Annotated in this window: 54 protein-coding genes, 1 tRNA gene and 2 pseudogenes (1 of these 57 only partly in view); 28 read left to right on the top strand and 29 right to left on the bottom strand. The window is 69.3% G+C overall.

The window, feature by feature from the left end; all coding sequences use genetic code 11:
* Both ACFHNC_RS12720 and ACFHNC_RS12715 read right to left on the bottom strand, forming a co-directional pair.
* Positions 1–300, bottom strand: partial view of an isopenicillin N synthase family dioxygenase gene (locus ACFHNC_RS12720; RefSeq protein WP_437169589.1) — the 5' portion only. Its footprint begins 264 nt before the window's first position; the window shows 300 of its 564 coding nt (coding positions 1–300); its start codon is at positions 298–300; its stop codon lies off the left edge, out of view.
* An 86-nt stretch (positions 301–386) separates the two neighbouring features.
* Positions 387–713, bottom strand: a pseudogene (locus tag ACFHNC_RS12715) (2-oxoglutarate and iron-dependent oxygenase domain-containing protein); the annotation flags it as partial.
* A 133-nt stretch (positions 714–846) separates the two neighbouring features.
* Between ACFHNC_RS12715 and ACFHNC_RS12710 the strand changes: the two are divergent.
* Both ACFHNC_RS12710 and ACFHNC_RS12705 read left to right on the top strand, forming a co-directional pair.
* Positions 847–2,007 carry a fumarylacetoacetate hydrolase family protein gene (locus tag ACFHNC_RS12710; RefSeq protein ID WP_437169588.1) on the top strand — a complete coding sequence of 387 codons (1,161 nt, stop codon included), beginning with the start codon at positions 847–849 and terminating at the stop codon, positions 2,005–2,007.
* Entirely contained in the window at positions 2,004–2,744 is a 741-nt protein-coding gene (locus ACFHNC_RS12705) for an alpha/beta hydrolase (protein WP_437169587.1), read from the top strand. The genes ACFHNC_RS12710 and ACFHNC_RS12705 overlap by 4 nt, the downstream gene beginning before the upstream one ends.
* Here the strand turns inward: ACFHNC_RS12705 and ACFHNC_RS12700 are convergent.
* On the bottom strand, positions 2,734–3,600 hold the full coding sequence (locus tag ACFHNC_RS12700; protein WP_437169708.1) for an NAD-dependent epimerase/dehydratase family protein: 867 nt from the start codon (positions 3,598–3,600) through the stop codon (positions 2,734–2,736). The genes ACFHNC_RS12705 and ACFHNC_RS12700 overlap by 11 nt on opposite strands.
* 64 nt (positions 3,601–3,664) lie before the next feature.
* Between ACFHNC_RS12700 and ACFHNC_RS12695 the strand changes: the two genes are divergently transcribed.
* From ACFHNC_RS12695 to ACFHNC_RS12680, 4 genes are all read left to right on the top strand, one after another.
* Positions 3,665–4,498: a tetratricopeptide repeat protein gene (locus tag ACFHNC_RS12695; RefSeq protein ID WP_437169586.1), complete on the top strand. Its 834-nt coding sequence runs from the start codon at positions 3,665–3,667 to the stop codon at positions 4,496–4,498.
* A 107-nt stretch (positions 4,499–4,605) separates the two neighbouring features.
* Positions 4,606–5,589, top strand: a complete 984-nt coding sequence (locus tag ACFHNC_RS12690) for a tripartite tricarboxylate transporter substrate binding protein (RefSeq protein WP_437169585.1) — start codon at positions 4,606–4,608, stop codon at positions 5,587–5,589.
* A gap of 12 nt (positions 5,590–5,601) precedes the next feature.
* On the top strand, positions 5,602–6,276 hold the full coding sequence (locus ACFHNC_RS12685; RefSeq protein ID WP_437169584.1) for a cyclase family protein: 675 nt from the start codon (positions 5,602–5,604) through the stop codon (positions 6,274–6,276).
* Positions 6,273–7,049 (top strand): SDR family NAD(P)-dependent oxidoreductase, encoded by a 777-nt coding sequence (locus ACFHNC_RS12680; protein WP_437169583.1) that lies wholly within the window; start codon positions 6,273–6,275, stop codon positions 7,047–7,049. Before ACFHNC_RS12685 ends, ACFHNC_RS12680 begins: the two co-directional genes overlap by 4 nt.
* A gap of 6 nt (positions 7,050–7,055) precedes the next feature.
* On the opposite strand, the gene ACFHNC_RS12675 is transcribed toward ACFHNC_RS12680, so the two are convergent.
* From ACFHNC_RS12675 to ACFHNC_RS12655, 5 genes are all read right to left on the bottom strand, one after another.
* Positions 7,056–7,724 carry a glutathione S-transferase family protein gene (locus ACFHNC_RS12675; RefSeq protein WP_437169582.1) on the bottom strand — a complete coding sequence of 223 codons (669 nt, stop codon included), beginning with the start codon at positions 7,722–7,724 and terminating at the stop codon, positions 7,056–7,058.
* A gap of 79 nt (positions 7,725–7,803) precedes the next feature.
* The gene (locus tag ACFHNC_RS12670; protein ID WP_437169581.1) at positions 7,804–8,916 is read right to left on the bottom strand and encodes an endo-1,4-beta-xylanase; all 1,113 of its coding nucleotides are present in this window, start codon (positions 8,914–8,916) and stop codon (positions 7,804–7,806) included.
* Positions 8,913–13,436: a glutamate synthase large subunit gene (gene gltB / locus ACFHNC_RS12665; protein ID WP_437169580.1), complete on the bottom strand. Its 4,524-nt coding sequence runs from the start codon at positions 13,434–13,436 to the stop codon at positions 8,913–8,915. Before gltB ends, ACFHNC_RS12670 begins: the two co-directional genes overlap by 4 nt.
* Before the next feature lie 5 nt (positions 13,437–13,441).
* A complete protein-coding gene (locus tag ACFHNC_RS12660) occupies positions 13,442–14,881 on the bottom strand; it encodes an NAD(P)-dependent oxidoreductase (protein WP_437169579.1) in 1,440 nt (479 codons plus the stop codon).
* 191 nt (positions 14,882–15,072) lie between these two features.
* Complete coding sequence (locus tag ACFHNC_RS12655; protein ID WP_437169578.1) at positions 15,073–16,026, bottom strand: complex I NDUFA9 subunit family protein; 954 nt, start codon at positions 16,024–16,026, stop codon at positions 15,073–15,075.
* A gap of 162 nt (positions 16,027–16,188) precedes the next feature.
* On the opposite strand from ACFHNC_RS12655, the gene ACFHNC_RS12650 reads away from it, so the two are divergent.
* The 7 genes from ACFHNC_RS12650 (at position 16,189) to hpf (ending at position 21,773) form a co-directional block, all read left to right on the top strand.
* A tRNA-Leu gene (locus tag ACFHNC_RS12650) sits at positions 16,189–16,275 on the top strand.
* A gap of 22 nt (positions 16,276–16,297) precedes the next feature.
* Complete coding sequence (locus ACFHNC_RS12645) at positions 16,298–16,951, top strand: ribonuclease D (RefSeq protein WP_437169577.1); 654 nt, start codon at positions 16,298–16,300, stop codon at positions 16,949–16,951.
* A gap of 226 nt (positions 16,952–17,177) precedes the next feature.
* The gene (gene lptC / locus ACFHNC_RS12640; RefSeq protein WP_437169576.1) at positions 17,178–17,804 is read left to right on the top strand and encodes an LPS export ABC transporter periplasmic protein LptC; all 627 of its coding nucleotides are present in this window, start codon (positions 17,178–17,180) and stop codon (positions 17,802–17,804) included.
* Complete coding sequence (locus ACFHNC_RS12635) at positions 17,801–18,784, top strand: LptA/OstA family protein (RefSeq protein ID WP_437169575.1); 984 nt, start codon at positions 17,801–17,803, stop codon at positions 18,782–18,784. The genes lptC and ACFHNC_RS12635 overlap by 4 nt, the downstream gene beginning before the upstream one ends.
* Positions 18,781–19,557, top strand: coding sequence for an LPS export ABC transporter ATP-binding protein (gene lptB / locus ACFHNC_RS12630; protein ID WP_437169574.1), 777 nt, complete (start codon positions 18,781–18,783; stop codon positions 19,555–19,557). Before ACFHNC_RS12635 ends, lptB begins: the two co-directional genes overlap by 4 nt.
* Positions 19,558–19,607: 50 nt before the next feature.
* On the top strand, positions 19,608–21,098 hold the full coding sequence (gene rpoN, locus ACFHNC_RS12625) for an RNA polymerase factor sigma-54 (protein WP_437169573.1): 1,491 nt from the start codon (positions 19,608–19,610) through the stop codon (positions 21,096–21,098).
* A gap of 75 nt (positions 21,099–21,173) precedes the next feature.
* Positions 21,174–21,773, top strand: coding sequence for a ribosome hibernation-promoting factor, HPF/YfiA family (hpf, locus tag ACFHNC_RS12620; protein ID WP_437169572.1), 600 nt, complete (start codon positions 21,174–21,176; stop codon positions 21,771–21,773).
* Between the two features lie 160 nt (positions 21,774–21,933).
* Here the strand turns inward: hpf and ACFHNC_RS12615 are convergent, their stop codons facing one another.
* The 4 genes and pseudogenes from ACFHNC_RS12615 to ACFHNC_RS12600 all read right to left on the bottom strand — a co-directional run bounded on the left by ACFHNC_RS12615 (position 21,934) and on the right by ACFHNC_RS12600 (position 23,487).
* Positions 21,934–22,398: a DJ-1/PfpI family protein gene (locus ACFHNC_RS12615; RefSeq protein WP_437169571.1), complete on the bottom strand. Its 465-nt coding sequence runs from the start codon at positions 22,396–22,398 to the stop codon at positions 21,934–21,936.
* A gap of 58 nt (positions 22,399–22,456) precedes the next feature.
* Positions 22,457–22,618, bottom strand: a pseudogene (locus tag ACFHNC_RS12610) (DJ-1/PfpI family protein); the annotation flags it as partial.
* Between the two features lie 69 nt (positions 22,619–22,687).
* The gene (locus ACFHNC_RS12605; protein WP_437169570.1) at positions 22,688–22,942 is read right to left on the bottom strand and encodes a DUF1150 family protein; all 255 of its coding nucleotides are present in this window, start codon (positions 22,940–22,942) and stop codon (positions 22,688–22,690) included.
* A 59-nt stretch (positions 22,943–23,001) separates the two neighbouring features.
* Positions 23,002–23,487, bottom strand: coding sequence for an Hsp20 family protein (locus tag ACFHNC_RS12600; protein WP_437169569.1), 486 nt, complete (start codon positions 23,485–23,487; stop codon positions 23,002–23,004).
* 171 nt (positions 23,488–23,658) lie between these two features.
* Here ACFHNC_RS12600 and def point away from each other — a divergent pair, with 171 nt between their 5' ends.
* From def to truA, 3 genes are read left to right on the top strand one after another with little or no spacing between them, the layout of a single operon-like run.
* Positions 23,659–24,180, top strand: a complete 522-nt coding sequence (gene def, locus ACFHNC_RS12595) for a peptide deformylase (RefSeq protein WP_437169568.1) — start codon at positions 23,659–23,661, stop codon at positions 24,178–24,180.
* An 8-nt stretch (positions 24,181–24,188) separates the two neighbouring features.
* Positions 24,189–25,085 carry a methionyl-tRNA formyltransferase gene (gene fmt, locus ACFHNC_RS12590; RefSeq protein WP_437169707.1) on the top strand — a complete coding sequence of 299 codons (897 nt, stop codon included), beginning with the start codon at positions 24,189–24,191 and terminating at the stop codon, positions 25,083–25,085.
* On the top strand, positions 25,085–25,846 hold the full coding sequence (gene truA, locus ACFHNC_RS12585) for a tRNA pseudouridine(38-40) synthase TruA (RefSeq protein WP_437169567.1): 762 nt from the start codon (positions 25,085–25,087) through the stop codon (positions 25,844–25,846). The genes fmt and truA overlap by 1 nt, the downstream gene beginning before the upstream one ends.
* Positions 25,847–25,925: 79 nt before the next feature.
* Here the strand turns inward: truA and ACFHNC_RS12580 are convergent, their stop codons facing one another.
* The 4 genes from ACFHNC_RS12580 to dapD form a co-directional block, all read right to left on the bottom strand.
* On the bottom strand, positions 25,926–26,975 hold the full coding sequence (locus ACFHNC_RS12580) for an Ldh family oxidoreductase (RefSeq protein WP_437169566.1): 1,050 nt from the start codon (positions 26,973–26,975) through the stop codon (positions 25,926–25,928).
* A gap of 20 nt (positions 26,976–26,995) precedes the next feature.
* Entirely contained in the window at positions 26,996–27,487 is a 492-nt protein-coding gene (locus tag ACFHNC_RS12575; protein ID WP_437169565.1) for a hypothetical protein, read from the bottom strand.
* Between the two features lie 125 nt (positions 27,488–27,612).
* Entirely contained in the window at positions 27,613–28,746 is a 1,134-nt protein-coding gene (gene dapE, locus ACFHNC_RS12570; protein ID WP_437169564.1) for a succinyl-diaminopimelate desuccinylase, read from the bottom strand.
* Positions 28,747–28,753: 7 nt separating this feature from the next.
* Positions 28,754–29,593, bottom strand: coding sequence for a 2,3,4,5-tetrahydropyridine-2,6-dicarboxylate N-succinyltransferase (dapD, locus tag ACFHNC_RS12565; protein WP_437169563.1), 840 nt, complete (start codon positions 29,591–29,593; stop codon positions 28,754–28,756).
* A gap of 206 nt (positions 29,594–29,799) precedes the next feature.
* Between dapD and ACFHNC_RS12560 the strand changes: the two genes are divergently transcribed.
* Complete coding sequence (locus tag ACFHNC_RS12560) at positions 29,800–31,065, top strand: diguanylate cyclase domain-containing protein (RefSeq protein WP_437169562.1); 1,266 nt, start codon at positions 29,800–29,802, stop codon at positions 31,063–31,065.
* Positions 31,062–32,225 carry a DUF2336 domain-containing protein gene (locus tag ACFHNC_RS12555; RefSeq protein WP_437169561.1) on the top strand — a complete coding sequence of 388 codons (1,164 nt, stop codon included), beginning with the start codon at positions 31,062–31,064 and terminating at the stop codon, positions 32,223–32,225. The genes ACFHNC_RS12560 and ACFHNC_RS12555 overlap by 4 nt, the downstream gene beginning before the upstream one ends.
* Positions 32,226–32,243: 18 nt before the next feature.
* Here ACFHNC_RS12555 and argB read toward each other — a convergent pair whose 3' ends face one another.
* The 7 genes from argB to rpmH form a co-directional block, all read right to left on the bottom strand.
* Entirely contained in the window at positions 32,244–33,128 is an 885-nt protein-coding gene (gene argB, locus ACFHNC_RS12550; RefSeq protein ID WP_437169560.1) for an acetylglutamate kinase, read from the bottom strand.
* Between the two features lie 162 nt (positions 33,129–33,290).
* Entirely contained in the window at positions 33,291–33,752 is a 462-nt protein-coding gene (locus ACFHNC_RS12545) for a DUF1036 domain-containing protein (protein WP_437169559.1), read from the bottom strand.
* A 192-nt stretch (positions 33,753–33,944) separates the two neighbouring features.
* Positions 33,945–34,646 (bottom strand): ribosome biogenesis GTP-binding protein YihA/YsxC, encoded by a 702-nt coding sequence (yihA, locus tag ACFHNC_RS12540; RefSeq protein WP_437169558.1) that lies wholly within the window; start codon positions 34,644–34,646, stop codon positions 33,945–33,947.
* Positions 34,643–36,529 (bottom strand): membrane protein insertase YidC, encoded by a 1,887-nt coding sequence (yidC, locus tag ACFHNC_RS12535; RefSeq protein WP_437169557.1) that lies wholly within the window; start codon positions 36,527–36,529, stop codon positions 34,643–34,645. Before yidC ends, yihA begins: the two co-directional genes overlap by 4 nt.
* Positions 36,530–36,540: 11 nt before the next feature.
* Complete coding sequence (yidD, locus tag ACFHNC_RS12530; protein ID WP_437169556.1) at positions 36,541–36,819, bottom strand: membrane protein insertion efficiency factor YidD; 279 nt, start codon at positions 36,817–36,819, stop codon at positions 36,541–36,543.
* Positions 36,816–37,202: a ribonuclease P protein component gene (gene rnpA, locus ACFHNC_RS12525; protein ID WP_437169555.1), complete on the bottom strand. Its 387-nt coding sequence runs from the start codon at positions 37,200–37,202 to the stop codon at positions 36,816–36,818. The genes yidD and rnpA overlap by 4 nt, the downstream gene beginning before the upstream one ends.
* 40 nt (positions 37,203–37,242) lie before the next feature.
* Positions 37,243–37,377 (bottom strand): 50S ribosomal protein L34, encoded by a 135-nt coding sequence (gene rpmH, locus ACFHNC_RS12520; RefSeq protein ID WP_168054392.1) that lies wholly within the window; start codon positions 37,375–37,377, stop codon positions 37,243–37,245.
* A gap of 221 nt (positions 37,378–37,598) precedes the next feature.
* Between rpmH and ACFHNC_RS12515 the strand changes: the two genes are divergently transcribed.
* From ACFHNC_RS12515 to ACFHNC_RS12500, 4 genes are all read left to right on the top strand, one after another.
* Positions 37,599–39,038, top strand: a complete 1,440-nt coding sequence (locus ACFHNC_RS12515; protein WP_437169554.1) for a dihydrolipoyl dehydrogenase family protein — start codon at positions 37,599–37,601, stop codon at positions 39,036–39,038.
* A gap of 44 nt (positions 39,039–39,082) precedes the next feature.
* A complete protein-coding gene (locus tag ACFHNC_RS12510; protein ID WP_437169553.1) occupies positions 39,083–39,892 on the top strand; it encodes a 3-hydroxybutyrate dehydrogenase in 810 nt (269 codons plus the stop codon).
* A gap of 169 nt (positions 39,893–40,061) precedes the next feature.
* A complete protein-coding gene (locus tag ACFHNC_RS12505; RefSeq protein ID WP_437169552.1) occupies positions 40,062–41,174 on the top strand; it encodes a patatin-like phospholipase family protein in 1,113 nt (370 codons plus the stop codon).
* 115 nt (positions 41,175–41,289) lie between these two features.
* Complete coding sequence (locus ACFHNC_RS12500; protein ID WP_437169551.1) at positions 41,290–41,688, top strand: hypothetical protein; 399 nt, start codon at positions 41,290–41,292, stop codon at positions 41,686–41,688.
* Between the two features lie 148 nt (positions 41,689–41,836).
* Here the strand turns inward: ACFHNC_RS12500 and ACFHNC_RS12495 are convergent, their stop codons facing one another.
* Genes ACFHNC_RS12495 through ACFHNC_RS12480 form a run of 4 tightly spaced genes read right to left on the bottom strand, consistent with a single transcriptional unit; the run spans position 41,837 to position 45,138 of the window.
* Positions 41,837–42,232, bottom strand: coding sequence for a DUF3293 domain-containing protein (locus ACFHNC_RS12495; protein WP_437169550.1), 396 nt, complete (start codon positions 42,230–42,232; stop codon positions 41,837–41,839).
* The gene (locus ACFHNC_RS12490; RefSeq protein WP_437169549.1) at positions 42,232–43,413 is read right to left on the bottom strand and encodes a class I SAM-dependent rRNA methyltransferase; all 1,182 of its coding nucleotides are present in this window, start codon (positions 43,411–43,413) and stop codon (positions 42,232–42,234) included. The genes ACFHNC_RS12495 and ACFHNC_RS12490 overlap by 1 nt, the downstream gene beginning before the upstream one ends.
* Before the next feature lie 43 nt (positions 43,414–43,456).
* Positions 43,457–44,359 (bottom strand): DMT family transporter, encoded by a 903-nt coding sequence (locus ACFHNC_RS12485; RefSeq protein ID WP_437169548.1) that lies wholly within the window; start codon positions 44,357–44,359, stop codon positions 43,457–43,459.
* Positions 44,356–45,138, bottom strand: coding sequence for an aldolase (locus ACFHNC_RS12480; RefSeq protein ID WP_437169547.1), 783 nt, complete (start codon positions 45,136–45,138; stop codon positions 44,356–44,358). Before ACFHNC_RS12480 ends, ACFHNC_RS12485 begins: the two co-directional genes overlap by 4 nt.
* 1,161 nt (positions 45,139–46,299) lie before the next feature.
* Between ACFHNC_RS12480 and ACFHNC_RS12475 the strand changes: the two genes are divergently transcribed.
* Both ACFHNC_RS12475 and ACFHNC_RS12470 read left to right on the top strand, forming a co-directional pair.
* Complete coding sequence (locus tag ACFHNC_RS12475; protein WP_437169546.1) at positions 46,300–47,556, top strand: Zn-dependent hydrolase; 1,257 nt, start codon at positions 46,300–46,302, stop codon at positions 47,554–47,556.
* A 146-nt stretch (positions 47,557–47,702) separates the two neighbouring features.
* Positions 47,703–49,034 carry a hypothetical protein gene (locus tag ACFHNC_RS12470; RefSeq protein WP_437169545.1) on the top strand — a complete coding sequence of 444 codons (1,332 nt, stop codon included), beginning with the start codon at positions 47,703–47,705 and terminating at the stop codon, positions 49,032–49,034.
* A 6-nt stretch (positions 49,035–49,040) separates the two neighbouring features.
* Here the strand turns inward: ACFHNC_RS12470 and ACFHNC_RS12465 are convergent, their stop codons facing one another.
* Positions 49,041–49,802 carry a VIT1/CCC1 transporter family protein gene (locus ACFHNC_RS12465; RefSeq protein WP_437169544.1) on the bottom strand — a complete coding sequence of 254 codons (762 nt, stop codon included), beginning with the start codon at positions 49,800–49,802 and terminating at the stop codon, positions 49,041–49,043.
* A 320-nt stretch (positions 49,803–50,122) separates the two neighbouring features.
* On the opposite strand from ACFHNC_RS12465, the gene tkt reads away from it, so the two are divergent.
* Together tkt and gap are read left to right on the top strand one after the other, a co-directional pair.
* The gene (gene tkt, locus ACFHNC_RS12460) at positions 50,123–52,069 is read left to right on the top strand and encodes a transketolase (RefSeq protein WP_437169706.1); all 1,947 of its coding nucleotides are present in this window, start codon (positions 50,123–50,125) and stop codon (positions 52,067–52,069) included.
* Positions 52,070–52,100: 31 nt separating this feature from the next.
* Entirely contained in the window at positions 52,101–53,120 is a 1,020-nt protein-coding gene (gene gap, locus ACFHNC_RS12455) for a type I glyceraldehyde-3-phosphate dehydrogenase (protein ID WP_437169543.1), read from the top strand.
* 45 nt (positions 53,121–53,165) lie between these two features.
* Here gap and ACFHNC_RS12450 read toward each other — a convergent pair whose 3' ends face one another.
* The gene (locus tag ACFHNC_RS12450) at positions 53,166–53,564 is read right to left on the bottom strand and encodes a DUF6636 domain-containing protein (protein ID WP_437169542.1); all 399 of its coding nucleotides are present in this window, start codon (positions 53,562–53,564) and stop codon (positions 53,166–53,168) included.
* Positions 53,565–53,624: 60 nt separating this feature from the next.
* Here ACFHNC_RS12450 and ACFHNC_RS12445 point away from each other — a divergent pair, with 60 nt between their 5' ends.
* Together ACFHNC_RS12445 and ACFHNC_RS12440 are read left to right on the top strand one after the other, a co-directional pair.
* The gene (locus tag ACFHNC_RS12445; RefSeq protein WP_437169541.1) at positions 53,625–54,815 is read left to right on the top strand and encodes a phosphoglycerate kinase; all 1,191 of its coding nucleotides are present in this window, start codon (positions 53,625–53,627) and stop codon (positions 54,813–54,815) included.
* Positions 54,816–54,995: 180 nt separating this feature from the next.
* A complete protein-coding gene (locus ACFHNC_RS12440; protein ID WP_437169540.1) occupies positions 54,996–55,184 on the top strand; it encodes a hypothetical protein in 189 nt (62 codons plus the stop codon).
* The last annotated feature ends 28 nt before the right edge of the window (positions 55,185–55,212 follow it).

The raw sequence follows: 55,212 nt of genomic DNA, 5'->3' as shown, positions 1-55,212 counted from the left end.
CACCTGCGGCACTTCCCCCCAGCCGCCGCCAGTAGCGTCTTCCGCGCCCTGCGGGCGACGCCTGACTTCAAGCCCCGCGACGCCATCCGTGGCCAGCACGGTGACGTTGCCGTAGTCCGTGTGTTCGCCGGCGCCGAGCGCGGCCTCGCCGCCGCTGCAGGCCGGGTAGTGCAGCAGGCGCAGCGTCGCCAGCGGGCGATCCAGCTTGTCCTCGAAGAAATCCTCCGCCAGGCCGAGATCCAGCGCGAAGCCGCGATGCAGCAGACGGCCGAGCGCCCAGGCCGCGTCGAAATGTGCCATGACGTCCTGGCGCAGATCGGGCGCGCCTCCGGCCACAGGTTCACACCGCGAAAAGGCTTGCCGGCCAGCACCTCCGGGTCATCCGGCGCCAGGTCGAGGCCGACATTGAACGCCTCCTTCCGATCCGCCGGGCTGGTCGGGTCCAGCTGTTCCTCGGAGAGGCCGACATAGCCACGGTTATGCGGCGAATGGCGGATCGACAGGGCCTGCTTGGCAGCATCCGGCAGCGCGAATAGCGCCCGTGCCGCCGCGAACAGGCGCTGCGTCACCGCCGGCGCGATGCCGTGGCCGGTGACCAGGAAGAACCCGGCGCCACGGCAGGCGGCGCCCAGCGCCGCGGCCACCTGCCGCCGCGCCGCCGGATCGGCCTGGCGCAGGCCCGACACATCGATGATCGGCACCGTCTCGGGCATCATACCCTCCTCACCCGCAAGGCTGCCCACCCATGCTGCACGCAGCAGGCGAGGCGGAAAAGCAGCACCGGCTTGGCCGCGCGCCGGGAAGCTGTAGGCTCGGCCCACGCCAGGAAAGGGACGCAAATTCTCCATGACAGAGACCCAAGCGCTGCCGCAGGACCTCGCCTCCGGCCATTTCGCGCTGCGCCTGATGACGCCGGAGGGACCCTGCGTCTTCGCACTCCGCCAGGGCGAGGCCTTCGACATGACGCCGGCCTTCGGCACCGCCAGCGCCTGGCTGAACAGCGAGGACCCGATCGCCGCCATCGCCGCCCGCGGCGCGCCCACGGCGCTGGACCTGCCGGCGGCACTCGCCAACGCCCACCATGCCGCGCGCGACCCGGCGCAGCCCTGGCTGCTGGCGCCGATTGACCTGCAGGTCATCAAGGCGGCCGGCGTGACCTATGTGCGCTCCATGCTGGAGCGCGTGATTGAGGAACGCTGCCGCGGCGACGCCACCCAGGCGGAGGCGATCCGCGCCGAGGTGCGGGAGATGATCGGCGACGATCTGGCGAACCTGATCCCCGGCAGCCCGGAAGCCACCCGCGTAAAGGCCGCACTGGTCGCCAAGGGCTGGTGGAGCCAGTACCTGGAAGTCGGCATCGGCCCGGATGCGGAGATCTTCACCAAGGGCCCGGTGCTGTCCGCCGTTGGCCCCGGCGCCAAGGTCGGCGTGCACCCGGTCAGCCAATGGTCGAACCCGGAGCCGGAGGCCGTGATGGTGGTGAACGCCCGCGGCAAGATCGTCGGCGCGACGCTGGGCAATGATGTGAACCTGCGCGACGTGGAGGGCCGCAGCGCCCTGCTGCTCGGCCGCGCCAAGGACAACAACGCCGCCTGCGCCCTCGGCCCGCTGATCCGCCTGTTCGATGAGGGCTTCACGCTGGAGGATGTGCGCCAGGCGGAGCTGACGCTGAGCATCACCGGCCGCGACGGCTTCGACCTGCACGATTCGGGCCGCATCGGCGCCATCTCGCGCGACCCGACGGAGGTCGTGGGCCAGATGATCGGCGCGCATCACCAATACCCGGATGGCGCGGTGCTGTTCCTCGGCACGCCCTTCTCGCCGTCCAAGGATCGCGGCGCGGCGGGGATGGGCTTCACGCACCACCCGGGCGATGTGGTCCGCATCGCCACGCCCCGCCTCGGCGCGCTGGTAAATGAGGTGGACCGCACCGATTCATGCCCGCCCTGGAGCTTCGGGATCGGCGCGCTGATGGCGAACCTGGCGAAGCGCGGCTTTCCGGCATGAGGGAGGAAACCGGCCGGCTGGACGGCCGCCTGGCCTGGGCGCGGCTGGCCGGGCGCGGGCCGGGCGTGGTGTTCCTGCCGGGCTATCGCAGCGACATGCAGGGGTCCAAGGCGCTGGCGCTGCGCGACCACTGCGCCGCGACCGGCCGCGCCTTCCTGCGGCTAGATTATTCGGGGCATGGCGCATCGGCCGGGCGGTTCGAGGATGGCACCATCGGCCAATGGGCCGCTGATGCGCTGGCTGTGTTCGATGCGCTGACGGAGGGGCCACAGGTGCTGGTCGGCTCCTCCATGGGTGGCTGGATCGGGCTGCTGCTGGCCCGCCAGCGGCGCGACCGCCTGGCCGGCTTCATCGGCCTCGCGCCTGCGCCGGATTTCTCCGAAGCGCTGATGTGGCCAAGCTTCACCGAGGCGCAGAGGCAGGCGGTCATACAGGATGGGGTGGTCCACCTGCCCAGCCAATATGGCGAGCCGACGCCGGTAACCCGCGCGCTGATAGAGGATGGCCGCAAACAATCCGTCCTCGGCGGCCCGCTCGACCTGCCCTGCCCGGTCCGAATTCTGCAAGGCATGGCCGACCCGGACGTGCCCTGGCAGCACGCGCTGCGTCTGGTGGCGGCGCTGGCCGGCGGCGATGTGCGGCTGCACCTGATCAAGGACGGCGACCACCGCCTGTCCCGCCCCGAAGACCTGCGCCTGCTGGCGGAGACGTTGGAAAGCCTCGTCGCTACCCCTTGAGGATCTGGGCCAGACCCTCGCGATAGGTCGGGTAGCGCCAGGCAATGCCAAGCGCCGCCTTGGTCGCTTCATTGGCGACCCGGCGATTCTCCGCCCAGAAGGACCGGCCCATCGGCGACATCGCGGCGCTGGCCTCCTCGAAGGGCACCTCAGGTGGCGGTGCCACGCCCAGCAGCCGCGCCGCCTCCGCCAGCACATCGGCATTCGGCGCCGGCTCGTCATCCACCAGATGCAGCACCCGCGCGCCCACCCGGTCCTGTCGCGCCGCAGTCGCCCGGTTCTGGCGCGCCGCAGTCGCGACGGCGAACGCGATATCATCCCGGTGGATGCGGCTGAAGGAATGGCCGGGCTTCACCACCCGCCGCGCCGTGCCGCGCCGCACATCCTCCAGCGCGCTGCGACCGGGGCCGGGGCCGTAGATGCCGCCCACCCGGAACAGATCCAGCGCCGCACCCCGCGCCGCCGCCGCCGCGCGCCAGGCCTCCTCGACCCGCAGGCGGTGGGCGGAGCGCGGCTGGCCGGGCGCGGGTGGCGTGGCTTCATCAACCTCCGCGCCGCCACGGTCGCCATAGACGCCGGTGGTGGAGAGGTAGCCGATCCAGCGCAGTCCTGGGGCCTGGGCGATCGCCGCCGCATGCGCCAGCAGCACCGGGCAGCCAGCCTCCTCCGGCCCTGCGGTCACGATCAGGTGTGTCGCGGCGCGGATCGCATCCCCGGCCTCGGCAAATCCGACCAGCGGTACCGCCGCCGCACGGGACGGATCCCGCGCCGTGCCGGTCACCGCGAAGCCGGCGGCGGCTGCCTCTGCCGCAATTGCCGCCCCGGAATAGCCAAGACCCGCCACCACCATCCGCATTGTCAACTCGCTCCCCTGTCGCACAACTGGCGCCTTGTCGCACCCATGGGTAGGATCGCGCGTCATGCAACGCCAGACCCGCACCGTTCTCCTGGGCGCCTTCGCCGCCGCCGCGCTGACGGCGCTGGGTGCGATCGGCTGGGTGGCGCTCACCCCCACCCCGGCGCAGACCGCCGAAGACCACATGCCAACCCCGCCGCAGCCGCCTCGCCTGGCCGATGGCCCGGAATTCGAGCGCTGCCTGGGGCTGCTCCGCAACGACCCTGAAGCCGCCCGCGCCTTCGCCGAGGCCTGGGGCCGCGCAGGCGGCGGAGAGGGTGCGCGGCAGTGCCAGGCGCTGGCACTGCTGTCGCTCGGCGAACCCGCGCTCGCGGCGCAGCGGCTGGAGACGCTGGCCACGCAATCCGCCGCCAGCAGTCTGGCGCGCGCCGCGGTCTATGCCCAGGCGACGCAGGCCTGGCTGATGGCGGGTGAAGCCAACCGCGCCTATGGCGCCGCTACCCTGGCGCTGACCCTGTCGCCGGAGGATGTGGACCTGCTGGTGGACCGCGCGGTGACGCTCGGCAGCCTGTCCCGCTACAATGAGGCGATCGAGGATCTGGACCGCGCCCTGGCGCTGGACCCGAACCGGGCGGAGGCCCTGGTTTTTCGCGCGGCCGCAAATCGGCACATGGACCGGGTGGACCTGTCCGCCCGCGATATCGAACGCGCGCTGCAATCCGACCCAGCCAGCGCCGAGGCGCTGCTGGAACGTGGCATCATCCGCCAGTTGCGCGGCGATACCGTGGGCGCGCGGGAGGATTGGCAACGTGCCATTACCCTATCCCCCAACTCGCCAACCGCCGACCTCGCGGCGCAGAACCTGGCGCTGAACGAGGCCGGGCCGGCCCGCCGCTGAGCCAGGCCGCGCCGCACGGGTTGCCGCCACCCCACCAACTGCCTAGGCTTTTCCCACAACCCGGGAGTTTTTAACCAACCGGGGTCAGTTGGGGAAGGAAAGCCGTGATGAACGCATCGCGACGCCAGGTGCTTGGCCTCGGGGCTTCGCTGGCGGGGGGCGCGCTGGCCGCGCCCGGAATTGCCCGGGCCCAGGATTGGCCGGGCGACCGGCCCATCCAGATCATCGTGCCCTTCCCGCCCGGCGGCGGCACGGACATCAACCTGCGCGCCATGACCGTGCATTTTCAGCGCCACCTGCCCGGCTCGCGCTTCGTCATCGTCAATCGCGGCGGCGCCGGCGGGGAGATCGGCTACACCGCCATGGCCAGCGCCGCGCCAGATGGGCTGACGCTGGGCACCATCATCACGCCCAGCCTGCAGACCATCACCATCGAGCGCCAGCCGCGCTACCGGCTGGAGGATTTCGCCTATCTCGGCACCATCGTGGAAGATCCGGGCGGGTTCCATGTTGCGGCCGACAGCTCCTGGCGCACGGTTGCGGATCTGGTGGCACATGCCAAGGCCAATCCCGGCGCCGTCGCCGTCGGCACCGCCGGCATCGGGTCCGACGACCACCTGCTGATGATCGGCCTGGCGCGCGCCGCCAATATCCAACTGAACCACATCCCCTATGCCGGGCAGGCGCCGACGGTGTCGGCGCTTCTCGGCGGCCATATCCAGGTTGCTTCGATGAACATGGGGGAGAGCGTGGCGCTGATCCGGCAGGGCCAGATCCGACCGCTGGCCGCCGCCGGGCCGCAGCGCTTCAGCATGACGCCGAACGTGCCAACCTTCCGCGAGGCCGGCTTTCCGCTGGATACCGGCGTGGTCCGCAGCCTGGTGGTGCCGGCTGCGACGCCGGAGCCGATTCGCCGGCGGCTGGAGCAGACGATCGCCGAGACGATGCGCGACCCGGCCTGGATCGCCGAGGCAGAGCGCCTTTTCATCCCGCTGCAGTACCGCAGCGCGGAAGAAACCCGCGCCATCGTCTTCCGCGAGGCGGAGGCGCTGCGCGAACTGTGGCAGCATCAGCCCTGGCGCGATGCCTGAAGGACTGACGCGATGCAGCGCCTGATCGACCTGTCCACCCCGGTGAAGACCGGCCATTTCCGCTGGGAGGTCGAGCGCCGCCTGGCCAAATGCCACGACACCGGCGCCGGCCAGGCAACCTGGGCTGGGTGGAACCTGCACGCCTTCACCCACATGGACAGCCCGCGCCATGTGGACCCGGCAGGCTTCACCACGGACGGCATTACGCTTGAGATGACGGTGGGGCCGGGCGCGGTGCTCGATGTCTCCGACGTGCCGGCCAACACGCCGATCGAGGCAGCGCGCCTGGAAGCTGCGGGCTCCCATCTGCAGGCGGGCGACTTCGCGCTGATCCGCACGCGATGGGATGAGCGTGCCAGCATCGACACGCCCGAATTCTGGCTCAACGCCCCGTGGATGACGGCCGAGGGTTCGGTTTGGCTGCGCCAGCGCGGCATCAAGGCGGTGGGCTTCGACTTCCCGCAGGACCACTGCATCCGCTTTTTCCTGACCGGGGAAAAGCGGCCGCCGCTGCCGGAGCATGTCACTCACTACCACCTGCTGGCGCGCGGCGTGATCATGTTCGAATACCTCTGCAACATGGGCGCCCTGACGCAGAAGCGGAACCAGGTGATCGGCCTGCCGGTGAAGGTGCCGGATTCGGATGGCGCCCCGGCCCGCGTCATCGCCATCGAGGATGCGGCATGATGCTGGCGGGACAGGTCGCGCTGGTCACCGGCAGCGGGTCCGGCATCGGCGCCGGCATCGCGCGCAGGCTGGCGCGGGATGGGGCGGCGGTGCTGGTGGCGGATATCAACCTGCCTGCGGCGGAACAGGTTGCGGCGGAGATCGTTGCGGCCGGCGGCCAGGCGCTGGCGCGTCGGATGGATGCGGCGGATCCCGCGGATGCGGCTTCCGCCGTCGCGGCGGCCGAGGCGCACTTCGGACGCCTGCGGATTGCCGTCTGCAACGCCGGCATCACCGACCGCGTGCCGGTGCTGGAGCTGGAACTGGCGGCCTTCGAGAAGGTGGTGCGAACCAATCTGTTCGGCTGCTTCGTCTCCGCCCAGGCCGCCGGGCGGGCGATGGCGCGCGGGCCAGATGGCGGCGGGCGGATCGTCACCATCTCCTCCGTCTCCGGACAGTTCGGCGGCACCGGGCGCGCCGCCTATGGGGCCAGCAAGGGCGGGATCGAGACGTTAACCAAGGTGCTGGCAGTGGAGCTGGCGCCGCTCGGCATCCTGGTGAACGGCGTGGCGCCCGGGCCGACGCAGATCGCGCGGACCGCGCATGGCCCGCGCCAGCGCGCCGCCTTCCTCGACCGCATGGCGGTCAAGCGCTACGCGACGCCAGAGGATATCGCCGGCGCGGTGGCCTTCCTCTGCGGGCCGGATGGCGGCTACCTGGCCGGGCACATCCTGAACGTGGATGGCGGCTTCGCGGCGGCGGGGGTGATGTACGATCCGGCCGAGGGCGCGTGAGCGGCCTCAGAAATCCAGATCGTCGTAATGCGGCGGCGGCACCACGCCGGTGACGCGGTCGCCCAGCAGCGGCCGGAAGCTGGGGCGGGACTTCACCCGCGCGTACCAATCCTTCGCCGCATCGCAGATCGACCAATCCACGTCGCCGATATAATCCAGCGTCGAAAGCTGCGCCGCCGCCGCCAGATCCGCCAGCCCGATCTGCGGCCCGCCGAGCCAGGCGCGGGTTTCCGCCAGCCAGCCGATATATTCGAGATGCGGCTTCAGATTGGCGTAGCCGGCACGGATTGCCGTGGCGTCCGGATTGCCACGGCCGAGCAGCCGCTTCATCTGCTTCTCGAACACCAGGTTGCGGGTGACCTCGGCGTAGAATTTCTGGTCGAACCAGGCGACCAGCCGACGCATCTCCGCCCGTTCCCCCAGCGTGCGGCCAAGCAGCGGCATGTCGGGATAGGCCTCGTCCAGATACTCACAGATCGCGTACGAATCCGCGATCGACAGGCCGTTCGATTCCTGGAGCAGCGGCACCGTGCCGGCGGGGTTTACCGCCAGGAATTCCTCGCGCCGCTCCCACACCCGTTCGATCCGAAGATCGAAGGGAAGGCGCTTCTCGGCCAAGGCGAGGCGGACCTTGCGGGCAAAGGGGGAGAGTGGAAGGTGAAAAAGGGTCCGCATGCGTGCCGATATTTGAGACGGTGGGAATATTGCACGTGGCGCCCCCGGGGCCAACCCGCAGCCTCAGGTTGATAAGCCGCTACGTCCGTCGCGGCGCCGCATCCAGCGACGCGGCGATGGCGGCCCAGATCGGCTTGCGGCGCATCGCCTCGTCATAGGGCAGCGGCCGCGCCCGCGCGTTGTCGCGGCGGCGATGTTCGGGCAGGCGGCCCTCATGGATCCAGGAATGGCGGTCCGTCAGCCCCCAGGTGACCACGGCGCGCACCGCCGGTTCCGCCAGTGTCGCATCCAGGAAACGCCGCACCAGATCGGCCGCGGCGGCATCGCGCGGCCCGGCGGCGGCCGGCAGGGCGCTGCAGTTCACATCCAGCTCCGTCACCTCGATGGTCAGGCCGAGTGCGGCGACATCCGCCAGGAAGGCGCGCCATTCGGAGGCCTCGAAGGGCTGCCCCGCCTGCAGATGCGCCTGCACGCCCAGCACCTGCACCGGCGCGCCCACCTGGCGCAGCCCCCGCAACAGGCCGAGCACGCCAAGCCGGCGGCGGCGGGACCAGGCGGTGGCGTGCTCACAGCCGAAATCATTATAGGCGAGCCGCGCGGTGGGGTCGGCGGCGCGGGCCATGTGGAAGGCCTGCGGCAGATAGTCGGGCCCCAGCCGGTTCAGCAGCCATGTGCGCCGCAGGAAGTCCGGGCGACCATCCTCCGGTGCCACCGCCTCGTTCACCACATCCCAGGTGGTGACGCGGCCCTGCCAGCGCAGAACGGTGGCATCGACATGCTGCGCCATGGCGGCCGCCGTGCCGCGGGCCGAAAGATCCGCCAGCCAGCGCGGCTCGCTTTCGTGCCACAGCAGGGTGTGACCGCGCACGGCCATGCCGTTGCGGCTGGCGAAATCGAAAAGCTGGTCGGCGCGACGGGTGCGGCGGTTGCCGGCCTGTGGCTCCAACTCCGCCCATTTCATCTCATACTCGGCGACCACCAGCCCACAATCGGCGCGGAAGGCAGCGGCGAGGTCCGGCTCCATCAATTGGCGGGTGCTGACCGCGGCGCCGAAGGCGAGGCCCTTGGCGGCGGCGCGGGCGTGCAGCCCGCCACCCGGTGCCGCCGGCGGCGTGACCAGCCCCGTCTGCGCCACGGCGCAACCGGGGATGGCCAAGGCCAGCAACGCGCGGCGCGTTGCCGGGATGATCACTCCGCGGCGACAGCCAGCGCGTCTTCCATCGGCTGCGGCAGGTAGCGGGCATAATCCTTCGGCACGACATGCCAAAAGTTCAGCCGCTCCGCCGCCCAATCGTTCAGCAGGCGGGCGGCGAAGGGGCTGTTGGTTTCCTCGACATGGCGCGCGATGTGTTCGCGCAATACCTCATCCCAATGGGCGGAGGCCCCGATGCGGCACCAGCGCAGCGATTCCGGATTGACCCGGTGCTCGAAGCTGGCCTCGGCGTCGTAGACGAAGGCCATGCCGCCGGTGAAGCCCGCGCCGAAATTGTCGCCGACCGCGCCGAGGATCACGACGGTGCCGCCCGTCATGTACTCGCAGCCATTGGCGCCGACGCCTTCCACCACCGCCAGCGCGCCGGAATTGCGCACCGCGAAGCGTTCCCCCGCCTGCCCCGCCGCGAACAGCGCGCCGCTGGTCGCACCATACAGGCAGGTGTTGCCGATGATGGTGTTGTCCTTCCACACCAATGTGGAGGACGGCGCCGGCCGCACCACGATGGTGCCGCCGGACAGGCCCTTGCCGACATAGTCATTGGCATCGCCAAAGACTTCCAGCTTGAGGCCCCGCACCGCGAAGGCGCCGAGCGACTGTCCGGCGGAGCCGCGCAGGCGCACCGAGAGATGGCCGCGCTGCAGCCCCTCCATGCCGAAACGGCGGACGATCTTGCTGCTGATCTTGGTGCCGATGGCGCGGTGCGTGTTGCGGATGTTGTAGGCGAGCTGCATTTTCTCGCCGCGTTCGAACAGCGCAGCCGCATCGCGGATCATGTCCGCATCCAGAGTCTCCGGCACCTCGTTGCGGCCTTCCAGCGTGCAATAGGCGGCATGGCTGCCCGAATCCGCCTTCACGAGCAGCGGATTCAGGTCGAGGTCGTCGAGGTCTTCCGCACCGCGGCTGACCTGGCGCAGCAGGTCGGTGCGGCCGATCACCTCCGTCAGCCGGCGGAAGCCGAGGCCGGCGAGAATTTCCCGCACTTCCTCCGCCACGAAGCTGAACAGGTTGATGACCTTCTCCGGCGTGCCGGCAAATTTCTGGCGCAGCGCGTCGTCCTGGGTGCAGACGCCGACGGGGCAGGTGTTGGAATGGCACTGGCGCACCATGATGCAGCCCATGGCGACGAGCGACGCGGTGCCGATGCCGAATTCCTCGGCACCCAGCATGGCGGCGATCACCACGTCGCGGCCGGTCTTCAGGCCGCCATCGGTGCGCAGCTTCACGCGATGGCGCAGGCGGTTGAGCATCAGCACCTGATGCGTCTCGGTCAGCCCCATCTCCCAGGGCAGGCCGGCATGCTTGATGGAAGATACGGGCGAGGCCCCCGTGCCACCGGAATGGCCGGAGACCAGGATCGCATCCGCCTTCGCCTTGGCGACGCCGGCGGCGATGGTGCCGATGCCGGAGCGTGCCACCAGCTTCACGCAGACGGTGGCTTCCGGGTTGATCTGCTTCAGGTCGTAGATGAGCTGCGCCAGATCCTCGATGGAATAGATGTCGTGGTGCGGTGGGGGCGAGATCAGCATCACGCCCGGCGTGGAGTGCCGCAGCTTGGCGATCAGTTCCGTCACCTTGAAGCCGGGCAACTGCCCGCCCTCGCCGGGCTTGGCGCCCTGGGCGACCTTGATCTCGATTTCCTTGCAGTTGTTCAGGTATTCGGCGGTGACACCGAAGCGGCCCGAAGCAATCTGCTTGATGGCAGAATTGGCATTGTCACCATTGCGGCGCGGCCGCGCGCGCGCCGGGTCCTCGCCACCCTCGCCGCTGTCGCTGCGCGCGCCGATGCGGTTCATCGCGATGGACAGCGTCTCATGTGCCTCCGGGCTCAGGGCACCGAGCGAAATGCCAGGCGCCACCAGGCGCTTGCGGATTTCGGTGATGCTCTCGACTTCCTCGAGCGAGACGGCCACGCGCCCTTCCGCGCGGAAATCCAGCAGGTCGCGCAGCGCCACCGGCGGCAGCTTGCGGACGCCTTCCGAGTAGCGCTTGAAGGTCTGGTAGCTGTCCGTCTCGACTGCCTTCTGCAGCGTGTGGATCAGCGACCCGTCGAAGGCGTGGTTCTCGCCGCGCTTGCGCAGCTTATACAGGCCACCCACCGGCAGCGTCACCGCATCCGCATCCCAGGCCTTCGCATGCAGCGCCAGCACGCGGCGCGCGATGCCGGAAAGGCCGATGCCGGAAATGCGCGAGGCGATGCCCGGGAAAAATTCCGCGACCAGTGCACGGGACAGCCCGATCGCCTCGAAATTCATGCCACCGCGATAGCTGCTGATGACGGAGATGCCCATCTTGGACATTACCTTCAGCAGCCCCTTGTCGACCGCCTTCTTGTAACGCGCGACGCAATCCTTCAGCGACAGCTCGCCGAACAGCCCGCGGCGGTGCCGGTCCGCAATGCTCTCCTGCGCCAGATAGGCGTTCACCGTGGTGGCACCCGCGCCGATCAGCACGGCGATGTAATGCACATCGATGGATTCGGCGCAGCGCAGGTTCAGGCTGGTGAAGGTGCGCAGCGAGTTCTTCACCAGATGCGTGTGCACGCCACCCACGGCCAGGATCATCGGAATCGCGGCGCGCTCCGGCCCCTGCCCTTCATCGGTCAGGATCACATGCGCGCAGCCGCTGCGCACGCCTTCCTCGGCTTCCCGCCGGATACGCTCGATGGCGTGGCGCAGCCCCTGTTCGCCCTCCGCCACGGCGAAGGTGCAATCCACCACGCAGGCGGTGTCGCCCATATAGGCACGCATCGCGGCGAATTCGGCGTTGGACAGAACGGGGCTGTCCAGCATCAGCATGTCGCACTGGGTCGGGTCCTCATCGAGGATGTTGCCCAGATTGCCGAGGCGCGTCTTCAGCGACATCACCCGCGTCTCACGCAGGCTGTCGATCGGCGGATTGGTGACCTGGCTGAAATTCTGCCGGAAGTAGTGGTGCAGGCCGCGATACTGGCTGGACAGCACGGCGATGGGCGTGTCGTCGCCCATGCTGCCGATCGCTTCCGCGGCATCCTCGACCATCGGATGCAGGATCGTCTCCAGCTCCTCCAGCGTGTAGCCCATGGCGAGCTGGCGGCGGCGCAACGCCTCCCCGGTCAGTTCCGCCTGTTCATCAGCGCCGGATTTGACGATGCCGTCGATGCGCGTGGTGCGGCTGGTCCATTCGCCGAAGGGCTTGCGGGAGGACAGCGCATCCTTCAGCTCCGTATCGCCATAGAAGCGGCCGGTGGAGAGGTCCACGCCGACGCATTGCCCGGGCCCGACGCGGCCCTTTGCCAGCACGCGGTTCTCATCCACCTTCACCATGCCGGTCTCAGAGCCGATGATGAGGATATTGTCCGTGGTGATGCTGTAGCGCATGGGCCGCAGCCCGTTGCGATCCAGCCCGCCGATCACCCACTTGCCATCCGTCGCGGCGATGGCGGCCGGGCCGTCCCAGGGCTCCATCACCGCGTTGCAGTACAGGAACATCTCCCGGTGCGCATCCGGCATGGTCGCGTTGCTGCCGAGGCTTTCCGGAATCAGCATGGACTTCGCCATCGGCGCGTCACGGCCGCCGCGCACCAGCAGCTCGAACACATTGTCCAGCGTCGCGGTGTCGGACCCACCCGCCTGCACGATCGGCTTAATGTCGTCCATGTGTGCGTCGAGCAACGGATGCGCCAGCCGCGTCTCATGCGACTTCATCCAGTTGATGTTGCCGTGGACGGTGTTGATCTCGCCGTTGTGGGCCAGCATGCGGAAGGGCTGGGCCAGGCGCCAGGTCGGGAAGGTGTTGGTGGAATAGCGCTGGTGGTAGATCGCGAAGCGGCTGACGAATCGCGCATCCAGCAAATCCGGGTAGAATTCCGTCAGGCTCTCCGCCAGGAACATGCCCTTGTAGACGATGGACCGGCAGGACAGCGAGCACAGATACAGTTCCGGAATCTGTGCCGCGATCGCCTGCTTCTCGATCCTGCGGCGGATCACGAACATGTCCCGCTCGTACAGATCCTCATCGACGCCGCGGGGGTTCCACAGCAGGATCTGCTCGATCTCGGGCCGCGTCGCATTGGCCTTCTCACCGATGCAGGACACGTCGATCGGCACCTGGCGCCAGGAGTAGATGTTATAGCCCGCGGCGAGGATTTCCGTCTCGACGATCTGCCGGCACCGCTCCTGCGCGCCGAGGTCGGTCTTCGGCAGGAACACCATACCCACCGCGATGCGGCCCGGGCGCAGCCGGTCACCGCCGCGTTCCACCACTTCCGCGAAGAAATCCTGCGGGATTTCGAGATGGATGCCGGCGCCGTCGCCGGTCTTGCCATCCGCATCCACCGCGCCGCGATGCCACACGGCCTTCAACGCATCGATGCCGGCCTGCACCACCTTGCGATGCGCCTGGCCATCGAGCGACGCGACAAGCCCGACGCCGCAAGCGTCGTGTTCGGTCAGGTCCACATGCGCGGCAGACGTCAGCAGCGCGTGCTGGGACAGGTAGTTCTCGACGTACTTGTCCATCGTCGTCACTCCGCCGCCACGGCGAGCGCCGCGGTCTTCTGCTCGATGTAGCTGTGCATGGTCTCGGCCGCGTCGCGACCATCGCGGATCGCCCAGACCACGAGGGAGGCACCGCGCACGATGTCACCGGCGGCAAACACGCCTGGCAGCGCCGTCATCATCGTGCGGTGATCCACCTTCAGCGTGCCCCATTTCGTCACCGGCAGCGCCGGCTCGTTAAAGGCCTTGGGCAGATCCTCGGGGTCGAAGCCGAGCGCCATGATGACGATGTCGGCCGGCAGGTCGAAGCTGCTGCCCGGAATGGCCTGCACCTGCTGGCGCCCCGTCGCATCCGGCAGGCCGAGATGCATGCGGTGCGCGCGCACGGCGGTGACGGCGGCATCGCCCAGGAAGGCCCCCGGCGCGCCCAGCCATTCGAAGGTCACGCCTTCTTCCTCGGCGTTGTACACCTCCCGCATCGAGCCGGGCATGTTCGCCTTGTCGCGGCGATAGAGGCAGGTGACGGAGGATGCGCCCTGGCGCACCGCGGTGCGCACGCAATCCATCGCCGTGTCGCCGCCGCCGATGACGACCACGCGCTTGCCGGCCGCGTTCATCGTACCGCTCGCCATGCCGGGAACATTCTCCCCCAGGCCGGCACGGTTCGACGCCGTGAGGTACTCCAGCGCCGGGACGATACCGGGCAGGCCGATGCCGGGGGCCGCCATGCCGCGCGCCTTGTAGACGCCGGTCGCGATCAGCACCGCGTCGTGCTTCACGCGCAGTTCTTCGAGCGTGATGTCGCGCCCGACCGCGACGTTCAGGTGGAAATGGATGCCGCCTTCTTCGAACTGCTTCCAGCGGCGCAGCACCACCTCCTTCTCCAGCTTGAAGTTGGGGATGCCGTAGATCATCAGCCCGCCGACGCGGTCGTAGCGGTCATAGACATGTACCTGGTAGCCGCGCATCCGCAGCCGCTCGGCCGCCGCCAGCCCACCCGGCCCGGCGCCAATGATGCCGACGCTTTGCGCCAGCTCCCGCCGCGGCTTCGGCGCCTTGACCCAGCCCATCTCCCAGGCGGTGTCGGTGATGTACTTTTCGACGCTGCCAATGGTGACCGAGCCAAAGTCTTTCTCGATGACGCAGTTGCCCTCGCACAGGCGGTCCTGCGGGCAGATGCGGCCGCAGATCTCGGGGAAGGTGTTGGTGGCGGCGGAGACCTCATAGGCCTCCTCAAGCCGGCCTTCCGCGGTCAGCTTCAGCCAGTCCGGGATGTTGTTGTTGAGCGGGCAATGCACCTGGCAGAAGGGCACGCCGCACTGGCTGCAGCGGCTGGACTGTGCCTTCGCCGCGTCAGGCGTGAAGTCCTTGTAGATCTCGCCAAAGTCCTCGCGGCGCGCCGTGGCCGGGCGCTTGTCCGGCTGGTGCTGGTCGAGGCGCACGAATTGCAGCATCCGATCGGCCATGGCGGCGCGAGCTCCTGACTACGCGCATACCATCCGGCGGCGGCGCGGGGATCGCCCTGTACACCACCCCCGAAACCGATGCGAGTCCGTTTTCGGCCTATAGGACAGCCAAACTGCCCTATTTTCTTCGCTCAGGCCCGAGGCACTCAACCGATCGAAGATCCGGGCCAGTCAAAAGGTCCGAAACGGCCTCACGTGGTTGCGAGGTCCCGCCTCCCGCCGCCCCGGCGAAAACGCTTCAGATAGGCCGGCACCACCGACTCCACGGATTTCGGCGCGATGCCGAGCGCGGCGAGGCCGGGCATGGAAGCTGCCGCCACATTGTCCTTGGCCAGCAGCAGAAGCTGGTCGCTGGTCAGCGCCGGGTTGGGCAGCTTCTCCAGGATGCGCGCCTGGAAGCGCATCAATCCCATCGGCATCTCCACCATCGGACGCCGGCGGTGCGTGGTATCCAGGATGAAGCGCAGCACCTCGCGCATCGTCATCACGCGCGGGCCGCCCAGTTCATAGGTGGTGCCGAACGCCTGCTCCTGCTCCAGCGCCGCCATCACCGCATCCGCCACATCCGCCACATAGACCGGCTGAAAGCGGGAATCGCCGGAAACCACCGGCATGAAGGGCAGCATCTGTGCCATGTTGGCGAAGCGGTTGAAGAACTGGTCCTCCGGCCCGAACACCACCGAAGGCCGCAGGATGGTGGCGGTCGGGAAGGCCGCCAGCACCGCCGCCTCCCCCTGCGCCTTGCTGCGCGCATACAGGCTTTCGCTGTTGGCATCCGCGCCGATGGCGGAGACCTGCACCATGCGCCGGGCGCCAGCCTTCGCCGCCGCCTCCGCGATCAGGCCCGGGGCCTGGCCCTGCACCCGCTCGAAATCACCGGGGCGACGTTCATACAGAATGCCGACCAGGTTGATGACGACATCGGCGCCGGAGACGGCGCGGGCCAGCGCCTCGGCATCCGTGACCGAGACCTGCAGCGGCACGATCTGGCCGACCCGGCCCTGCGTGGTCAGGAAACGCATGCCGGCCGGGTTGCGGGTGGCCACCCGCACCACATAGCCCTGCGCCGCCAGCCGCTGCACCACATATCGGCCGATGAAGCCGGCGCCGCCGAAAACCGTCGCGACCCTGCGTTCCTGCTGCATCATCCGCACTCCACCAAAACTGACCATTCGCTGCCGGACCATATGGGGGCGCGTGCACCGCGCCAAGGCGATGTCACGCGACGGCAAGAATTCCGTCCGCCACCCGCTTGACGGAAATCGGGGCCGCCCGTAAATCCCGCCCCACGTCGGAAGACGCCCCTTGCCCAGGTGGCGGAATTGGTAGACGCGCTGGCTTCAGGTGCCAGTGACCGCAAGGTCGTGAAGGTTCGAGTCCTTTCCTGGGCACCACCTCATAGGGGTCACATCGGCGGTGGGTTCCACCCTTTTCACGAAGGCCGCCGTGATCCGACTGCACCGGCATGACCTGCCGGATGGCCTGAACTTTGGGTCCTCCGTCGCCATCGATACTGAAACCATGGGCCTCGACCCGCGGCGCGACCGGCTGTGCCTGGTGCAGCTTTCCGCCGGCGACGGCACCGCCCATTGCGTGCAGATCCTGCCCGAGCGCCTCGGCGGCCGTGGCGCGGATTGCCCGAACCTGAAGCGCCTGCTGGCCGACCCGGCGGTGCTGAAGATCTTCCACTTCGCCCGCTTCGATGTCGCCGCGCTGTACAATGCGCTGGGCGTGGTGGTGGCGCCCGTGGTCTGCACCAAGATCGCCTCCAAGCTGGTCCGCACCTATACGGACCGCCACGGGCTGAAGGATCTGTGCCGGGACCTGCTGGGCGTCGATCTGTCCAAGCAGCAGCAATCCAGCGATTGGGGCCAGGCGGAGCTGACGCCGGACCAGTTAACCTACGCGGCCTCCGACGTGCTGCACCTGCACGCGCTGTGGGCAAGGCTGAAGGCGCTGCTGGAACGGGAGGGGCGGCTGGACATTGCCGAGGCCTGCTACCACTTCCTACCCATGCGCGGTCGACTGGACCTGCTGGGCTATGAGGATCCGGATATCTTCGCGCATTGATCCGGTCTGTGCGCCGATGGCGCCGGGATTGACCAGCGCGTAAACCCTTGGCGGGGCGTTCGATGTCGCCGTGGCACGTTTCTTGTCCGCGGGGCACGGCGTGGCTGTTGTTCGCGTTGACCCCCCGCCCCGCGAGGCCCATAAAAACCAGGTGAGATTGCCGCCGCCCATTTCCGCCCGGCCCAACGCCCCCCCCGGCGCGGGCGCCCGCGCACCCAACCGCCGCATGCTGGCACCCTCACGGGAGCGGCGCGCGCCGAGCGCCGGGCAGTTGGCGCGGCGGCGCATCATGGTCAGCGTTGCCAAGCGGTTGCTACCGCTGGCCGCCGTTGCGCTGCTCGCCGCCGTCGCACTTTGGCCGGAACTGGACAGCGCCGCGGATCGTGGCCGCGTCGCCTTCCGCCGGGTGGTGCAGACGGCACCCGAAGCGCTGCGGATCGTTGATCCGCGCTATCAGGGGGTGGATGAGCAGAACCGGCCCTACACGGTCACCGCCAGCCTTGCCACCCAGGGCGGCAATGAGGATGTGGTGGTGCTGAACGAGCCGCGCGCTGACCTGCTGCTGGGCGACAGCGCCTGGGTCTACCTGGAATCGCAACGGGGCCGCTTCAACCGCCCCACCAACCGGCTGGACCTCGCGGGCCAGGTCACCGTGCATCATGATGACGGCACCCAGTTCGTGACGGAGCGCGCGGCGATCGACCTGCGCGCCGGCGCGGCCACGGGGGATGACCCGGTGGCCGCGCAAGGCCCCTTCGGCAATCTGACGGCGGAAGGCTTCCGGCTGTTCGACCGCGGCCAGGTGGTGGTCTTCACCGGCCGCGCCCGCGCGGTTCTGGAGGGTGGACGATGATGCGTGCCGGCGTGGCGCTTGCAGCCCTTCTGCTTGCCCTTCCCGCACCCATGGTGCAGGCGCAGAACCTGGATCTGAACCAGGGCGGGCCGGTGGAGATCACCGCCAATGACGGCATCGAATGGCGCCAGCAGGAACAGGTGGTCATCGCCCGCGGCCAGGCCCGCGCGGTGCGCGATGGCGTCACGGTGGATGCGGACCGGCTGATCGCCCGCTACCGCCCGCGCGGCGGGGCGGCGGCGGCGCCGGAGCCGGGTGACAGCCCGCTGTCGGGTGGCGAGATCTGGCGGCTGGAGGCGGAGGGCCGGGTTCGCGTCACCTCCACCACCGAACGCGCGGAAGGCGAGCGCGCGGTCTATGACATGGACCAGGCGGTAATGGTGCTGTCCGGCCGTGGCCTGTCGCTGACCACGCCGGACCAGACCATCACGGCGCGCGACAGCCTGGAGTATTGGCCGCAGCGCCGCATGGCGGTGGCGCGGGGTGGCGCCGTTGTGGTCAGCTCGGAAGGGCGCCGCATCGCCGCCGATACGCTGGTGGCCTATTTCCTCGATGCCCCGGCGGAAGGCGCCCCAGCGCCCGCGCCCGCACGCCCCGCCGCACCGCCCGTCGCCGGCCTGCCAGCGGCGGGTGAAGGAAGCCGGATCGAACGGGTCGAGGCCTATGGCAGCGTCGAGATCCGCTCGCCCGAGGAAGTCGTGCGCGGCGAGCGCGGCATGTACAGCCCGCAGACCGGCCTCGCCCGGCTGGTTGGCGGCGTTCGGATTACCCGTGGGGAGAACCAGTTGAACGGCCAGGAAGCCATCGTGAACCTGCGAACCGGCGTGTCCCGGCTGATCTCCGCCCCCGGCACGCGCGTGCAGGGGCTGGTGGTGCCAGGGCAGCAGCAGCCGGGCCAGGCCACGGTGCCCCCGGCGCAGCGGCCGGCGCCACGCACCCCGGCCCCGCCCCCGCCCCGTCGCCCGAGCCAGGCCCCATGAGCGGCGCCGAGCGGGAGACCCGCACCCCCCCCATCCGCCTCGCCACCCAGAATACCGGGCTGGTCGCGACCGGCCTCGGCAAGCGCTACAAGAAGCGGCCGGTGGTGCGGAACGTCTCGCTGACCCTGCGGCGGGGGGAGGCTGTGGGCCTGCTTGGCCCGAACGGCGCCGGCAAGACCACCACCTTCTACATGATCACCGGCCTGGTGCAGCCCGATGAGGGCACCGTCACCATGGATGGGCATGACGTGACCCACCTGCCCATGTACCGCCGCGCCCGCCTCGGCCTCGGCTATCTGCCGCAGGAGGCCTCGATCTTCCGCGGCCTGTCGGTGGAGGACAATATCCGCGCGGCGCTTGAGGTGGTGGAGCCGGTGCGCGACCGGCGGGAGCAGATGCTGGACAGCCTGCTGGCGGAATTCGGCATCGCCCATCTGCGCCGCGCCCCTGCCCTGGCCTTATCCGGCGGTGAGCGCCGGCGCTGCGAGATCGCCCGCGCGCTGGCCACCCAGCCCAGCTACATCCTGCTGGACGAGCCGTTGGCTGGCATCGACCCGATCGCGGTGGGCGAGATCCGCGACCTGGTGAAGCATCTGAAGGATCGCGGCCTCGGCGTGCTGATCACCGACCACAATGTGCGAGAGACGCTGGAGATCATCGACCGCGCCTACATCCTGCATGACGGCCAGGTGCTGATGGAGGGCAACCCTCGCGACATCGTAGCGCATGAGGGTGTGCGGCGTGTCTATCTCGGCGAAAGGTTTTCGCTCTAGGCTGGCGGAATGAACAGCGCCGCGCATCGCCGGGTTGGGGGCTGAAGGTCGTGGCGCTCGGCCCACGCCTGGACCTGCGGCAATCCCAGTCCCTGGTGATGACGCCGCAACTGCGGCAGGCCATCAAGCTGCTGCAATCCAGCAATGTCGAAGTGACCGCCTTCGTCGAGGAGGAGCTTGAGCGCAACCCGCTGCTGGAGCGCGACGACCGCGCCGAACCCGCGACGCGCGCCGATGAACGCCCCCCCGAGGCCCCTGCCCCGGAGCCCGCCGATACCCATGCCGCCGCCACATCCGGCGAGATGCCGGCGGAGGGCGCGGCACCGCTCGATGCCGATTGGGGCAATGTCTATGACAGCGACGGGCCGGGCGGCGGCTTTGCCGAATCCGGCGGCCGCGGCGGCCGTGCCGATTTCGACGACAGCCTGTCGGACATCGAGGATCTGGCGGATGGCCGGAAATCGTTGCGCGAGCATCTGGGCGAACAGGTCCGCCTGACCTTCGGCGATGCGCGGGAAAGACTGATCGCGGCACAGATGCTGGCGCTGGTCGACCCGGCCGGTCGCATGACCATCACGGATTGCCAGATCGCCAACGCGATGGGCTGCCCGGAGGCGCAGGTGGCCGGGGTGCGGGCGCGGCTGCAGCGGCTGGACCCCGTCGGCATGTTCTGCCGCGACCTGCGCGAATGCCTGGCGGTGCAGTTGGCGGAGCTCAACCGGCTGGACCCCTGCATGGAGCGTCTGCTGGACAATCTGGAGATGCTGGCGCGGCGCGACCTGCGCGGGCTGATGCGGGTCTGCGAATGCGACTCCGAAGATCTGGCCGACATGATCGCGGAGCTGAAGCGGCTGGACCCGAAGCCGGGTGCGAGCTTCGACGCACCGCCGGCCATGGTGGTGGTGCCGGATGTGCTGATGAAGCGCCTGCCGGATGATGGCTGGGCGGTGGAGCTCAACCCGGAAACCCTGCCCCGCGTGCTGATCAATCGCGGCTTCCACGCCCGCGCCGTGGTCGGCGCCAAGACCCGCGATGACAAGGCCTTCATCGCGGACCGGCTGCAATCCGCCACTTGGCTGGTGAAGTCGCTGGAACAGCGGGCCAACACCATCCTGAAGGTCTCGGCCGAAATCGTGCGGCGGCAGGATGGCTTCTTCCGCCTCGGCGTCGCGCATCTGCGGCCGCTGATTCTGCGCGACGTTGCCGAATATGTCGCCATGCATGAAAGCACCGTCAGCCGCGTTACCGCAAACAAGTACATCGCGACGCCGCGCGGGACCTTCGAGCTTAAGTATTTCTTCACGACTGCCATCGCCGGAACACTTGGTGGCGAAAGTCATTCCGCCGAGGCGGTGCGATTCCGCATCCGGGAGATGATCGGCGCGGAATCCAGCGAAGACGTGCTGTCGGACGATGCGATCGTCGAGCGTTTGCGCAAGGAGGGAGTGGACATTGCCCGCCGAACGGTGGCCAAATACCGCGAGGCGTTGCGCATTCCATCGTCGGTGCAACGCAAGCGGGAGAAGGCCGTCCCGGCCTGATCCGCGGCACCCTACTACGCCGCCTATCCCCCCGGGCGCGGCCTTCCCCATAGCGGAGGAAGGAGCGAGGCTCGCATGCATATCACCGTCGCAGGCAAGCAGGTCGAAACCGGGGAAGCGTTGAAGACGCATGTGCGGGATGGGTTGACCACCATATCCCGCAAGTATTTCGACCACGCCGTGGAAGCAAACGTCACCTTCAGCCGGGACGCGAAGGGGCACGCTTTTCTCTGCGACATCAACCTGAAGGCCGGCCGCAACCTGTTCCTGCGCGGCGAGGGCGAGGGCGCGGATGCGCATCGCGCCTTCACCGTGGCAGCCGAGCACGTCGCCAAGCGCCTGCGCCGCTACCGCCGCCGCGTGAACGACCACGCCCGCAGCCTGGCCAGCGAACGCGAACCGGAAGTTTCGGAGCCCGCGCGCCAGGTGGTGCTGCGGCAGGAGGAAGATGAGGAAACGCCCGATCCCGCGCTGGAGGAAGCCGGCGACAACCCCGCCGTGGTGGCCGAAACACCGTCCGAGATCCATCGCCTGACGGTGGGCGAGGCCGTCATGCGAATGGACCTGGCGCATGTGCCGGTGCTGATGTTTCGCAACCGGGCAACCAACGGGCTGAACGTGGTCTATCGCCGCGGCGACGGGAATATCGGCTGGATCGACCCGAAGACCGCCTAAGAGACCGTTTGGGGATACTGGCGGCTGAGGGTTCGCAAGGGATCTTTCGTTCCGGGAAGGCGCGGGGCGCGGCCGATGCTGGTTGCATCGGCAAGCCACGCAACGCCACCGGGGCGAAAAAGCTCAGCGAGACCGACCCGCCAGTGTTCTCAAACGGTTTCTAAGCGCTCCAGCCCGCCGCCACCTCGGCCACCAGCGCCTCACGCGCCTGTCGGGTGGCTGCGGTTTTCGCCCGTACGGCGGCCAGGATTTCGGGCGGCGCGGTTTCGGGGCTACCGGCATCGAAGGGCGGCGCCGGGGCATATTCCAGGCCGAGCTGGATGGACTGCGCCACAGCCGGCCCCGCAATCTCCGCCACCAGCGCCAGGGCAAAGTCGATGCCCGCCGTCACACCGCCGCCGGTGAACAGGTTGCCGTCCTGCACCACCCGCGCCTGCACCGGAACCGCGCCGAGCGGTGCCAGCAGATGATGCGCGTTCCAATGGGTGGTGGCGCGCTTGCCGCGCAGCAGACCCGCCGCGCCCAGTACCAAGGCGCCGGTGCAGACGGAGGTGACGTAGCGCGCGCCCGGCGCCTGGCGCCGCAGGAAATCCAGTACCACCGGATCCTTCAGCAGCGCATTCACCCCCGCCGCCGCCCGGTACGCACAGAATATCGAGCTGCGGGCAGGTGGCGAAATCCGTGGTCGCCATCAGCGTGAGGCCGGTCGAGGCCCGCACCGGCCCGGTCTGCGCGGCCACCAGATGCATCCGCGCGCCCGGCAGACCGGCCAGAACCTCATAGGGGCCGGTCAGGTCCAGTTGCTGGACATCCGGGAACAGCAGCAGGCCGATCTTAAGCGTCATGGGTGTCTCCTGCCCGGTTTGGCCGGGCAGGCTAGACGGGACTCCGATCCGGGGAAAACCCCGCCGGGATCAATGGACCAGCATGGGTTCCATGTCGTGCTGGCGGACCGCCGCCGCGGCGAGATCGGCATTCGGCGCCGCGCCGATCGGCGTGCCGTCGGCGGCATGGATTGCAAAGGCCAGCGCGCCATTCATCACCACCGGGCGCAGATAGGCCACGGCATCGGCGCCCAGGCGGGCGAAATCGAGGTTCGACAGGCTACGAAGCGCCATCGGGGTCAGGTTCACGCGGCCCTCTGCGGCGCCGCCATCGAAGTCGGACATGGTGTTCTCCTTCCGGCACGGCCGTTCATGGCCCGTGCCCATACAACGCAAGTCGGGCCTCAGCTTTCCTTGACCCGATTATCTGTAAGCTTCTCGCCCGCCACCTGCCCCACCACGGGGCGCTGCGGGCCGTTGCCGCGGGTGGCGATCTGGATGGTCTTCACCCGAACCTCGGGCAACGGTCGTTGCAGATCGACGTGCAGCAGGCCGTTGTCGAGCCAAGCGCCTTCCACCTCGATCCCCTCGGCCAAGACGAAGGCGCGCTGGAATTGCCGCGCGGCGATGCCACGATGCAGGAAAATCCGGCCCTCGCTGTCGTCACGCTGACGGCCGCGGATGACCAGCTGGTTGTCCTCCTGCGTGATCTGCAGATCGTCCATCGAGAAGCCGGCCACGGCCAGCGTGATGCGAAGCCGCGTCTCCGCCGTCTGCTCGATATTGTAGGGGGGATAGCCGTCGGCGCTTTTCTGCACCCGGTCAAGCATCTGCTCCAGATGATCGAAGCCGAGAAACAGCGGCGAGCCGAACAGCGATGATCGTGACATGGTCTTCAGGTGCCTCCTCGCTCAGGAGCGAAGCCTTGGTATCGCGGGGCCCCAAGGCACCCCGCTTCCTGCAATTTTGGCGCCATGGCCTGCCGTTGCAAGGGGGGCGAGGCGGGGCTACCTCTCGCCCCTTCCCCCGAGAGTGCCCCGCCAGGCGGGCGAGTGACCGACATGACCTCTGAACTGCTGCCCATCCTCAATGTCCCGGACCCGCGGCTGCGTGCCAAGGCGAAGCCGGTGGCGGCGGGGGATGGGCGCATCGCCGACCTCTCCGCACGCATGCTGGCCACCATGTACAAGGCGCCCGGCATCGGCCTGGCCGCGCCGCAGGTGGGCGAATTGCTGCGCCTGGTGGTGCTCGATTTGCATGAGAACGACATCCCCGCGCCGATGGTGCTGGTGAACCCCGAGATCATCGCCGAAAGCGCGGAGATGGCGGTGCGGGAGGAAGGCTGTCTGTCCCTGCCCGGCCAATACGCCGACGTGACGCGCCCGGCCCGGGTGAAGGTGCGCTACCTGGATCTGGCCGGCGCGAAGCGGGAGATCGAGGGCGATGGCCTGCTCTCCGCCTGCCTGCAGCATGAGATCGACCATTTGGATGGCGTGCTGTTCGTGGACCATATCTCGGCGCTGAAGCGCAACATGCTGCTGCGGAAGCTGGCCAAGGAACTGAAGCTGAAGGCGCAGGAGTGAGCCGGAAGCTGCGCCTCGCCTTCATGGGCAGCCCGGACTTCTCCGTGCCGGCGCTGCGGGCGCTGCATGAGGCGGGGCATGAGATCGCGGCGGTCTATGCCCAGCCGCCGAAGCCCGCCGGGCGCGGGCAGCGGGAGACGCCCTGCCCGGTGCATCGTGCGGCGCTGGAACTCGGCCTGCCGGTCCGCACGCCGGCGCGGGTGAAGCGGGATGCGGCGGAACATGCGGCGTTCGCGGCGCTCGATCTGGATGTGGCGGTGGTCGCGGCCTATGGGCTGATCCTGCCGAAGCCGATGCTGGATGCGCCGCGGCGCGGCTGCCTGAACATCCATGCCTCCCTGTTGCCGCGCTGGCGCGGGGCCGGGCCGATCCAGGCGGCGATCCTGACGGGCGACAGCCAGACGGGCATCACCATCATGCAGATGGAGGAAGGGCTGGATACCGGCCCGATGCTGCTGGCCGAGGCCACGCCGATCGGCCCGCGCAGCACGACACCGGAGTTGCATGATGCGCTGGCCGAAATCGGCGCCCGGCTGATCCTGCGCGCGCTGGAGGAAAACCCAGCCGCCACGCCGCAGCCGGAGGATGGCGTGACCTATGCGCCGAAGCTCGCCAAGGCCGATGGGCGGCTGGATTGGACGCAACCCGCCGTGGCGCTGGATCGCCGCATCCGCGCCCTGACACCCTGGCCCGGCTGCTTCTTCCAGGCGGGCGAGGAAGTGGTGCGCGTGCATGCGGCCGAGCCGGTGGCGGGCGCAGGCACGCCCGGTGCGCTGCTGGCGCCAGATGTCGTGGCCTGTGGCGACGGCGCGCTGCGGCTGCTGCGCCTGCAACGCCCCGGCCGCGCCGCGATGGCCGCCGCCGATCTGCTGCGCGGCTACAGCCTGCCCGCCCAGCTCACCTGATGCCGCGCTACGCGCTGCTGCTGGAATATGACGGCACAAACTTCTGCGGCTGGCAGCGCCAGCGCGACCTGCCGAGCGTCCAGAAACTGCTGGAAGACGCCGCCGCCCCGCTGAACCACGGCGTGGCGCCCACCGTCACCGCCTCCGGCCGCACCGATGCGGGGGTGCACGCGGAAGGCGCAGTGGCCGATCTGGAGCTGGCGCTGGATTTGCCGCCGGAGCGGGTGCGGGACGCCATCAATGCCCGCACCCTGCCGCACCCTGTCGTGGTGCGCGCCGCCGCACGGGTGGCGGAGAGTTGGTCGGCGCGCTTCGATTGCCTCGGCCGCGGCTATCGCTACCGCATCCTCAACCGACCCGCCCGTCCGGCGATGGAAGCCGCGAAACTGTGGCATGTGAAGCGGCCGCTGGATGCGGCGGCGATGCAGGAGGCGGCGCAGATGCTGCTCGGCCGGCACGACTTTTCTGCATTCCGCGCCGCCTCCTGCCAGGCGAAATCCGCCATCCGCACGCTGGACCGGCTGGATGTGGCCAGGTTCGGGGAGGAGGTGCATGTGATCGCGGAAGCCCGCAGCTTCCTGCACCATCAGGTCCGCAACCTGGTCGGCACGCTGTACGAAGTGGGCCATGGCCGCCGCCCCGTCATTTGGCCGCGCCAGGTGCTGGAGGGGCTGGACCGCAGCCAGGCCGGGCAGACGGCGCCGCCGGATGGGCTGGTGTTTCGCTTCGCGCGGTATGAGCCAGAGCCGGAGTGGGTCTAAAACTCCCTCCCCCGCTCGCGGGGGGGTTGCGGCATCGCCGCAACGCGGAAGGCTGGTTGGGGCGGGGGCGAGGCCGGCCCTACACCGCCTCCGGCAACGCCAGATCAAACCGCTGCGCCAGTTTCGCCAGCGCCGGCAGAATGGCTGGGTGCAGCGCCACACCCTCTGCCATCGCCTGAGCCCGCCTTGCCATGGCGCGTTCGCCCGGCAGGCGCGGCGCCTCACCGCCCGGCTTGGGCGGGTTGGCGTGCACGGCATCGGCCATCCACCCGGTCTCCCGCAGGAAGGCCTTGGTGCCGCCGAAGCGGGACGGGTCGATCACCATGACCAGGACGGAGGCGCCCCAGCCGGTTGGTGCATCGGCGCGGCCATGGCCAGCCAGCGCGCTGGTCAGCACCTCGATCAGCAGGCCGAGGGCGAAGCCCTTATGCCCGCCCTCGACCCCGCCGAGCGGCATCAAGCTGCCATCATCCCAGAAGGCATTGGGATCGCGCGTCGGCGTGCCGTCTTTGTCCAGCAGCACCTCATGGTCGAACAGCTTGCCCTCGGCGCGCTTGCGGCCGGTCATGCCATTGGTGGTGACGGACATGGAGACATCGATCAGCACCGGCCCGTCTGGCGTGGGCCAGGCGGCGGCCAGCGGGTTCGGCGTGTAGATGCGCCGCGTACCGCCCCAGGGCGCGACCGATCCGGTGGCGGGGTCGGAGCAGGTCAGCAGCAGCATCCGCCCGGCAGCGGCCACCGGCGGGCCATAGGCGGCGAGGCAGCCGATATGGTGGCAGCGGCCGATGCTGACCACGCCGATGCCCATCTCAGCCGAGGCCGCCTCCGCCCGCGCGATGGCGCGGCGCACCAGCCAGGGGCCGGGCAGCTTGCGGCCATCCCAGGTCTCGGCGACGGCGGTGGCGGAGACCAGCTCCGGCTCCCCGGCCGCGCGCATGTCGCCGGAGATCAGCGAGTCCAGATACGGCGTCAGCAGCGCCAGGCCGTGCGTGTCGTGGCCCATCAGGTCGCCCTCGAGAAGCACCTCCGCCACCGCGCGGGCCTTCTCCGATTCCAGCCCCGCCGCGGCGCAGGCCGTGGTGGCAAAGCGCAGCAATCCCGCCACCTCGTAGCGTGCATCCGGCATGGTTCGTCTCCCCTTTTGTGTCAGCCGATCGACAGCCGCTGCACGAAGCCCGCGATGAACAGGCCGAGCGCCAGATCCAGCACCACCAGCCCGGTCGCCCTGCCGCCGGAAATGCCGAGCACGGTCTTGGCCATGAACCATTCCAGCCACAGCGAATAGCCGATGACGGCAAGCGTCAGCCCCTGCGCCAGGATCGAGGGCGGTCCCAGGAACAGCAGTACCGCCAGCGCGATCTGCACCAGGTACTGCACCACGCTGATCCAATTCCACGCCACCACGAAGCGCGGCCACAGCGCGGCGCGCCCCCAGCCGGCGATGATCGGCAGACTGACCAGCACGAACAGCACCCAGCCATAAACGTAGCCGGTCAGCTCCGCCGTCAGGGGGCGCAGCAGGCCGCCGGGCGGTGTCTCGATGTTGCTCCAGGCGAAGATCCGCAGGCCCAGGAAGGCCGGCAGGCAGATGGCGGCCGCGGCGAAGGAACGCAGCGCCCCGGCCGGCGTCGTCTCCATCAGCGCGACACCTTCCGCCCGGCCGCGCCCGAGCAGCAGCGCGCCGAGCAGGCCGGCGGTGATCGCCAGGCGCAGCGGCGGCTCCGGCGGCAGGCCGGATGGCGGGGGCGGGTTGGGTGCGCCGCTCAGCCGAGCACCTCCTTGATCACCCGGGCATAGAGCCGGGTGAGTGCGCGCAATTCCGCGACCGGCGTCGATTCATCGGCCTTGTGCATGGTGGCGCCCACGGCGCCGAGTTCCGCCACCGGGCAATGGCGCGCGATGAAGCGGGCGTCGGAGGTGCCGCCGCCGGTATCGAGCTTGGCCGCCTGCCCCGTCTCCGCCAGCACGGCCCGTTCCAGCGCGGCGACGAAGGGGCCGGGTTGGGTCAGGAAAGACTCGCCGCTGCAGACCACTGCCAAATCGTGCTGCGGCGCGTCGCGCTCCAGCGCCGCGCGCAGATGCGCGGTCAGGCTGGCCTCCGTGTGAAGGTCGTTGAAGCGGATGTTCAGCCGCGCCGTGGCGCTGGGCGGGATGACGTTGGTCGCCGGATTGCCGACATCGATGCTGGTGATCTGCAGCGTCGTCGGCTCGAAGAAGTCGCTGCCCTGGTCGAGCGGCGTGGCGGTCAGCGCCGCCAGCACGCGCACCAGGCGATGGATCGGGTTGTCGGCGCGCTGCGGATAGGCGCTGTGGCCCTGGGTGCCGTGCACCACCAGCGTCGCATTCAGGCTGCCGCGGCGGCCAACCTTGATGGTGTCGCCCAGCACCACCTTGCTGGTCGGCTCCCCCACCACGCAGCAATCCGGGATTTTTTTCCGGTCGGCCAACCAGTCCAGCACCTTCACCGTGCCATCGGTGGCCGGGCCTTCCTCGTCGCCGGTGATGAGCAAGGAAAGCGTGCCGGGCAGATCAGGGCGGCGGGCCAGCACATCGGTCACGGCGGTAACCCAGGCGGCGACGCCACCCTTCATGTCGGTGGCGCCGCGGCCATACAGCAGCCCGTCCCGCACTTCCCCACCAAAGGGGTCGGCGGTCCAGCCGGTGGCGCCGGGTGGCACCACATCGGTGTGGCCCGCGAACATCAAATGCGGGCCACCCGCCCCGCGAACAGCAAACAGATTCTCCACCTCGCCGAAGCGCAGCCGCTCACACGCAAAACCGAGCGGGGCCAGCGCCGCCTGCAGCACCTCCAGCGCGCCGTCATCGGCAGGCGTGACGGACCGGCAGCGGATCAGCGCCTGGGCCAGCGGCACCGGGTCCGGAACGTCATTCCTCACCCGGGGTCTAATCCCGCAGCAATTCGTTGATCGAGGTCTTCGACCGCGTCTGCGCATCCACCCGCTTCACGATCACGGCGCAGTACAGGCTCGGCCCCGGCGAGCCATCCGGCAACGCCTTGCCCGGCAGGCTGCCCGGTACCACCACGGAATAGGCCGGCACCCGGCCCATGAAGACCTCGCCCGTCGCGCGATCGATGATCTTGGTGGAGGCGCCGAGGAACACGCCCATGGACAGCACGCTGCCGCGCTCCACGATCACGCCCTCCGCCACTTCGGACCGCGCGCCGACGAAGCACTCATCCTCGATCACCACCGGGTTGGCCTGCAACGGCTCCAGCACCCCACCGATGCCGGCGCCGCCGGAGATGTGGCAGTTCTTGCCGATCTGCGCGCAGGACCCGATCGTCGCCCAGGTATCCACCATCGTGCCCGAATCGACATAGGCGCCGAGATTGACGAAGGACGGCATCAGTACCACGCCCGGCGCGATGAAGGCCGAACGCCGCACCACGGCGCCCGGCACGGCGCGGAAGCCGGCTTCCTTGAAGCGGTTGGCGCCCCAGCCGGCGAATTTCAGCGGCACCTTGTCATAGGCGCCGAGGCCCACACCCATCGGCGCGCTGTCCGACAGGCGAAAGGACAGCAACACCGCCTGCTTCAGCCACTGGTTCACATGCCAGGCGCCATCCGCACCGGGCTGGGCGACGCGCGCCTGGCCGGAATCGAGCAGCTCCAGCGCGGTCTCCACCGCCTGGCGGTCCTCGCCCTGGGTCTGGGCGGTCAGCGTGTCACGCCGGTCCCACAGCGCCTCGATCTTGGCCTTCAGCGGCGTGGTCGTGTCCATGGTCTGCGGTGTGTCCTGGCTGGCCGTGTGGCGGTTCTGCTTCGCGCCGGACCATGCATAGGCTGCCGCCGCGCTGTCAACGCGCCCCGCTTGCATCGCTCAGCCCTTCCGGCCGCAGAGTTGCGAGGCGCCGTTTGCTAACCGCGCCTTCACCGGCTGCACCCTACCCTTCCGGCATGGACGGACCGCCCCCGCTTTCGCCCCCCTTGCCCGATCTGGATTCCGGCAGCGCCGGACAGGACTCGCTGGCCTCCGCGCTGATCGACAGCCGTGCCCGATGGCGTGACTTCGCCCTGCTCTCGGCCGACCTGCTGTTCGAGACGGATGCCGAGGGTCGCTTCACCTTCCTGGCGCCGGAGACGGTGCTGGGCCACCCGGCGGAGTCGCTGATCGGCGCGCCCGCCGTCACGCTGTTTGCCGGCCCCGGCCCCGGCGTCTTCGGCATCGGCGCCTTCCGTCGCCAGCGCATGACCAAGGCCTGGCTGGACTGCGCCGATGGCAGCACCGCCTGCCTGGAATTCACCCTGCTGCGCCATGGCGACGGGCTGCGCGGCTCGGCGCGGGATGTCACAGCCGCGGAACGGCGGGGAGAGGTGGTGGCGCGCGCGCTGCGCCGGGCCAATGCACTGGGCCGGCTGCTGCGGCTGGGCCAGCGGCAAGGCGGCGCGGAGGCCGGGCTACGCGCCATGCTGTCCGCCCTGCCCGCGGCGCTGAGTTGCCAGGGCGCGGCCCTGCTGGTGCCGGAGGGCGGCGCCTGGCGGGTGGCGCAGGTGGTCAACGACCAGCCGCCGCTGCATCTGCTGCCGCCGCCCGGCAGCCTTGCGGCCAGTAGCCTTGCCGCAGCCCCGCACCATGCCATCGCCTGCACCGAGGCCGGCCCCTGCCTGCTCGCCTGGCGTGCCCCGGAGGAACCGCCGCTCGATTCGGATGACCGCGAACTGCTCGCAGCCCTCGCCTTGCCCATGGCGGCGCTCAGGGGCGAGGTTCTGCGCCAGAAGGCGCTGACCGCCGCGGCGGATGGCGACCCGCTGACAGGCCTGCTGAACCGGCGCGGCTTCACCGCGGCGCTGGAGGACCAGGTGGTGGCCGGCGGCGCGCTGGTGTTCCTCGACCTCGATGGGCTGAAGCCGCTGAATGATCACCTGGGGCATGAGGCCGGGGACGCCGCCCTGCGGGCCATGGGCGCCCGCCTGCGCGCCGCCGCCTCGCAGGTGGATCTGGCCGCACGCCTCGGCGGCGACGAGTTCTGCCTGTGGCTGCACGGCGCCAGCCAGTTGGAGGCGGAATGCCGCATCGGCACCATCGGCGCGCCCGGGCCGCTGCCGGACTGGCCGGAAGCCGGCCCGGCCGCGCTGCGCGCCAGCCTCGGCATCGCAATGGCACGCAGCGGAGAGCCGGTGGCCGAATTGCTGGCCCGCGCCGATGCCGCCATGTACGCCGCCAAGCGCGCCGCCGGGGAGCGACGGAAGTGACCGACAGCCCGGAGGACATCCACGCCGCCCGGCACGGCGACACGGCCGCTCGAACCGCCATCGCGCGCGCGCCCCACGCCTCCCCGGAATTGCTGACCTTCCTGGCCGCGGACCCGGCGGCGCAGGTGCGCCAGGCGGTCGCCGCCCATGCCGCGACGCCACCGGCCGTGGCGCGGCTGCTGGCCGCGGATGCGGATGCGGAAGTCCGCCGCGTGCTGGCCGGGCGCATCGCCGCCCTGGCGCCGGAGCTGGACAGCAAGGCCCGTAGCCGCATGGCGCGGATTTCCGCCGGCACGCTCGCCATGCTTGTCGAGGATACGGCGGTAGAGGTGCGGGCCGCGATCGCCGATGCGGTGCGGAACATGCCGGATGCGCCGCGGGAGCTGATCCTGCGCCTGGCGCGCGACACCGCCATGCCGGTGGCGGAGCCGGTGATCCGCCTGTCGCCCCTGCTGACCGAGGCCGATCTGCTGGCGCTGATCGCCGCCCCGCCGGTACCCGCCACCCGCCGCGCCGTGGCCCGCCGCCCGGCCCTGAACGAGACCGTGTCCGACGCGATCGCGCAGACGGCCGACACCCCCGCGGTGGCAGCCCTGCTGGCCAACCCCTCCGCCGCGATCCGCGAAGCGACCTTGGACCGCCTGGTGGCCGGCGCCGGCTCGCGACCGAGCTGGCAGGCCGCCCTGGTATGGCGCGCCCAGCTTCCGGCGCAGGCGGCCCGCGCGCTGGGGGAGATCGTGACCGACCATCTGCTGGGCGCGCTGGCGGCCCGCACCGACCTGCCGGAAGGCCTGGCCGCCATGCTGCGCAGCCGGATTACCGCCAGCCTGGCGTCCGAGGACGGCGCCCAGGATGCGGAGGCGGAGCTGTTCGCCGCCGCCCAGGCCGGCGACCGGGAGCTGCTGCTGAATCGCCTGGCGGAGGCCGCCGGCGTCAGCCAGGCGCGGGTGGAGGCGGCGCTGGCGCTGCGGAGCGGCCGGGCCATCGCCGGCCTGTGCCACAGCGCCGGCTGGTCGGCGCCCCTGGCCGCCGAGGTGCAGGGCGTGCTCGGTGGCCTGGGCCCGGCCGAGGTGGTCTTCCCGACGGCGGAGGGGCGCTGGGCGCTGGGGGAGGCCGAGTTGCAGTGGCAGGCGGAGTTGCTGGAGGGCTTGCCCGCCTGATGGGGCGGTCGCCCTCCCTCAGGCGCGGATCAGCGTGCCCGCGCCCTGGCCGGTGAACAATTCCAGCAGCACCGCATGCGGCACCCGGCCATCGACGATGACCGCGGCCTTCACGCCACGCTCCACCGCATAGATGCAGGTCTCGACCTTCGGGATCATGCCGGCGGAGATCCAGCCGGCCTCGATGCCGGCCTTGACCTCGGCGACTGTCATCTCCGGGATCAGCTGCCCATCCGGGCCGAGCACGCCGCGCACATCGGTCAGCATCAGCAGACGTTCCGCGCCCAGCGCTCCGGCAATGGCGCCGGCCACCGTATCGGCGTTGATGTTGTAGGTCTGGCCATCGGCGCCGACGCCCACCGGCGCGACGACCGGAACGATGTCCGCGCCAATCAGCAGTTGCAGCACGCGCGGGTCCACATGCTCCGGCTCGCCGACGAAGCCGAGATCCAGCACCTTCTCGATCTGGCTGTCCGGGTCGCGATAGGTGCGGGTCAGCTTGCGGGCCTGGATCAGCCCGCCATCCTTGCCGGATATGCCAACCGCGATGGCCCCGGCGCGGGTGATGGCGGAGGCGACCTGCTTGTTGACCGGGCCGGCCAGGACCATTTCGACCACGTCGAGCATTTCCTCATCCGTCACCCGCAGGCCCTGGACGAAGTTGGACTTCACGCCGAGTCGCTTGAGCATGGCGTTGATCTGCGGGCCGCCGCCATGCACCACCACGGGGTTCACGCCCACCTGCTCCAGCAGCGCGATGTCGCGGCCGAAGCGCAGCGCGGCGTCCTCCTCCCCCATGGCGTGGCCGCCGTATTTCACCACCACGATCTGGTCGTCGTAGCGCTTTAGGAAGGGCAAGGCGCCGGCGAGGATCGCCATCTGGTCGAGCGCGTCATCGGTCATGGCAGGAGTCCCCGGTGCTCGCTCCGGGCCTTCCGCCGCGGGCGGCGCGGTTTGCGGCCAGTTTCCGCCCTGGTCAAGGCCCGGTTTCGGGAATGCGGAATGCGCGGGGCGCCGGGGCCGGTGCCGTGCCTGCTTGATGGGGCGATGCGGGCCGGATCGGCCTCAGTTCTTCGGGGGGCCCATGGCACCGCCACCGCCGCCGGTCACCCCGCCACCAGTCCCACCGCCGCCGGCACCAGTGCAGGTCAGGCGGACCTGGAGGCGCCCGCGCACCACCGTCGGGCTGGCCTGGCGCAGCCGGTAGGTGACGCCGGAGACCCGCGTGGTATTGCGGCCATCACCTTCCCAGATCACGGAGCCATCCACCGTCTCCGCGTAGTAATATAGCCGATGGTTCGACAGATGCTGGATGCGGTTGCCGCGGCTGCTGAGCGCCCGGGGGGGCTCCATCGGCCCGAAATTCCACCAGCCGCGCGACCGCCATTGGCGGGTTTCCTCGGCATGGCGGACCAGCAGGCGAACCGGCCGGTTGCAGGCATTGTGGAACCAGATGTCGCGCGCAATCTCGGTCTGGGCATGAGCAGGGCCTGGTGCGGCCAGCATCAGCCCGCTCGTGCTGGCCAAGGCAAGTCCCACGCCAAGCATTGATATGCGCCAGATTTTCAATTGCCCGTTCCCCCACCACCTTGCGGCCCAAGGCTGCCTCGGTGGGCGGCGATCGTCAACGAAACGCGCTGGCGCGGGCGCTGGGAAGCCGGCAAGGCATTGAATTTGCGGGCCTAAATACCCAGTGGGCATCCCAGCCGGCCATGGCGGTCAGGCCGCCAGGGCGGCGAGTTCCGCGCGCAATTCGGCAATGCCCTGGCCGGTCTCGCTGCTGGTGATCAGCACCAGGGGATGCGCGGCGGTGCGCTTCTTCACGATGCCCGAGATCTCGGCGATTCGCTTCTCAAGCTGCGCCTTCTTCACGTCATCGGCCTTGGTGATGACGATCTGGAAGGCGACCGCCGCATCCGACAGCAGGTCGAGCGCGGCGCGGTCGGCCGGCTTGGTCTCGACGCGCGCATCCATCAGCAGCAGCACCCGCCGCAGCACCGGCCGGCCGCGCAGGAAGTCGAACATCAGCCCCTGCCAATCGGCCTTCAGTGTCTTCGCGGCCTTGGCGTAGCCATAGCCCGGCATGTCCACCAGGGTCAGCCGACCCTCGTCGCAGGTGAAGAAATTGAGCTGCCGCGTGCGGCCCGGCGTGACCGAGACGCGCGCCAGCGCCTTCTGGCCGGTCAGCGCATTGAGCAGCGAGGATTTGCCCACATTCGACCGGCCGCAGAAGGCGATCTCCGGCGCGCCCATCGGCGGCAATTGGTTGATGGCCTGGGAGGCGTAGAAGAAGGTGCAGGGGCGCGCGAACAGCAGGCGCCCGGCCTCGATCAGGGCCGCGCGCTGCTCATCGTCCACCGCCTCTGCCAGGCCGCCGGCGGGAAGCGGCACCGGGTGCCCCCCTGGGGTGGGGATGCTCATCCCTTCTTGCCCTTGGGCGGCTTTGCCGCGGTGGCGGCGGGCTTGGCGATCGCGGCCGGCTTGGGCGGCGCCGGCGCGGCCGCGGCACGGGCCTGCCGCTTCTTGTCCGTCTGCATGATGTAGTACTGCTGGGCGATGGAAAGCAGGTTGTTCCAGGTCCAGTAGATCACAAGGCCGGCCGGGAAGCTGGCCAGCATGAAGGTGAAGATCAGAGGCATCCAGGCGAAGATCTTGGCCTGGATCGGGTCCGGTGGGGTCGGGTTCAGCTTGAACTGCAGCCACATCGTGATGCCCATCGCGATGGCCCAGGCGGGCATGTGCAGGAAGCTGGAAAGCTGCGTCGGGTCGTAGGGCAGCAGGCCGAACAGGTTGAACAGATTGGTCGGGTCCGGTGCTGACAGGTCCTGAATCCAGCCGAAGAAGGGCGCGTGCCGCATCTCGATGGTGACGAACAGCACCTTGTACAGCGCGAAGAAAATCGGGATCTGCAGCAGGATGGGCAGGCAGCCCGAAGCCGGGTTCACCTTCTCCGACCGGTACAGAGCCATCATCTCGGCCTGCGCCTTGGCCGGGTCGTCCTTGTAGCGTTCCTTCACCTCCGACATTTTCGGCGCCAGCACCTTCATGCGGGCCATCGATGTGTAGGCCTTGCTGGCCAGCGGGAAGAACGCGAGCTTCAGGCCGAAGGTAAAGACCAGGATCGCCACGCCGAAATTGCCGAAGATTCCGAACAGCCAATCCAGCGCGTAGAAGAACGGCTTGGTGATCCAGTAGAACCAGCCAAAGTCGATCGCCTTGTCGAAACCCTCGATGTTCAGGTTGTCGGCGTAGCCATCCAGCAGGCGCACTTCCTTGGCGCCCGCGAACAGCCGCGTCGCGAGGCCGGCCTCGGCGCCGGCGGCCACGGTCTGCACGGCGGGGGGCGCCATATCCACCTGCCAGCGATCCTGGCCCCCCTCCGCCGAATGGCGATAGGCGGCGCGCACCTGGCTCGCCTGGTCCATCGGCGTCAGCGCGGTCAGCCAGTATTTGTCGGTGAAGCCGATCCAGCCGCCGGTGGCCTCCTGCTCCATGGCCGGGCCACGGCGCTTCTCAGCCTCGGATTTGGCGTCGCTGTAGCTCCATTCGGTCAGGCGGCCGCCGAGCACGCCGGTGAAGCCCTCATGCAGGATGAAGAAGCCGGCGGTGGGCGGGGTGCGCTCACGCCGCACGCGCGCCCAGGGCAGTAGCTGCACCGGCTCCGCGCTGGCGTTGCGGACGCTCTGCTCCGCGGTGAGCATGAAGTCTTCGTCGATGCCGAGGCGGATGGTGAATACTTGGCCCTGGCCGTTGTCCCAGCGCAGCGTCACCGGGGAGGTCGGCGTCAGGCTGTTGCCATCCGCGGTCCAGTCCGTGTCCGGGCCGGGCACCTGGGTGCGGCCATCGGCGGCGGTCCAGCCCCATTGGGCGAAATACGGGTTGGCATCGCTGCGCGGCGCCAGCAGGCGCACCAGGGCGCTGTCCGGCCGCACCGTTTCCCGGTACCCGCGCAGAATGGCGTCATCCAGCCGCGCGCCGCGCAGCGTGATGCTGCCCTGCAGGCGCGGATTCTCCAGGCGGATGCGCTGCTCCGGCGGCAGGCCCGGGGTGGCCGTGGCCATCGCAGTACCAGGGGCGGCACCCGGCTGGGCCAGCGGCGCGCCGCCGGCGGGCACCGGCACCAGCGTTTGCGGAACGGGCACGCCCGGGGCGCCGACGCCGGGTGCCTGGGCCGCGGGGACCTGGGCGGCGATTTCCGCCTGGCGGCGCTGCTCCGCCTCCCGCGTCGGGCGGTTCCACAGGTCGAACAACAGCAGGATGCCGACCGACAAGGCGATGGCGGCGAGGAGACGCTTCTGGTCCATGACGGCCTGATTCAGCCTTTCGTCGGTCGCGGGGTGGCCGTATCCGCCGGCCCCGGGACGTTCGGGGAAGTGAGGGGCACCGGGTCGTAGCCACCCGGATGCCAGGGGTTGCAGCGCAATACACGCCGCGCGGTCAACCAGCTACCTCGCAGCGCACCATGTTCGGCCACCGCCTCCAGCCCGTATTCGCTGCAATGCGGGTAGAATCGGCAATTGCTGCCGATGATCGGCCGCAGCGTGAGCTGATAGGTGCGGATCGCGCCGCGCAGCAGATGCTGCTGCGGGGTCATGGCTGATCCTTGGGCGGAAGAACCCCGCTTGGCTGGTCCTTCGGCGGCAAAACGCCGCCTTGCCGCAATGCGCCGCGCAAATCGCCGAGCAGGGTGCGGAAATCGCGTTCCGCCGTGGCCTCCCGCCCGATCATCACCAGGTCGAAGCCCGGCGGTGCGTCCTGGCCAAGCAGCAGTCGCGCCGCCTCCCGCAGCCGCCGTTTCGTGCGGTTGCGGATGACGGCGTTGCCAATTTTCTTGGTGGCGGTAAAGCCGACCCGCAGCGGGCCGTCCGTACCCTTCAGAACCTGCACCACCACGCCCGGCCGCGCGGCGCGCAGCCCGCGGGCAGCCACAAGCTTGAACTCACGGCGAAGCTTCAGACGGGGCGGTCGCGCCGGCATGACACAAGGTTGGCCCGCCCCGATCTTAAACTGCGCGATCTTAGGCGGAGAGCTTCTTGCGGCCCTTGGACCGGCGATTCGCCAGCACATTGCGCCCGCCGACCGTCGCCGTGCGGGCGCGGAAACCATGGCGGCGCTTCCGGACAAGCTTCGAGGGCTGATAAGTACGCTTCACGACACACTCCCGCGGGCTCCGGCCCCAGCTGGCCCGGGGGAATCTCCCTGGCCATCACTGCACCGGCTGGTATCTAGAGGAAATGCCGGCGGCGGCCCCACAAAACAAGGCCACCCCGGCGAGGCCCGGACGTATAGGGAAGCGCAACCCCTGCCGTCAACCGCGCGGATCGGGCATGAGGGGCGGCAGATGCAACGCCTCACCCCCAGCAGGGAGCCAGGATGCCTGATTTCGACGTTGTGGTGATTGGTGCCGGCGCCGCCGGCCTGTCCGTCGCCGCCTTCTCCGCCGGCCTTGGCCTGAAGGTTGCGCTGGTCGAACGCGGGCGGATGGGGGGCGATTGCCTGAATTATGGCTGCGTCCCCTCCAAGGCGTTGCTGGCCGCAGCCCACGCCGCCCATGCCGCCCGCCGCGCCCACCGATTCGGCGTGCGCCTGCCGGAGCCGGAGATCGACTGGGCCGCGCTGCGCGCCCATGTGCAGGGCGCCATTGCGCATATCGCGCCCATCGACTCGGAGGCCCGCTTCCGCGGCATGGGGGTGGAGGTGATCCGCGCCTCCGCGCATTTCGTGGCCCCCGACATGATCGAGGCCGGCGGCCGCCGCCTGAGCTTCCGCCGCTGCGTCATCGCCGCCGGTAGCCAAGCCATCGTGCCGGACATCCCCGGCCTCGGCCCGGTGCCCTGGCTGACCAATGAGACGATCTTCGATCTGGAGGACCCGCCGGGCCACCTGATCATCCTCGGCGGCGGGCCGATCGGGCTGGAGATGGCGCAGGCGCATGCCCGGCTCGGCTGCCTGGTGACGGTGATCGAGGCCGGACGGATCGCCGGGCGGGACGACCCGGAACTCGTCGATGGCCTGCGCCGCGCCCTGACCCGCGACGGGGTGACACTGCTGGAGGGCGCCAGGCTCGCCCGCGTCAGTTCCGACAGGCCGGAGGATGGCGGGCCGGGGCTTGTCGCGCATCTGGAAGATGGACGGCAGATCGGCGGCACGCACCTGCTGCTCGCGGTGGGCCGGGCGCCGCGGCTGGTCGGGCTGGACCTGACGGCGGGCCAGGTGAACGCGACGAAGCGGGGCATCGCCACCGATGCCGGGCTGCGCTCCACCAGCAATCGCCGGGTCTGGGCGGTGGGCGACATCGCGGACCCCGAGGGCATCGGCCCGCGCGCCTTCACTCATGTGGCGTCCCAGCATGCCGGCATCCTGGCGCGGCGGATGCTGTTCCGCCTGCCGGCCAAGGTGGACTACGCCGCCCTGCCCCGCGTCACCTACACGGATCCGGAACTGGCGCAGATCGGCCTGACGGAGGAGGAGGCGCGCGAGGCGGGCCATGAGGTCACCATCCTGCGCTTCCCGGTGGCGGAGACGGACCGCGCGGTGGCGGAAGGGATCGAGGAGGGGCTGGTGAAGCTGGTGGTGACGCCGAAGGGCCGGCTGCTCGGCGCCGGCATCCTGGCGCCCCATGCCGGCGAGATGGCCGGCACCTTCGCCCTGCTGATCGGCCGCAAGCTGCCGCTTTCGGCACTCGCCGGGCTGGTGCTGCCCTATCCGACGCTGGCCGAGGCGGCGAAGCGGGCGGCGGGCGATTTCTACGCGCCGAAGCTGCTCTCGCCCCTGGTCAAGCGCGTTGTCGGCTTGCTCAAGCGGCTGCCCTAGGCGAGGCTCCGCGCAACGATGCTGCAATGCAGGAAGAAGGCGCCATGACCGGCATGACCATGACACGCAAGCTGGAGGGCCGGGTGGCCCTCGTCACCGGCTCCACCTCCGGCATCGGGCTGGCCATCGCGCTGGGCTTCGCGCAATCCGGCGCGCGGGTGATGCTGAACGGCTTCGGCAGCGAGGCCGATATTGCCCGCGCCCGCGCCACGGTGGGTGAGGCGATGGGCGTGGCGGAAGCACCCTATTCCGGCGCCGACATGTCGAAGCCCGAGGAAATCCGCGCCATGGTCAAGGCCTGCGAGGCCGAGCTCGGCGCCTGCGACATCCTGGTGAACAATGCCGGCATCCAGTTCGTCTCCCCGGTCGAGGACTTCCCGGATGACAAATTCGACCGGATCATCGCCATCAACTTCACCTCCAACTTCCACGCCATCAAGGCGGCGCTGCCGGGGATGAAGGCGCGGGGGTTCGGGCGGATCGTCAATGTCGCCTCCGCCCACGGGCTGGTCGCGAGCCCCTTCAAGACGGCTTATGTCGCGGCCAAACATGCGGTGGTGGGGCTGACCAAGTCCGTTGCGCTGGAAGTCGCCCGCGGCCCCGTCACCTGCAACGCCATCTGCCCCGGCTTCGTCCGCACCCCGCTGGCGGAGGCGCAGGTGAAGCCGCTGGCGGAAAAGCACGGCGTCACCGAGGACAAGGCGCTGACCGACTTCCTGCTCGACCGCCAGCCCACCAAAAGGTGGGTGGAGGTGGAGGAAGTGGCGGAGATGGCGCTGTTTCTCTGCGGCCCGAACAGCGGCAGCATCAATGGCACGGCGCTGTCCATCGATGGCGGCTGGACGGCGCAGTGATTTTTCTGCCCCCGGAAGACGGATGCGGCCTCCGGCCGCTTGCCGTCGCACCCTGCACTCTTCGGCAATGGGGGAAGGTTAGGCTGGGCGCGGGCCGCATCCGCGGCCTCGGTCCGCTGAACTGCGCGGACCGCCAGTGCCTGGGCGGACAAGGTGTGAAGCTCTCCCCATGATCGAGAATGAATTCCGCTCGGAAGCGGCCGATACGCTGGGCGCGGCCGGAGCCATCCCCGGCCCTGCTCCGCGCGCGGCCCGCGCCGCGCCCACGACGCGCCGGATCAACCTCGCGCTGCAGGGCGGCGGCACGCATGGCGCCTTCACCTGGGGGGTGCTGGAGCGGCTGCTGGAGGAGGAGCGGATCGAGTTCGAGGCCGTCTCCGGCACCTCCGCCGGCGCGATGAACGCAGCCATCTTCGTGCAGGGCCTGTGCAAGGGCGGGCGGGATGGCGCGCGCCAGGCGCTCGACAGTTTCTGGCGCAATGCGGCCGGGCGCATGGCGAACAGCCCGTTGCAGAACACGCCGCTGGAGAAGGCGATCTGGGGCCACGACCTGACCTGGTCCGTCGCCTACCAGACGTTCGAGACGCTGACCCGCGTCATGTCCCCCTACCAGCTCAACCCCACCCCCTTCGAATTCAACCCGCTGCGCCAGGTGCTGGAGGAGGAGATCCACCCCGAGATCCTGCGCCACGGCAGCGGACCCAAGCTGTTCATCTCCGCCACCTCCGTCCGCACCGGCAAACCCAGGGTCTTTTCGCGGGAAGAGGTGACGGTGGACACGCTGCTCGCTTCCGCCTGCCTGCCGCAATTCTTCAAGGCGGTGGAGATCGATGGCGAGCCGTTCTGGGATGGCGGCTACCTGGGCAACCCGGCGCTCTGGCCGCTTTATGAACAGGGCGGGCCGCCGGACATCGTGCTGGTGCAGCTCAACCCCATCGTGCGGGACGAGTTGCCGACGCGGCCGACCGAGATCGTCAACCGGCTGAATGAGATCAGCTTCAATGCGTCCCTGATGGCGGAGATGCGCGCCATCGACTTCGTGCAGCGGCTGCTGGAGGCGGGGCGGCTGGAGCAGCCGCGCTACCGCAAGCTGTTCGTCCATTGCATCGAGGATGAGGCACGGATGCGCGACTTCAAGCTGAGCACCAAGCTGAATGGGGATTGGGACTTCCTGATGACCCTGAAGCGTTATGGGCGTGAGGCTGCCGGGCTGTGGCTGGAGACGCATTTCGACAAGCTCGGCCGCGAAAGCAGCGTGGATATCCGCGAGCGCTTTCTGTGACATAGACCAACCGCGGCATCGGCTGCGCCTATCGGCCCGAGAGGGTCTTCGGATTGGAGGTGCGGCGCCCGGAAGCGCTTGATCTGCCCAGCGAAACCAAGCTGGAGATCAGGCCATGAACGACACCGCACCGGGGTATGGAGACTGGGACCTCGACTTCATCGTGCCAGAAGTCCCGGCACAGGGCCGCTGGCGTGGCGGCCCGCTGAACCACCGGCTGCGTGAGGGGAACGAGACCCTGATCTGGCACCCCGGCGATGGCAGCCGGGTGATTTCGGCACAGGACGGCGTCCACACCCTGCAACTGGACGATGCCGACCGCACGCTGGAACAGGTGATGGCCGCCATCCGGGTGGAGTCGAATTCCGCCGGCAAGCCCCGCCTGCTGCTGGGGGAGATTGGCGTGGCCGGCGTGCGCGGCACGATCGCCATGGGGGCGGAACAGATCCGCTTCGCCGGTCTGCGCCGCATCGTCATCGGCGGCTACAGCGCCTATCCGGCGCGCAAGGCTTAGTGACCGTCTGAGAATGCCGGCGGCTGAGGACCCGCAGGTGATTTTTCGTCCCTGCAAGGCGCCGGATGCAGGCGATGCTGGTTGCATCGGCAAATCCGGCAACACGGCAGGGGCGGAAAAGCACCGTGGGACCGACCCCCCGGTGTTTTCAAACGGTCACTTGGCGGATCAGGCGCAGCCGCGCCGGCTGGCGTGGCGCGACGGTGACGATGGCCCATTGCCGGAAGCGCCGCGCCAGCACCGCCAGCCGGCGCGGGTCGCCTTCCAGCAGCAGGTGGTGCTCGGCCCAGCCGCCGGCCTGGCCGAAGCCTTCCGCCAGCACACGGCCCCGCGCCACCTGGCGCAGCCGGGCCTGCATGCGCTGGTTCCAGCCCTGTGGCATGGGGCGGCTGAGCGGGTTCCAGGCGGTGATGAAGCTGGCCTGGCGCGCGCCCTGCCGCGCCAGCAGCGCGTCCATCGCCGCGCTGCGCCGGCCGATCCGCGCCACGGCGCCGGCAGCCTCATAGGCCGTGGCGCGGAAGGCGCACAGGGGTGGCGCGCGCATCACGTCAGGTGCAGCAGCAGGCCCTTGAGATAGGCGCTTTCCGGCAGGCCGGGATGCACCGGGTGGTCCGGCCCGGCGCCAACGGTGGCCAGCAGCCGCGCCTCCCGCTTCGCCTTGTGCACGCCCCAGGCCACCGCATCGGTGAAATCCCCCGGCGAGACGTGGTGGGAGCAGGAGGCGATGAACAGGATGCCGTCCTTCGCCACCAGCCCGGCCGCCAGCCGCGCCAGCTTGCCGTAGCCGCGCAGCGCCGCCGGCTGGTCCTTGCGGGTCTTGGCGAAAGCGGGCGGGTCGGCCACCACCACGTCGAAGCGGCGACCGCTGGCGGCCATCCTCTCCAGGTGTTCCAGGGCTTCCGCCTTCAGCGGCGTAATGCGGTCCGCGAATCCTGCCAGGCGCGCGGCCTGCATGGCGTGGTCCAGCGCGTGTTCACTGCGGTCCAGTAGCGTGACCTCCGCCGCACCGGCCGCCGCCGCGGCCAGGCCGAAGCCGCCGGTGTGGCAGAAGGCGTCCAGCATGGACCGGCCCTGGCAGAAGCGGGCGACCATGGCGCGGTTGGCGCGCTGGTCGAAGAACCAGCCGGTCTTCTGGCCGCCAAGCAGGTCCACCGGGAAGCTGAGGCCGGATTCCGCGACGGTCGCCGTGCCCTCCCCCTGCAAGGCGGTGACGGATTCGGTCAGGCCCTCCAGCTTGCGCACGGCGCTGTCGTTGCGGGCGACCACCAGGCGCGGGGCGAACAGGACGTTCAGCGCGGCCAGGATGTGCGGCGTCGCGGCATCCATGCCGGCGGTATTCGCCTGGATTGCCACCGCATCGCCATAGCGGTCGATGACCAGGCCGGGCAGGCCATCCGCCTCGGCATGCACCAGACGGTAGAAGGGCGCGTCGAACAGCCGCTCCCGCAGGCTCAGGCAGGCGGCGAGGCGGGAGAGGTACCAGCCAGCGTCGATCGAAGCCGCCGGATTGGCATCCAGGCGGCGGGCGGCGATCAGGCTGTGCGGGTTGAAGTGCCAGACGCCGTGCTTGACGCCGTCATCGCCCTCCAGCCGCACCGGGGTGCCGGGCGGGATGGCGCGCAGCGCCGGGGTCATGGCGATCTCGTTGGAGAAGGCCCAGGGATGGCCCATCTTCACGCGGCGGTCGCCGCCGGGGGCGAGGCGGATCAGCGGATGCTCGGTCATGCCGGGCCTAATGACCCGATCAGCCGCGTACCGCCAGTAAGCTCTATCCGCGTACTGCAAGTACGACCCCGCCAATGGTCATGGACAGCGCCACCACCTCCCGCACCCCCAGCGCCTCGCCCAGGAACAGGGCGGCGGCCGCCACGCCGATGACCGGCGTCAGCAGGGTGCCGGAGGCCGCGGCCTCCGCCGGGAGGCGGCGCAGCGCGGCGAACCAGGCGAGGTAGCAAAGGCCAAGCGGCCCGATGCCGCCATACAGGATCACCGCCCAGCCGGCTGGCGACAGCGCCCCGAAATCCGGCCGCTCAACCGCCAAAGCGCCGACCAGCAGCGGCACGCAGCCGATGGTGAGCTGCCAAGCGGCGGAGGCGGTGGGCGGCAGCGCCATCGGCCAGCGCTTGGTCACCACCGTGCCGAGCGAGAACAGCACCGCCGCCGAAAGCGCCACCGCCACCCCCGGCAGCTTGGCCAGCCCGAGATCCAGCCCGGACCCCAGCACCAGCACCAGCAACCCGCCCAGCCCCAGTGCCAGCGCCGCGATCCGCATCCGGCTCGGCGGGTCGCCCAGGATGATCCAGGCGAAGATCGAGGCCCAGACCGGCATGGTATAGCAGACGATGGTCGCCTCCCCCGCCGCCAGCCACAGCAGGGAAAAGGCCGCGAGGCCCATCCAGGCGGTCACGTTCAGCAGGCTCGCCATCACCAGCCGCGGCCACAACTCGCGCGGCACCGCCAGCGCCTCCCCCTTCCAGCGGGCGATGGCGAACAGCAGGGTGATGCCGATGGCGGCGCAGGCCAGCCGCATGGAAAAGGGCGGCAATTCCAACAGCAGCAGCTTCATCGCCGGCCAGTTCAGGCCCCAGCCGACCACCGTGACCAGCAGCAGCGCCAGGCCGCGCGGGTCCAGCGCTGCGCGGGGGGTCAATCCCGCCGCGGGGCGGCTCAATCGAGGTAGTCCGGCTCCTCCTTCGCCAGGCGGCGCTTGATGCTCTCCAGATGGAGCACCGCGCTTTCACGATCGCCGAGGCGCATCTGGTCGTAGGTCTTCTGCGCCATCTCCGGCGGTACCGGCTTCAGCGGCCGGCCGGTGGACAGCGCCAGGCGCTGCGCCTCCGCCGCGCGTTCCAGGTAGTACAAATCGTCCCAGGCCTCGGCGGCGCTGGCGCCCACCACCATCACGCCGTGGTTCTTCATGAAGACGATATCGGCATCGCCGATCGAGGCCGCGATGCGGTCCCCTTCCCGCTCATCCAGAGCGAGGCCGTTGTAGTGCTCGTCCACCACGGTACGGCCGTAGAATTTCAGCGCGGACTGCCCGGCCCAGGCCAGCGGCGGGCCTTCCAGCATGGCGAGCGCGGTCGCGTTCGGCATGTGGGTGTGGAAGGCGGCCTTGGCGCGGGGCAGGTTCTTGTGGACCCGGGCGTGGATGTAGAAGGCGGTCGCTTCCGGCACGCCCTCGCCCGCCACCACATTGCCTTCGTAGTCGCAGATCAGGAGGCGGGAGGCGGTAATCTCGGCGAAGGCCCAGCCATAGGGGTTCACCAGGAACAGATCATCCCGCCCCGGCACCACCAGGGAGAAGTGGTTGCAGATGCCCTCATGCATGCCGAGGCGGGCGGCCATGCGGAGGGTGGCGGCAAGATCGACCCGCGCGGTGCGCACCGCATCGGCATCGAGTTCCGAGTTGCGGAGAATGGCGGGGGCAGCGTTCAGCGCATGCGCCATGACGAGGGCCTTTCGAGGGTTTCCACCGACCATGATTCGCAGCACCGCCGCCCGCCTGCAAGCCTGCGGTTCAAGGTACAGCAGTGACCGAGGTGTCTCGCGCCTGGTGGTGCCCGCTGAATGGATTTTGCGCCTCGGAGCTACCATGCGTAAAATGCGTTGCAGAGCCAGACTCGATTTCATCCGATCCTTTAGCGACAGTACGATAGCCGCGCAAATGATGTCCACATCAGCATTTTGACTTAGACACCTCTTGTTCCAGCGCAGTTTTGTCCTTTACCAGAAGCCGGACGTTTACAGGAGCTAAATATGTCGACCGACCAGTCAAGCAGCCCTTTGTATTTATCTGAGTTATCCCAACTACCAGCGCTAGTTGATCAGGAGCAGAGAATTGCTCTTGAAGCTCTGGACGTAGCCGCAGCTAGCGCGCTGAAAAGCTATAGTGAGCTTACCAATATTGCCGATGCTATGGTCGCACCTCCCGAGCCTGTGAAGGTATCAGAATCTGACACCATCTTAATGTTCATACATGCCCGGAACATTATCAGAGAGGCGTCTCTTTTGACGCGCCTGCTGGGCAATCCAAAGGTCCTTCAGCTGGCGCCTGCACATAGGGTTCAACAGCAAAAAAATCAACGGCGGAAGGCCCGGCCAAGGGCAGAACCGGTGAGCCCGGCGATCGACCTCCGCAACCTTCTCGATCATATTCCAGAGCAACTTGGCAACTTGGCTAGCAGCTCCCGTCACAACCCGGAGGCGGGTATGCTGTCATTCTGCAATTGGGTGCCTGAGGATATCCGAGATGGCCAACTGACGGTAGCGCGGGTGGTTCTTTTAACCATAGGCTCCGCAAATGCAAATCTCGCCTACACTGCTGGACAGGAAGAGTTCAATAATTTAGCTCGTAGCCCAAGCGACAATTTCGTCCTCTTTGTTGGCAGCAAACACGCGAACCTCACTGATGTGATCCGGAAGATTGGTGTCGAGCGAGAGAAGCTGCGCGTGGCGGTACACGCTGCGCTTCCATTAATCATTGAAAAGGCGAAGCAAGACCTAACGCCGGATGCACTTGAGGAAGCGCTTCAACCGCGGCCAAAAATGAGCCCATTAGTAGTGCAGGCGACATTTCAGGCGAAATTACACAGGGCGGAGGGCGGTAGGATGAGCGGAACCAACCAGCGGATCGACGGCCAACGCCTGTGGGACAGCCTGACGGCCATGGCGCGCCACGGCGCCACGCCCAAGGGCGGCGTGCGGCGGCTGACGCTGACCGATATCGACAAGGCGGCGCGGGATGATTTCCGCAGCCAGTGCGAGGCGCTGGGCCTGACGGTGCGGGTGGATGCCATCGGCAACATGTTCGCCCGCCGTGAGGGCCGCGACCCGACGCGCCTGCCCGTGCTGTTCGGCAGCCACCTCGACAGCCAGCCCTCGGGCGGAAAATACGATGGCGCGCTCGGTGTAATGGCGGGGATGGAGGTGATGCGGACCCTGCACGACCTCAACATCACCACGGACGCGCCGCTGGAGCTGGTGAACTGGACCGACGAAGAAGGCAGCCGCTTCGGCCTCTCGCTCATGGGCAGCGGCACCTGGGCAGGGGTCTATCCCATTGAACGCAGCTACGCCCTGCCTGACCAGCAGGGCGTCACCGTGGAACAGGCATTGAAGGAAATCGGCTACCAGGGCGAGCACCCGGCCGCCCCCTTCCCGGCCGATGCCTATTTCGAGCTGCATATCGAACAGGGTCCGATCCTGGAGGCCGCAGGCCAGCTTATCGGCATCGTCACCGGCGCGCAGGCGCAGGTCTGGTGGGATGCGCGGGTCATTGGCCAGGACAGCCACGCCGGGACCACGCCGCCCTCAACTCGCCGCGATGCGCTGGTGGCCGCGGCGCAGGTGATATCCCTGGTGGACGGGCTGATGCGCGACCGCGGCGAGGAGGGTCGCGGCACGGTGGGCTTTCTGAAGGTGGAACCCAACAGCCGCAACGTGATCCCCGGCGAGGTCCGCTTCTCCATCGAGTTCCGCCACCCCGACAGCGCCGACATCGCCGGCCTGGCGCGGGATTTTCCGGCCATGGCCGCCGCCGTGGTGGCGGAGACGGGCTGCAAGTTGGAACTCACCCAGGTGCTGCATTACGACGCGCAGCCCTTCGATGCGGAGTGCGTCGCGCTGGTGGAACAGGCGGCCCAGCGCCTCGGCTATCCCGCGCGACGCATGGTTTCCGGCGCAGGCCACGATGCCGTCTATGTCGCGCGGCGCATGCCGGCGGCGATGATCTTCTGCCCCTGCAAGGACGGCCTCAGCCACAACGAGGCCGAGAGCATCGAGCCGGCGGAGGCCGAGGCCGGCTGCCAGGTGCTGTTCGAGGCGGTGGTGGCGCGCGCCAGCCGCGGATTGCGCGACGGCGGATGAATGGCATTGCGCGACGGCGCATTGGTGGCATTGCGCTAAGCGGCCGAAGTTCGCATCGTGCCTCGCAACTTTCACGTGATTGAGGCGCTTGGCGGGGGGCATGACCTGCTCCTCGTCCTCAATCATCCATGGAGAGCCCGCGCATCATGAACCCGACCACCTGGCCACGTCCGGCCCAGATCGCCGCCGGAATTCTGCTGCTGTTCGGCGTGATCGGATGGATCACTGTCATCTCCGTCAGTGGCGATGCGCGGGAGGCGCGGGAGCAGGCCGCGCGGACCGAAACGCAGCGGGCCGGGCTGGAAACGACCCTCGCCGCGGAACGCGCCGCCAGCGGTGCCCTGCCCGCCATCGAGGCGCGGGCCCAGGCGGCTGAGCAGGCGCGCGTGGCGGCCGAACAGCAGGCACAGCAACTGACAGCGCAGGCCACCGCGGCAGAACAGCAACTGGCGCAGCTGCGCCAGCAATCCGAGGCCGGCCAGCAGGCGCAGCAGCAGGCCGCCCAGGCTGCCCAGGCCGCGCAGCAGGCGCGTGATACGGCGGCGCAGGAGGCCGAGACGCTCGGCACCCGGGCGACGGAACTTCGGGAGCAGATCGGCCAGGCCGAAACGCGCCTGACCGAGCTGCGCAGCAGCGTCCAGGAAGCCGAAGCAGCGCAGGCCCGCGCCGCCGAGAGCCGTGATTCGACCGCGGAAGCGCTGCGGGGCCTGGAAGCCCGCGCATCCGAGCTGAATGCCGGCGTGCAGAGCGCCGAGCAGCGTCTGGCGGAGCTGACCCGGGAAGCCGGCCAGGCCCAGGAATTGATCACCGGCCGCCGCGCCGAGATCGCCGGCCTTGAGCAGCGGCAGCGCGGCCTTCGGGACCAGACCGCGCTGATGGAGAACGACCTGACCGCGCGCCGCTCCGCGCTGGCCGAGGTGCAGACCCGGCTGGAGCAGGCCACCCAGGGCGCCGAACAGGCCGCCAACCGCCTGTCATCGAACCAGGCGGACATTGCCCAGGCAACCCGCCAGGCCGGCGAGGTGCAGCAGCGCCTGGCCACGCTGCGGAACGAGGCGACCGCGGCGGAAGCCGAGCGTGACCAGCGCCGCCAGGCGTCGCAGCGCGCCGAGGCGGAGGCCGAGCGCCTGAACCAGGCCCGCCAGACGGCGGAGCGTGAGGCGCAGCAGGCGCAGACGCGGCTGGACGAGGTGACCGCCGAACTGCGCGCCGCGACGGAGCGTCTGTCCGGCCTGACCGCCAATGTCGAGACGCAGGCGAACCGCCTGTCCGAGCTGCGCCAGTCGGCCGAGCAGGCCGGCGCCGCCCTGGCGGAACGTCAGCGCGCGGCGGCGGAAGCCACGCGCCAGGCCACGGAACTGACCGAGCAGACGCGCAACGCCCAGGCCACGCTGACCCGTCTGCGCGAAGCCATCGCCCAGCAGCAGCAGCAGCAGCAGAACCAGCAACAGCAGGCGCCGCGCCAGCCGGCAAACTGAGGCGGCTCAGCCGAGCGTGGCGGCCAGGACCCAGGCCGCCACGGCCGCAGCAGCGCCGAGCGCGAGGGCCTGCACGGCACCACGCAGGGGCGGCAAATCCTCCGACTGCGCCCGCAACCCACCGAGTGCGGCCAGGGCGGCAAAGGTGGCGGCGGCAGACCACCCGAGCGCCGCGCTTCCGCCGATCATGGCATAGGGCAGCACCGGCAGCATTCCGGCCACCACCTGCGCCACCGCCAGGATGGTGGCGGAACGGGCAGCGCGGCCGGGATCGGGCTCCGACAGGTCCAGCTCGAACCGCATCATGAAATCGACCCAGCGCCGGCGATCGCTGGCAATGGCCTCCACCGCCTGCCGCAGCACCTGCCCGCGCACGCCATAGCGGTGCAGGATGGCCGCGACCTCCCACCGTTCCCGATCCGGGTAGAGGTGGCTTTCCTCCTCCTCCCGCGCCCGTTCCAGCTGGTAGCGGGCCGCCGCATCGCGCGCCGCCAGGGCGCTGCCAAGCCCGGCCGCAACCGCGCCGGCCGCGGCGGCGGCGAGGCCGGCGAGGATGGTCTGGGACGGCGCGGCGCCCAACCCGGCCAGGGTGGCGGTCACGGCGAAGGGCAACACCAGCCCCTGCCCGGCGCCGGATACCAACTCCCGCATCGGGGACTGGGCGGCGAAGTGCAGTTCCTCATGTGGCGGGCCGGGCGGCATCGGTGGCAGGCCGTCCCGCGTCGGCTCCGACGGTGGCTCCTGCACGGGGGTGGTTGCAATCTGCATGGCCGGCACCCTAGCCGCCCGGTGCCCTCCAAGTCACGTGCAGAAAGCCGGGTTGGCGCCTGCAAAGCCTTGTGATCAAAGGATTTTATGGGAATGCGACGCATCCTCATCCGGCGCCCTCGGGCCGCCGGCGGAACCGCCGGGGGCGGCCGCCATGGCGGATCGGGTTGTCGCAGGCGCGGGCGATGTCTATAGGCTGGCCCGACCGGAGTATCCCCTTGGCCACCACCGAACCCGACAGCCAACCCCGCACCGAGCCGACCGCCGCCCAGGCGGCCCAGGCCCTGCTGCTTGCCCGTCCTGCCAGCGAGGATCGGCGGATGGCCGATGCCATTCGCGCACTGGCCATCGATGCGGTGGAACAGGCCAAATCAGGCCATCCCGGCATGCCGATGGGCATGGCGGATGTGGCGACGGTGCTGTTCACGCGCTTCCTGAAATACGACGCCGCGGACCCCCGCTGGCCGGACCGGGACCGCTTCGTGCTGTCCGCCGGCCACGGCTCCATGCTGCTCTATGCGCTGCTGCACCTGACCGGCCAGGAAGGCATGTCCATCGAGGACATCAAGCGCTTCCGCCAATTGCACTCCCCCGCCGCCGGCCACCCGGAATTCGGCGAGCATCCGGGCATCGAGACCACCACCGGTCCGCTCGGCCAGGGCATCGCCACCGCGGTCGGCATGGCGCTGGCGGAACGGATGCTGGCGGCGCGCTTCGGCAAGTCCCTGGTCGATCACCGCACCTGGGTCATCGCCTCCGACGGCGACCTGATGGAGGGCATCAGCCACGAGGCGGCCTCCTTCGCCGGGCACATGAAGCTGGAACGGCTTTGCGTGCTGTATGACGACAACAACATCTCGATCGATGGCGACACCGCGCTCTCCCTTTCGGATGATGCGCTGAAGCGGTTCCAGGCCTATGGCTGGGCCACCCGCCGCATCGACGGGCACGACCATGAGCAGGTCGCCGCCGCCATGGCCTGGGCGATGCGCAACCGCAAGCCGACGCTGATCGCCTGCCGCACCATCATCGGCTTCACCGCGCCGACCAAGGCCGGCACGGCGGCCAGCCACGGCGCGCCACTGGGCAAGACCGAAGCCGATGCCGCCAAGGCCGCGATGGGCTGGAACCATGGGCCGTTCGAGGTGCCGGAAGGCCTGAAGGGGCGCTGGGAGGAAGCCGGCCGCCGCGGCGCCGGCACCCGCCGGTCCTGGCTGAAGCGCCTGGCCAACCACGCTCAGAAGGATGAGTTCGACCGCGCCATGTCCGGCCGCCTGCCGGAAGCCTGGCACGAGAAGCTGGTGGAGCTGCGCGCGAAGCACGCCGAGGAACGGCCGAAGATCGCCACCCGCATCGCCTCTCAGCGCGCATTGGAAGCGCTGGTGCCGGCGGTGCCGGAGCTGGTGGGCGGTTCGGCCGACCTGACGGGCTCCAACAATACCAATGTGAAGGGCATCCCCGCCGTCTCGCCGGGCAACTATGCCGGCCGCTACATCCATTACGGCGTTCGCGAGCACGGCATGGCCGCCGCGATGAACGGCATGGCGCTGCATGGCGGGCTGATCCCCTATTCCGGCACCTTCCTGGTCTTCGCCGATTATATGCGACCGGCAATCCGGCTCGCAGCCCTGATGCGCCAGCGCGTCATCCATGTGCTGACGCATGACAGCATCGGCCTGGGCGAGGATGGGCCGACCCATCAGCCGGTGGAAACCCTCGCCTCGCTGCGCATCATCCCGAACCTGGCGGTGTTCCGGCCGGCGGATGCGATGGAGACGGCCGAATGCTGGGAACTGGCGGTGAAGCGCGCCGATGGCCCCTCCGTGCTGGCGCTGTCACGGCAGAACCTGCCGGCGCTGCGCGCGGATTCGGGTGAAAATCGCTGCGCCCGCGGCGGCTATGTGCTGGCCGAAAGCTCCGGCGCCCGGCGCGCCACGCTGATCGCCACCGGATCGGAAGTGCATCTCGCCATCGCCGCCCGCGCGGCGCTGGAGGCCGAGGGCATCCCGACCGCCGTGGTGTCCCTGCCGAGCTGGGAGCTCTTCGCCCTGCAGGATGAGGGCTACCGGAACCAGGTGCTGGGTGACGTGTTGCGTGTGGGGATCGAGGCGGCACTGCCCTTCGGCTGGGACCGTTGGCTGGGGCCGGATGGCATCTTCATCGGTATGCAGGGCTTCGGCGCCAGCGCGCCGGCCGAGGATCTGTTCCGCCACTTCGGAATCACGGCGGAGGCCACCGTGGCGGCGGTGAAGAAGCGCCTCGGCTGAACATCTTGCGGATAAAAGGGGATAGACGACCATGACGGTGAAGGTTGCCATCAACGGCTTCGGGCGCATCGGCCGCCTCGTTCTGCGTGCCATGATCGAGAGCAACCGCACCGACGTGGAATGCGTCGCGATCAACGACCTGGGCAGCGTCGAGGCGAACGCCCACCTGTTCCGCTTCGATAGCGTCCACGGCCGCTTCCCCGGCGAAGTGGCGGTGGACGGCAACAAGCTGCTGATCACCGCCAATGGCCGCACCTATGCGCCGATCGTGGTCAGCAGCGAGCGTGACCCGACCAAGGTGCCGTTCCAGGGCGTTGACGTCGCCATGGAATGCACCGGCATTTTCACGGCGAAGGACAAGGCCTCGGCCCTGATCACCGCCGGCGCGCGCAAGGTGCTGATCTCGGCACCGGGCGAGAATGCCGATGCGACCATCGTCTATGGCGTGAACGAGAAGACGCTGACGAAGGAGATGACGGTCGTCTCCAACGCTTCCTGCACCACCAACTGCCTGGCGCCGGTGGCCAAGGTGCTGCACGACAATTTCGGCATCGAGCGCGGCTACATGCTGACCATCCATGCCTATACCGGCGACCAGAACACGGTCGATACTCTGCACAAGGATTTGCACCGCGCCCGTGCGGCCGCGGTTTCCGCCATTCCGACCAGCACCGGCGCCGCGCGGGCGATGGGCCTGGTGATGCCGGAACTGAAGGGCAAGCTGGATGGCAGCGCCATCCGCATCCCGACGCCGAACGTGTCCCTGGTCAGCCTGGATTTCGTGCCGGCCAAGTCCGGCGTGACGGCGGAGGCCGTGAACGCCGTGATGAAGGCCGCGTCCGAGTCCGGACCGCTGAAGGGCATCCTCGGCTACAACACGGCGCCGCTGGTCTCGATCGACTTTAACCACGACCCGCACAGCTCCACCTTCGATGCGACCCAGACGCAGGTGGTGGATGGCGCGCTGGTGCGCGTGATGTCCTGGTACGACAATGAGTGGGGCTTCTCGAACCGCATGTCCGACACGGCGGCGCTGTTCGGCAGCCTCTGACCCGTTGGCCGCTGCCCAGTGCCAGGCACTGGGCGGCGGGGCCTTTCAGTACAGGTTGAGCCGGCGTCGCGACAATTCGAAGCCGTGTCCCTCAGCATTGATGCAGCGCAAGCCGGTGCGCTCGGCGTGGCAGGTTACGCCGACGCCGTCCCAACGCTGGCCGTAATTCAGCCGACGCGCGCCACGGTTCACCACCGTGTCACCCGCACACAGTACGCGCGTGCTGCCCCGTGCGCCGATACTGTAGGCGTGCCCCCAATCCGTATCGCAGCCCTGCGGCTGCGCCGGCTTGGCAAAGCTGTAATCCACAAGATCACAGCGCAGCGCATTTTCCTCGACCTCGCAAAAGACGTTTCCGGACGGCAACTGGAAGCCCTCCTGGGCCGATGCTACGACCGGAGCGCTGAACAGGGTTAGCGTGGCGGCAGCGATAAGCCAGCGCATCGTGTGTCCTCATGTCTGCACCACTGTCCCACCATCCCCTGAGTGAGGAGAGCCGAAGCGATGTCATTCCGGAACATTGATGCGTTGGATGCCCAAGGCAAGCGCGTGCTGCTGCGCGCCGACCTCAACGTGCCGGTGCGCGACGGTGCGATCACCGACCACACCCGGATCGAGCGCCTGGCGCCGACCATTCGCGAATTGTCGGACAAGGGCGCGCGGATCATCGTCTGCAGCCATTTCGACCGGCCCAAGGGCAAGCGGGTGCCGGAGATGTCGCTGCAGCCGATGGTGGCGGCGCTGTCCACAGCGCTGGGTCGCCCGGTCGCCTGGGTGGATGACTGCATCGGGCCGCAGGCCGAGGCCGCCGCCACGGCGCTGGTGGATGGCGAGGTGCTGCTGCTGGAGAACACCCGCTTCCATGCCGGCGAGGAAAAGAACGATCCCGCAATGGCCGCAAGCCTGGCGAAGCTGGCCGATGTCTTCGTGAACGACGCCTTCTCCGCCGCGCATCGGGCGCATGCGAGCACGGAGGGCGTGGCCCACCTGCTGCCCGCCTATGCCGGCCGGCTGATGGAGGCGGAGTTGAAGGCGCTGGATGCGGCGCTCGGCAATCCGGCCCGCCCGGTGGTCGCCATTGTCGGCGGCGCCAAGATCTCCACCAAGCTGGAGCTGCTTGGCAACCTGACGCGCCTCGTCAATGTGCTGGTGATCGGCGGCGCCATGGCCAACACCTTCCTCGCAGCCCAGGGCCACGCCATGGGCCGCTCGCTGCAGGAAGCCGAGATGCATGACACGGCGCTCAGCATCATGGCCGAGGCCCAGGCCGCGAATTGCGAGATCCTGCTGCCGGTGGATCTGGTGGTGGCCGGCGAATTCGCCGCTCAGGCGCCGCACCGCACCGTGGGCATCGACCAGGTGCCGCAGGATATGATGGCGCTCGATGTCGGGCCGGATACGGTGGAGTTGGTGGAGAAGCGGCTGCGCCAGGCCTCCACCCTGGTCTGGAACGGCCCCTTCGGTGCCTTCGAGATTGCGCCCTTCGACATGGCGACGGTGGCGGTGGCGCAATCGGTGGCGGGGCTCACGGCCTCCGCCGGGCTGAAATCCATCGCCGGTGGCGGCGACACGGTCTCCGCGCTGCGCCATGCCGGGGTGCTGGACCGGCTGACCTATGTCTCCTCCGCCGGCGGTGCCTTCCTGGAATGGCTGGAGGGCAAGACCCTGCCGGGGGTGAAGGTGCTGGAGGCGTAGGCCCAGGGGGTTTACGATTTCTCAATCTGAGGCGTCGATTCCACTATAGGTTGCTGGATCGTTAACGGCGCATTTCGGCACTCTGCCGTCATGCGCCCCATCCGACCGACCTCCTCGAAATCCGCCTACAGGTTCACGGATCATTTAGACCTTCGCTTCATGGTCGTTCGCATGATCGCCATGAACTCCCTCTCCGCCTTCACGGCGGAAGTCTCCCGCACGCAGGGTGCCACGCAGGTGCGTGGCACCAGTGCTTCCCCGCAACCGCTGCAGCCGATGCCGGCGCCGCAGCAGCGCACGCTGGATACGATGCCGGCGGCGCCCGGCGTGCCCCTGCCGCGCGGATCGCTGCTCGACCTTCGGGTCTGAGAACCGCCAGGGTGCCCGCAGCCGGCAC

The sequence above is a fragment of the Falsiroseomonas sp. E2-1-a4 genome (genome assembly GCF_051433165.1).
GTDB lineage: Bacteria > Pseudomonadota > Alphaproteobacteria > Acetobacterales > Acetobacteraceae > Falsiroseomonas.
Note: the sequence above shows the minus strand (reverse complement) of the source record. Positions and strands in the feature narration are given on the sequence as shown.

Excerpts from the sequence above, each read along its gene's own strand:
- ACFHNC_RS12635 (WP_437169575.1), top strand. The coding sequence starts at position 17,801 with ATGATGCGTGCCGGCGTGGCGCTTGCAGCCCTTCTGCTTGCCCTTCCC.
- ACFHNC_RS12575 (WP_437169565.1), bottom strand. The coding sequence starts at position 27,487 with ATGGAGACGACGCCGGCCGGGGCGCTGCGTTCCTTCGCCGCGGCCGCC.
- truA (WP_437169567.1), top strand. The coding sequence starts at position 25,085 with ATGCCGCGCTACGCGCTGCTGCTGGAATATGACGGCACAAACTTCTGC.
- yidC (WP_437169557.1), bottom strand. The coding sequence starts at position 36,529 with ATGGACCAGAAGCGTCTCCTCGCCGCCATCGCCTTGTCGGTCGGCATC.
- ACFHNC_RS12700 (WP_437169708.1), bottom strand. The coding sequence starts at position 3,600 with ATGCGGATGGTGGTGGCGGGTCTTGGCTATTCCGGGGCGGCAATTGCG.
- ACFHNC_RS12465 (WP_437169544.1), bottom strand. The coding sequence starts at position 49,802 with ATGCAGATTGCAACCACCCCCGTGCAGGAGCCACCGTCGGAGCCGACG.
- ACFHNC_RS12580 (WP_437169566.1), bottom strand. The coding sequence starts at position 26,975 with ATGCCGGATGCACGCTACGAGGTGGCGGGATTGCTGCGCTTTGCCACC.
- ACFHNC_RS12495 (WP_437169550.1), bottom strand. The coding sequence starts at position 42,232 with ATGCGCGCGCCACCCCTGTGCGCCTTCCGCGCCACGGCCTATGAGGCT.
- ACFHNC_RS12680 (WP_437169583.1), top strand. The coding sequence starts at position 6,273 with ATGATGCTGGCGGGACAGGTCGCGCTGGTCACCGGCAGCGGGTCCGGC.
- ACFHNC_RS12475 (WP_437169546.1), top strand. The coding sequence starts at position 46,300 with ATGAGCGGAACCAACCAGCGGATCGACGGCCAACGCCTGTGGGACAGC.
- ACFHNC_RS12675 (WP_437169582.1), bottom strand. The coding sequence starts at position 7,724 with ATGCGGACCCTTTTTCACCTTCCACTCTCCCCCTTTGCCCGCAAGGTC.
- ACFHNC_RS12490 (WP_437169549.1), bottom strand. The coding sequence starts at position 43,413 with ATGACCGAGCATCCGCTGATCCGCCTCGCCCCCGGCGGCGACCGCCGC.
- ACFHNC_RS12510 (WP_437169553.1), top strand. The coding sequence starts at position 39,083 with ATGACCGGCATGACCATGACACGCAAGCTGGAGGGCCGGGTGGCCCTC.
- tkt (WP_437169706.1), top strand. The coding sequence starts at position 50,123 with ATGGCCGATGCCATTCGCGCACTGGCCATCGATGCGGTGGAACAGGCC.
- ACFHNC_RS12605 (WP_437169570.1), bottom strand. The coding sequence starts at position 22,942 with ATGTCCGACTTCGATGGCGGCGCCGCAGAGGGCCGCGTGAACCTGACC.
- gltB (WP_437169580.1), bottom strand. The coding sequence starts at position 13,436 with ATGGACAAGTACGTCGAGAACTACCTGTCCCAGCACGCGCTGCTGACG.
- def (WP_437169568.1), top strand. The coding sequence starts at position 23,659 with ATGACCTCTGAACTGCTGCCCATCCTCAATGTCCCGGACCCGCGGCTG.
- ACFHNC_RS12515 (WP_437169554.1), top strand. The coding sequence starts at position 37,599 with ATGCCTGATTTCGACGTTGTGGTGATTGGTGCCGGCGCCGCCGGCCTG.
- ACFHNC_RS12685 (WP_437169584.1), top strand. The coding sequence starts at position 5,602 with ATGCAGCGCCTGATCGACCTGTCCACCCCGGTGAAGACCGGCCATTTC.
- lptB (WP_437169574.1), top strand. The coding sequence starts at position 18,781 with ATGAGCGGCGCCGAGCGGGAGACCCGCACCCCCCCCATCCGCCTCGCC.
- ACFHNC_RS12710 (WP_437169588.1), top strand. The coding sequence starts at position 847 with ATGACAGAGACCCAAGCGCTGCCGCAGGACCTCGCCTCCGGCCATTTC.
- ACFHNC_RS12655 (WP_437169578.1), bottom strand. The coding sequence starts at position 16,026 with ATGCAGCAGGAACGCAGGGTCGCGACGGTTTTCGGCGGCGCCGGCTTC.
- ACFHNC_RS12500 (WP_437169551.1), top strand. The coding sequence starts at position 41,290 with ATGAACGACACCGCACCGGGGTATGGAGACTGGGACCTCGACTTCATC.
- gap (WP_437169543.1), top strand. The coding sequence starts at position 52,101 with ATGACGGTGAAGGTTGCCATCAACGGCTTCGGGCGCATCGGCCGCCTC.
- ACFHNC_RS12600 (WP_437169569.1), bottom strand. The coding sequence starts at position 23,487 with ATGTCACGATCATCGCTGTTCGGCTCGCCGCTGTTTCTCGGCTTCGAT.
- ACFHNC_RS12505 (WP_437169552.1), top strand. The coding sequence starts at position 40,062 with ATGATCGAGAATGAATTCCGCTCGGAAGCGGCCGATACGCTGGGCGCG.
- ACFHNC_RS12660 (WP_437169579.1), bottom strand. The coding sequence starts at position 14,881 with ATGGCCGATCGGATGCTGCAATTCGTGCGCCTCGACCAGCACCAGCCG.
- hpf (WP_437169572.1), top strand. The coding sequence starts at position 21,174 with ATGCATATCACCGTCGCAGGCAAGCAGGTCGAAACCGGGGAAGCGTTG.
- dapD (WP_437169563.1), bottom strand. The coding sequence starts at position 29,593 with ATGGACACGACCACGCCGCTGAAGGCCAAGATCGAGGCGCTGTGGGAC.
- ACFHNC_RS12480 (WP_437169547.1), bottom strand. The coding sequence starts at position 45,138 with ATGGCGCATGCGCTGAACGCTGCCCCCGCCATTCTCCGCAACTCGGAA.
- ACFHNC_RS12470 (WP_437169545.1), top strand. The coding sequence starts at position 47,703 with ATGAACCCGACCACCTGGCCACGTCCGGCCCAGATCGCCGCCGGAATT.
- argB (WP_437169560.1), bottom strand. The coding sequence starts at position 33,128 with ATGACCGATGACGCGCTCGACCAGATGGCGATCCTCGCCGGCGCCTTG.
- yidD (WP_437169556.1), bottom strand. The coding sequence starts at position 36,819 with ATGACCCCGCAGCAGCATCTGCTGCGCGGCGCGATCCGCACCTATCAG.
- ACFHNC_RS12440 (WP_437169540.1), top strand. The coding sequence starts at position 54,996 with ATGAACTCCCTCTCCGCCTTCACGGCGGAAGTCTCCCGCACGCAGGGT.
- ACFHNC_RS12695 (WP_437169586.1), top strand. The coding sequence starts at position 3,665 with ATGCAACGCCAGACCCGCACCGTTCTCCTGGGCGCCTTCGCCGCCGCC.
- lptC (WP_437169576.1), top strand. The coding sequence starts at position 17,178 with ATGCTGGCACCCTCACGGGAGCGGCGCGCGCCGAGCGCCGGGCAGTTG.
- ACFHNC_RS12450 (WP_437169542.1), bottom strand. The coding sequence starts at position 53,564 with ATGCGCTGGCTTATCGCTGCCGCCACGCTAACCCTGTTCAGCGCTCCG.
- ACFHNC_RS12705 (WP_437169587.1), top strand. The coding sequence starts at position 2,004 with ATGAGGGAGGAAACCGGCCGGCTGGACGGCCGCCTGGCCTGGGCGCGG.
- ACFHNC_RS12445 (WP_437169541.1), top strand. The coding sequence starts at position 53,625 with ATGTCATTCCGGAACATTGATGCGTTGGATGCCCAAGGCAAGCGCGTG.
- ACFHNC_RS12690 (WP_437169585.1), top strand. The coding sequence starts at position 4,606 with ATGAACGCATCGCGACGCCAGGTGCTTGGCCTCGGGGCTTCGCTGGCG.
- rnpA (WP_437169555.1), bottom strand. The coding sequence starts at position 37,202 with ATGCCGGCGCGACCGCCCCGTCTGAAGCTTCGCCGTGAGTTCAAGCTT.
- yihA (WP_437169558.1), bottom strand. The coding sequence starts at position 34,646 with ATGAGCATCCCCACCCCAGGGGGGCACCCGGTGCCGCTTCCCGCCGGC.